The organism is Mobilisporobacter senegalensis (assembly GCF_003752155.1).
Lineage (GTDB): Bacteria > Bacillota > Clostridia > Lachnospirales > Lachnospiraceae > Mobilisporobacter > Mobilisporobacter senegalensis.
This window is the reverse complement of the sequence record NZ_RJVG01000006.1, coordinates 57672-115342: the sequence shown is the minus strand read 5'-3', so window position 1 is coordinate 115342 and position 57671 is coordinate 57672. Positions and strand designations below refer to the sequence as shown.

Below are 57671 nucleotides of genomic sequence, written 5' to 3'. Positions count from 1 at the left end.
TTAGTAGATACCGTAAAAGGGGAATTAATCTCTGATGAGGAATTAAAAGAGACATATGCGAAAAGACAGCCATATGGGGAATGGTTAGACAGTAATTTAGTAGAACTTAAGAATCTTTCTATTCCAAATAAAAAGGTTATAGAATATTCTGATGAAGAACGTGCAAGACTTCAGAAAGCATTTGGTTATACTTATGAAGATTATAAGACTTCCCTTCTTCCTATGGCTAAAACAGGAGCAGAACCAACTGCGGCTATGGGTGCGGATATTCCTCTTCCAGTATTATCAAAGAGAGAACAGCCTTTATTTAATTATTTCAGACAGTTATTTGCACAGGTAACCAATCCTCCAATTGATGCAATTCGTGAAGAAATTGTTACATCAACCACTGTTTATATTGGAGAAGATGGAAACCTCCTAGAAGAAAAAGCTGAGAATTGTAAAGTATTAAAGGTACGAAATCCAATCCTTACAAGTACAGATTTATTAAAGATTAAGAATATGAAAGTAGATGGATTCAGGGTAGAAGTAATTCCGATCATTTATTATAAGAATACCTCCCTTGAAAAAGCAATTGATCATCTTTTTGTAGAAGCAGACAGAGCTTATAAGGATGGAGCCAATATATTGATTCTATCTGACCGTGGCGTGGATGAGAATCATGTGGCAATACCTTCTTTGCTGGCAGTATCTGCTCTTCAGCAATACTTGGTGAAAACCAAGAAGAGAACTTCCCTGGCAATGATATTAGAAAGTGCAGAACCAAGAGAGGTACATCATTTTGCTGCTTTACTTGGATATGGAGCATGTGCGGTAAATCCATACCTTGCCCAGGAATCTATTAAAGAATTAATTAGTAGTAATTTACTTGATAAAGATTATTATGCTGCAGTCAATGACTATAATGATGCGGTATTGCATGGAATTGTAAAGATTGCCTCTAAGATGGGTATCTCAACAATACAGTCTTATCAGGGCTCTAAGATATTTGAAGCGATAGGTATCAGCAGAGATGTAATTGATAAATACTTTACCAATACAGTAAGCCGTATTGGGGGTATCAATATGAAAGACATTGAAGAACAGGTTGATTCTCTTCATACAAAAGCATTTGATCCTCTTGGATTAAATGTGGATTTAACTTTAGAGAGCAGTGGAAGTCATAAATTAAGAAGTAATAAAGAAGAGCATTTATATAATCCTCAAACAATCCACTTGCTGCAGGAAGCCACCAGAACAGGCAATTATGATACATTTAAAGAATATACTTCCTTAGTAAATAAAGAAGAAGATGCGGTTAATCTAAGAGGATTACTGGAATTTAATTATCCTGAGAAGGAAGTTCCTCTGGAGGAAGTGGAAGGAATTGACTCCATTGTAAGAAGATTTAAAACAGGTGCAATGTCCTATGGTTCTATTTCACAGGAAGCACATGAAACTTTAGCCATTGCGATGAATAATTTAGGTGGTAAATCAAACAGTGGTGAAGGTGGAGAAAGTCCTGAAAGATTGAAAACAGGAGCAGATGGAATTAATCGATGTTCTGCAATTAAACAGGTTGCTTCCGGCAGGTTTGGTGTAACAAGTGAATATTTAGTAAGTGCGAAAGAAATACAGATTAAGATGGCACAGGGAGCAAAACCTGGGGAAGGCGGACAATTACCGGCAGAAAAAGTATATCCATGGGTAGCAAAAACAAGACACTCAACTCCAGGTGTAGGCCTTATTTCACCACCACCTCATCATGATATTTATTCTATCGAGGATCTGGCACAGTTAATCTATGATTTAAAGAATTCAAATAAAGATGCAAGAATCTCTGTTAAATTAGTATCGGAAGCAGGTGTTGGTACCGTTGCAGCAGGTGTTGCCAAGGCAGGAGCAGGAGTTATTTTAATCTCTGGATTTGATGGCGGTACAGGAGCTGCCCCACGTAATTCCATCTACAATGCAGGTCTTCCTTGGGAACTGGGTCTTGCAGAGACTCATCAGACCTTAATCATGAATGGATTACGTTCAAAAGTAGTGATTGAAACAGATGGTAAATTAATGAGTGGCCGGGATGTATTGGTAGCAGCACTTCTTGGCGCAGAAGAATATGGTTTTGCAACTGCTCCATTAATTACTATGGGCTGCGTTATGATGAGGGTATGTAATCTGGATACCTGTCCAGTTGGCGTAGCGACCCAGAACCCGGAACTTAGAAAGAAATTCCGCGGAAAACCAGAGTATGTTGAAAACTTTATGAAGTTCATTGCTATGGAATTGCGTGAACTTATGGCAAAACTAGGTATACGTACTGTGGATGAATTAATCGGAAGAACGGATTTATTAAAATTAAAAGATTTATCAAATTCAGAAAAAGGAAGTAATATAGATATGTCTGCAATCCTGGCAAATCCTTATGCAAAGGAAAAGAAGGGTAATTGCTTTGATCCAAAGCAGATATATGATTTTGAATTAGACAGTACTATTGATGAAAAGGCTCTTTTAAAACAATTAAAATCTGCAATAGAGAAAAAAGAACCTAAAAAGATTGCCGTAGATGTTACGAACATAGACCGTTCACTGGGAACGATACTTGGCTCTGAACTTACCAAAGCATTTGGAAGTACTTTAGAAGAAGATACTTATGTAGTAAAGTGTAATGGCAGTGGCGGCCAAAGTTTTGGTGCATTTATTCCAAAAGGATTGACTTTAGAATTAGAAGGGGACAGTAACGACTACTTTGGTAAAGGTTTATCCGGTGGTAAATTAATCGTATATCCTCCAAAAGGTTCTAAATTTGAAGCCGATCAAAATATTATCATTGGTAATGTTGCTTTCTATGGTGCTACAAGTGGTAAAGCTTATATTAACGGTGTGGCAGGAGAACGTTTCTGCGTACGTAATTCAGGTGTTATCGCTGTTGTAGAAGGTGTTGGTGACCATGGCTGTGAATACATGACAGGTGGCAGGGTCGTAGTACTGGGAACAACCGGTAAGAACTTTGCGGCAGGTATGAGCGGTGGTATTGCTTATGTACTTGATGAAAAAAGTGATTTATACCGTAAATTAAATAAAGAATTGATTTCATTTGAATCGGTTACAGAGAAATATGATGTACTGGAATTAAAAAACATGATCATTGATCATGTAAATGCTACCGGTTCTAAAAAAGGAGAAGAAATCTTAAATAATTTTATGGATTACCTGCCTAAATTTAAGAAGATTATTCCACATGACTATAGACGTATGCTTATGACCATTGTTCAGATGGAGGAAAAAGGATTAAGCAGTGAACAGGCACAAATTGAAGCATTCTTTGCCAATACAAGAGGATAGGAGGGAATATCATGGGAAAACCAACAGGATTTATGGAATATGAAAGAAGCAGTAACAAAGGAATAAGTCCAAAGATACGAATTAAAAATTTTAATGAATTCCATACTCCTCTTTCAGATGAGGAAAGGAAATGTCAGGCAGCCAGATGTATGGATTGCGGAGTCCCTTTCTGCCAATCAGGAATTCTAATTGGCGGAATGACATCGGGATGTCCATTAAATAATGTGATACCGGAATGGAATGATTTATTATACACAGGAAACGATGAGCAGGCTTTAATGAGATTATTTAAGACAAATAATTTTCCAGAATTCACAGGAAGAGTATGTCCGGCACCTTGTGAAGCCGCCTGTACCAATGGAATAAACGGAGACCCGGTGGCTATTAAGGAAAATGAAGATGCGATCATTGAGAATGGTTATGAAAAAGGATATGTAAAAGCAAATCCACCAAAGGTCAGAACCGGTAAGAAAATTGCAATTATAGGTTCGGGTCCGTCAGGATTGGCAGCTGCTGACCAATTAAATAAGAGAGGACATTCAATAACAGTGTTTGAACGTTCTGATAGAGTGGGCGGACTATTAAGATATGGTATTCCTAATATGAAGCTTGAAAAGCATGTAATTGATCGCAGAATTGACATTATGAAAGAAGAAGGTGTTGAATTTATCACTGGTGCAAATGTTGGTGATAATGTAAAAGCTTCTGAGATCTTAAAGAATTATGACCGTGTAATTCTGGCATGTGGTGCATCAAATCCCAGAGATATTAATGTGTCAGGAAGAAAATCAAAAGGGATATATTTTGCAGTAGACTATCTGACAAGTATTACAAAAAGTTTATTGGATTCTGATTTTGAAGATAAAGCTTATATTAATGCCAAAGATAAGAATGTATTGGTAATCGGTGGAGGTGACACCGGCAATGACTGTGTAGGAAGTGCAATCCGACACGGTGCTAAATCTGTAGTGCAATTAGAGATGATGCCAAAACCACCGGAACAGCGCAGTGATGACAATCCATGGCCACAATGGCCTAAAGTTTTAAAAACAGATTATGGTCAGGAAGAAGCAATTGCAGTATTCGGTAAAGATCCAAGAGTGTACCAAACTACAGTGAAGGAATTCATTGCAGATAAGAATGGTAATGTATGTAAAGCTAAAATTGTAAAGCTTGAGAGTAAATTAAATCCAGATACCAAGAGATATTCCATGGTTGAAGTAAAAGGCAGTGAAGTAGAGATAGAGGCAGATCTTGTACTTATTGCAGCTGGATTCTTAGGAACCCAGGAGTATGTGGCAAAAGCATTTGGTATAGAATTGAATGAAAGAACAAATGTAACCACAAAAAAAGATCAATACCAGACTAATGTGGAAAAAGTATTTGTGGCAGGTGATATGCACAGAGGCCAATCACTTGTTGTATGGGCAATCAGAGAAGGCCGCGAAGCGGCAAAAGCAGTGGATATCCATTTGATGGGATATAGCAACTTGGCATAAGCCAAGATAACGCGTACGCGTTATCTTGAGCCACTACGTTAGTAGTGGCAATAGAATAAATAAAAAGAAACCAAGAGTGTATTTCTCTTGGTTTCTTTTTATTTATTCTATGCTTATGCTACGAGTAAGTAGCGCAGCGGATTACGAGTGGCTTAAAAGGATAATTAAAACTCTGTTAATTAGACATAATCAAAAAATCAAGAGAGCTTTTCTCTTGGTTTTTTGATATTTATTATGTGCTTATGCTACGAACAAGTAGCGAAGCGAATTGTGAGTGGTTTAAGCACATGAACAAGTATACCAACAAGTAAATGAGTTAATTTCAGAAAAATTTTCATGTTGAACTACGTTTAATTAAACAAGTAGGTAAAATTACCTTTTTAGGAAGAAGATTATCTCCATTCATTCTAGCAAGTAGAAGATCCACAGCAACCATACCAATTTCTTTAGTGGGAATTTCAATCGTTGTCAATGGCGGATTAGAATATTTAGAGACTTCAATATTGGAAAGTCCGATTACAGCAACATTATCAGGAACTGATATGTCATTATCATACAAACTGCTTAAAGCGGCCATTGCCATAAGATCACTTGCAGCAAAAAACGCTGTGGGATAATTATTTGTTTTGATTAAATGATTCATTTTCTCGATACAAATATCTTCATCCCAAGAACAATCAATTACCCATTCAGGCTTAACATTAAGACCAGCTGAATGTATTGTGGAATAATAACCTTTATAACGTTGGCTTTCCTTAATATTTTTTGTTGGACCGCCACCTCCAATATAGCCTATGTTTTTATGACCTTTTTCTATAAGATGCTGAACTGCCATAGTTGAAACATTATAATGATCATATGCAACATTATCAATGTCACCACGCTTTGTATCAATACCAACAATATAAGGAACCTGATTTTTAATAAATTCATAACTTTCATCGCTAAGAGGAACCATGAGAATAAGTCCAGAGACTGATTCGCTAAAGGTAGTAAATAATTTTTTCTTGTCTTCTAGTTCAGGGCCAGTTTTAATAAAAGAAATTTCATATCCCTTTTCTATTAACCTAGATTCTATTCCATTTAATATAGACATAAAATATGGATCATTGTATTTCTTTTCAGTAACACTTAAAACACATCCAATCTTAATATCGCTTTTAATTGATTCGATTTCTACTTTTTTAGATTTAATTTTCCCGGTTGAGCTAGTTTTGTAATTTAGTTTAGTTACAGCTTGCCATACTTTCTCTCGGGTTTCATCCGTCATCTTATAAGTAGAATCGTTATTAAGTACTCTTGACACAGTAGCTGTTGATACTTGTGCTAATTTCGCCACATCTCGAATTGTACTCATTTATTATCCCCCTTTAATAGTAAACATTCATATTTAGTTTCGTAATATATTACGTTAATGAATGTAATGTAATCTAAATAATAGATTATATTATATAGAGATGATTGTCAATATTCAAAACATTAAAATAGATTAGTGTGGATTTAATTGTTTAATTAGCTAAAATACTAGAAATACCTAATTAACGAAATATTAAAAATAAAACGAAAAAATATGTTTACATATTAGTAAACAGGTGATATAATTTTAACATAACATTTACTAAACAAACGTAACAAAACGTAACAAAACAAGCGTAATACTATAGTAAAGTAGGTAAAAATGAAAGAAGCACATTGCAAACATTGTGGTAAAAGAATATATAATGATGAAATTGCCCTAAACATCAAAATATTTGGAAAACAGGTTGGGTATATCAGGTGTTATGACTGTCTTTCCGAATTCTTAGGCTGTAAAAGTGATAAATTAAGAAAGACTTCGCTGTTTTATAAAAATACAGGATGTTCTATTTTTCAAGTTAAGTATACATATGAAGGAGAGCCAAATGAGTAACCAAGTTATTGTATATCCAGAAATAAGCAAAGCATTAATTACCAATCCTGGTATTGGATTCATTGCATCCCCACAGCTTATGGGAGAAGTAGAAATAGTAAAAGATAACAAAGGTAATGAAGCGAGAAAATATAAATTTACCAAGAATAGTAAAACGTGGAATCATCCCGATAGTAAAGTATATTATTGTGGAGTCACCTGGAAGGAAATGGAACCTAAAAAAGGAGAGTACAGGTGGGATATTTTAGAAAAAAAATTAGATTATGCCAAATCTCTTGGATGTACGGCCGTAGTACGGTGTTTGCCTTATACATTAAGTGATGAAGAAGATATCCCTACATGGTATCGAATGGAATATAAGGAAGAACCTGAGTTCCCATTTTGGAGAGTAGATCCAGTAACCACTCCTTATGTTGAATATTGGTCTGAATTTATTGAAAATTTTGGGGATCATTTTGATGGTCATCCATTAATCAGCTCAGTTGATATGGCCATCGTTGGCGCATGGGGGGAAGGCGGAGGAACAGAATTTTTAGAGGAACAAGCAATAAGACGTATTACTGATGCGTACATTAATCATTTTAAGATAACTCCTATGCAGGCATTACTGCATGATCCCAAGTCGTTAAAAATTATAAATGAACGGAATGAAACTATAGGTTTTCGAGTAGACTGTCTTGGCGATATGGGAGGATTCCATGGAGACGAATGGTCTCATATGTTGGATTTCTACCCACAAAACATTCAAAACTTTAATATGGGTGATTCTTGGAAAAAGGCACCAGTTGTATTTGAAGCTTGTTGGCATATGAACGACTGGTATAACCAAGGCTGGGATATTGATTATATTATTGATGAGTCATTAAAATGGCATATTTCATCTTATAACAGCAAAGGAACTACAGTTCCCTACGAGTGGAAAGATAGTGTAGAACGCTGGCTTTTAAAAATGGGATATCGTTTTGAAATTAGAAAATTTACATATGAACAAAAAGTTAAGAGAGGGCAATCCCTTCCTATTAGTATTTTAACGGCAAATGTAGGAGTAGCCCCAATTTATCATAATTATCCATTAACTATAAGACTTCGGAATAACACTGAAATTTTTTCATTTGCGATTAAAGAAGATATAAGGGAATGGCTTCCTGATATGGATATATTGTGTAAGGAAAGTATATTGATACCATCTGATATACCATGTGGTGAATATATAATTGAAATAGGAATAGAAACAGGAATTAAAGAAATAGGAAATATAAAGTTTGCTATTTCTGGAGAAGAAGATGGTTACTATCCAATGGGTAAAATATCGATTGAATAAGAGGAGGATTTATGAAAATGAAACTGTTATTTAAGGAATGTATTGACTATTGTGGATTTGATTATTTACCAGAAGGTATAGAAGAATTTTATGATAGTTATATTGGGGATAACAAAAAAGAACTTATAGACCGCAAATTTCTGAATCATATTTTTGAAAAATATGATTTGTCTCATGACAAACAGGATCTAATCGTTAAAGCATATGAGGCTATTGAGCAGGATGAAAAACTATTTCATTTTACAAAATTTTTAGTATGGGATATGTGCAGCGCCAGAAATCGATGTGATGTTGATAATTATAAAAATATGACGCCTGCTTGTATGTCAAAGTATGGAGAAATGTATTCATTATTACTACTCCTTGCATGTGTGGAACCAGCTATGAATTTGTTAAAGGAAAGAGGAGTTCCAGTTGAATATTACGAAGGTATACCTTATCGATCAATGGACAATCAGTTTAAGAAACTAATTGAAAATGGAGATACAACGGTTAGTGATTTCCCTTGGGATATGAATTTTTATACCTGTTCTATTTATTTAATGGATCGCTTTTTATTTATTCCATGTAAATTTGAAGATTCCTTTACTATGTACAGAAATAATAAAACAAAAAAGGTTATCGCTTTAAGACATGGAGAGGAAGAATTCAGAGGAGATGGCCAAATAAATGGAATTAACGACGTTTATGATGAAAAAGGAAAATTTACTACAGAGTGGAAGGAATCGGAAAATACAATAACTGGGAATCCTATCAGCCCTATGGGATATGTAAAGAAAGAGAAGATTACCCTTGATAAGGATGAATGGAAGTTAGCATTAAAACAAGGAGATATTTTGTTAGCATTACATGTACCTGCAGGTCCTGGATATAATCCAGAACGGTTAAAGAACTCAATGGAGTTAGCAATTGAATTCTATGATAAATATTTTCCAGAATTAAAAGTGAAAGGTTTTTGGAGCGAAAGCTGGCTTTATGATTCCAGATTATCATTAGTTTTAGATAATGATACAAGTAATATAATTAAAGTTCAGAGACAATTCTATCTCTATCCAATTAAAGCAGGGGATTCCATGCTACGCTATGAAGTATTTGGTGATTGGAACGCGGATCCACACAAGATCGAATTAAAAACATCTTTACAGAAGGCTGCCTTAGGTTATATGAATACGGGAGGTAGATTTAATAATCTAAGTATGGTTGTCCTTCGTGAGGATGTGGATAAGATTGGAAATAACACTTATATAAACAAAGAAGATATTGAGGATTTTAAGAGAATCGTGGATATACATCTAAAATAGAAAGGATTTATATGGGCAAATATTCATTAGAAAATTATGAAATCTATAAAACAAAGAAGATAAGGCCTGATTTATTAAAAACAGCTACTGATAATTATGGGAGGGGACAAATAACATATATTAACTGCTCTTGGGCTGATCTAGAACCAAAAAGGGGTTGCTACAAATTAGAGTCTATTTTGGATGAGGTGTCAAAAACGGCTAATCCAGTACTTATCTTAAAACCTGATTACCCAGATTGGATTAATATTTATCCAGAAGAATGTTTTGCAAGATTTATTCGAAGAGTAGGTAGTTTCTTTTTGGGAAAGGATATTCGTCTTATAGGAGTTGTTATATCTACCATAGGTAACAACGTTATAGAATGGAATGCATATATTGAAGGATTCAAAGATATTACCCTATTTGCAGATGTACATAACTATGAATTAATCCGTTTTTTAAAAAATGAGAATCAGAATTTTGGTCTATGGATTTCTTGCAATGAAGATAATTGGATTTCTTGTTGTGAAGATTTGGCTTCTCAAAACTTACAATGTAATTGGGAGAGAAAACCAACACTGCTTCATGTAATAGAGGATTCCTGTGGATTTCAGGTGATAAGGCAGTCAAAACAATGGCATGCAGGATTCTCTAATAAAAAACTTGATTTGGGGTTTTTGCTAGCTTTAAGAAGGTTAACTTATCCAGATAAAGTATCAAGTAATGGTGTTTTACCTATGCGTTTCTGGTTTGCAAATAATGGAGATTCACCTTGTTATAATGAATTATGTATAAAACTACAATTAGTGCGGGGAGATGAATCCTATATTATACCTTTGCTAAATTCACCAACAAACTGGCATGTAGGAGATATTATTCATAATGAAATCATACAGCTTCCAAATCTTTTAGAAGGTAATTATTCTATATCTGTTGGCCTTTTTTATAAAAATAATGATCCTGTATATATGGCAATCAATCAAAATAATATGGATGGGTTTTATAAAATGGGAGAATTAACTATTGACTACACAAACCGTGATAATTTGAAAAATGTTTGGGAGTATTATTATCCGGAAGGATATTATCCATTAGAGGATCCTCAGTCACCGGAATCAGAATAGTAACTTAATATTTTGGCAAAGGATACATATGAATAGAAAAATAAAGAAGATATATTTTAGCAACAAAGAATTAACAGAAGATGATTATCATAAAAGCCAATTGAAACTTATTCTGGAAGGATCAACTGCTGGGATAATCTTTGCACTTACGGTAGGAACCTTTCTTACTGGCTTTCTAAGATATTTAGGAGCATCACCACAGTATTGTGCGATTATAGGGGCGGTTCCCCAATTGGGATGTATTTTACAACTTATATCTCCATATGTATTTGAACGATTGCGACAAAGAAAATTTTTAATATGTATTTGTGCTTTTATATTTCGCTTTTCTGTTGGTACTATAATATTTGTTCCCTTCTTGGTGCAGGGGAAGAAAATGATTCTTATCATCATTATGATTATATATACCTTAGCTTTTATGGTTGCAGGGTTTGTAACCCCTGGATTAAATAATTGGACCCTTACGGTAGCTCCAAAACATGGTAGAGGACGATTTCTAGCCATTAAGGATATTACCGCTATGTTATGTGTTTCTGCTATTTCGATAGTGGTTAGTAAGATATTAGATTATTACAAATTGCAAGGTAATATCATGATAGGATTTGGAATTATGTTTAGTATTTCACTCCTAATATCTATCTTTGACTTTATATTAATTTCCCAGGTTGGTGAACCACTCACACATCATGAAATCATTAAGGAACCGCTTGTTAATTTAATAAAAAGACCATTACAAGATAGTAAATTTCGAAAAATCATATTATTTTTAAGTATCTGGAATTTTGCCATACAATTCTCTGTATCGTTCATTCCAATTTTCATGTTATCTACATTAGGATTAGGTTATTCTTTTATATCAATAGTAACTGTCTTAAGTAATGTGGTTAGCATGTTTGCAACATATCTATGGGGAAAACTAGCAGATGCAACAACTTGGTTTCTTTTATTAAGAATAAATGGATTAATTATAGCAGCCTGTTATCTGGGATGGACTTTTGTAACAAACGATAACGCAAAGGCATTGGTTCCAGTAGTTCAGATATTGCTTATCAGCAGTAATGGAGCATTTAACATGGCTTCAAATAATCTACAGTTTGATTTAGCACCTGTTATGGGTAAAACTGCATATTTGGGTGTAACTGCTGCCGTAGCAAGTGTAATTAGCTTTTTAGGAGCAATATTAGGATCTGTATTCTCTAAAGTAGCCCAATCTATAGAGATTAATATTTTATTTCATACAATATCAAATTTACAGATATCATTTTTTATAACAAGTGTATTATTGATTACAGCTATTTTAATCTTTAAACATATTCGTGAAATTCTGTAACCATTCAATATAAAATTATACATACAGGAGGTAACTAATTTGAGACTAGCATTAGTGGGTGCGGGGCAAAGAGGAATGATATATGCAACATATGCGTACCATTCAAAAAATGCTGAAATTGTTGCAGTAGTAGAGCCTGATAAAACTAGAAGAAAGGTCGCTGCAGATTCATTTAAGATTTCAGCAGATATGCAATTTGAAACCGTGGAGGAGTTTTATCGGTTAGGAAAGGTTGCAGATGCAATTATAATTGCATCAATGGATCGGGATCATTATAGCCAGACAATGGCTGCCCTGGATTTGGGATATCATATTCTATTGGAAAAGCCTATTTCTCCTAATCCTAAGGAGAGTTTAGAAATTAAAGAAAAAGCAAACAGTCTTAATCTCAATGTGGTTGTATGCCATGTGCTTAGATATACTAATTTTTTTGCAACCATAAAAAGTATCATTGATAGTAAAGAGTTAGGTAATGTCATTTCAATTCAGCATAATGAGAATATCGGAAACTTTCATATGGCACATTCTTTTGTACGTGGAAACTGGAGACGAGCAAGTTTATCCAGTCCATTAATCATGCAGAAATCATGTCATGATATGGATATCTTGACTTGGCTGGTGGGTAGTGAAGCAAAACGTATTTCTTCATTTGGCAGTTTAAAATTCTTTAAAGAAGAAAATGCACCTGAGAATAGTTCGGACAATTGCCTTACCTGTAAAGCATCTAAAAATTGTAGGTTTGATGCAAAAAAAGCATATTTACCAGTTGCCGGTAATTGGCCAGCTACTCTTTTATCTCAGGATCAAAGTAAAGAAGGAATTCTTAAGGCATTAGAAACAGGTCTATATGGAAGATGTGTATATCGGTGTGATAATGATGTCTGCGATAATCAGGTAGCATTAATTGAATTTAAAAATGGAGTTACAGTAAGTTTTAATCTTAGTGGGTTTACAAACAAAATGTGTCGAACCATAAAAATTATGTGTGAAAATGGTGAGATACGAGGTGATGACAGCACCAATATTATAGAGATAACACGTTTTGTTTCTAATGCAGTAAATCAATATGAGCAAAAAGTAATTCATCCTGGAATAGTGGAAGGAGCTCATGGTGGTGGTGACATAGGACTAATGAATGACTTCTTAGATGTGTTAAATGGAAAAAGTGACTCGATTAAATCATCGATTGATCAATCAGTAGAAAGTCATATCATGGCCTTTGCAGCAGAAGAATCAAGAATCAGCGGGCGAATTATTGATATAGACGATATGAAAGTAAAACTGATGCAGGAAGAAAGTTCAAATTATAAAAGTGTGGTGAGATAAATGAAATCTAATAATGATATGATACTTCCAAAGAAAAAGAAGAATGTTATCCTAAGAGAATTAAAAGAAAATAGAATGTTATATTTAATGTGCGTTCCAGGTCTTTTAGTTATGCTACTTTTTTGCTATATACCATTTTCTGGTATTTGGATGGCATTTACGGACTTTAATGTGGTAGACGGAATATTTGGTAGCCCTTTTGTAGGTCTTGATAATTTTAAATATTTTTTTGCTAAAAACAGTATGGGGTGGAAAGTCACTTATAACACCTTATACATTAATTTCTTTGGGATTATTCTAGGACTGATAGTACCAATCAGCATTGCAATTTTTTTAAATGAGATAAAAAGTAAAATTTTCAAAAAATTAACGCAAAGTATGATGTTTTTCCCATATTTTCTGTCATGGGTTGTTGTAGGTGCCATCATTTACGGCTTATTTTCAACAGATGTCGGTGTAGTAAATCATATTCTATCTTATTTTGGCGTAAAACCAATTAGCTGGTATTCTCAGCCACAGTATTGGAAAGCAATTATCATTTTTGCAAATGTATGGAAATGGAGTGGATATAATTCCATCATCTATATGGCAGCAATGTCAAATTTTGATCACTCCCTTTTTGAAGCTGCTAAGGTGGACGGGGCAAATAAATTTCAACGTATTATAAATCTCACAATTCCTATGCTGAAACCAACAGCAGTTATATTAACCTTAATGAGCATTGGACGGATTTTCTATGGTGATTTTGGAATGATTTACGGTATCATAGGCAATAATCCTGTGTTGATTGACGAAGTTACTGTTATTGATACTTATGTATATCAATCGATGCGTACCTTAGGCTTTTCTTATTCTACTGCTATAGGTTTATTCCAATCTATTATGGGATTGATATTAGTTACGATTGCTAATAAGGTTTCCAAGAAAATAAATGATGGGGAGGGGTTATTTTAATGAATAATAAAAGAAAAAAATCATTTAGTGATAGAAGTATCAGTATAATTGCTTACTGTTTCATAGGTTTTTTTGGAGTAATCTGTCTATATCCGTTAATTCTTACCTTGAGTGCATCGCTTTCTTCAGAAAAGGATATTGTAAGGTTTGGTTATTCGCTTATTCCTAAAGATTTTACTCTTGATACATATCATTATATGTTTTTGAATAGTGGAAAGCAAATTTTAAAATCATATGGTATTACTATTTTTATCACTGTGGTAGGTACTGTCGGTGCAATGATAATTACTAGTATGATGGCCTTTGCAATATCTATAAGGACTTTAAAATATCGGAATATTATAGCTTTTATTTCTAATTTTACAATTGTCTTTTCAGCGGGTTTAATTCCTTGGTACGTAGTATGTGTAAATTATTATAATTTAAAAAATAATATTCTAGCATTAATTCTTCCATCTATTTTTAGTGTGTGGAATATGTTCCTAATGCGTACATATTTTTCGAGTATTTCTCCTTCTTTGTATGAGGCAGCGAAAATTGATGGTGCGAATTATTTTACGATTTATTGGAAGATAGCAATCCCTTTAAGTAAAACTGCTGTATTGACAGTTGGCTTAATGTATGCATTACAATACTGGAATGATTGGTGGAATGCTCTGATTTTTATAAATGATAAAGATTTATTTCCATTACAGTATTATTTATACACAATATTATCTAATGTTAATGCAATAAGTTCAGGGCGTATTCCGGCGGGTGCATCTGCTGGTATAACGTTACCAATGGAAACAGTTAAAATGGCAGTGACAGTAATAACCATTGGGCCAATTATTTTCTTATATCCTCTGGTACAAAAGCACTTTGTTCAAGGGATAATGACTGGCGCCGTAAAAGAATAGGATAAATGATAATTGATGTTAAGCCTAAGAAGCTAAACATAGATAAAAAAAAGGAGGAAATGTTATGAAAAAGCTAAAAAGATTAGCTCTTATGACTATAATGCTAATTGCCGTTAGTATTATAGGAGGGTGTAGCAGTAAAACAGATGACAAACTTGAGACACTTACCATTCTATATCCTGGAGATGAAGGTGAAAGGATGTCAGAATTTATGGAGAATGAATTTGCAGAAAAAATGGCAGAAGATCTTAATGTAAAAGTAGAAGTGATTTATGTGCCATGGGATCAGTATTGGGAACAGAAAGATATTATGCTGGCAGCAAACGAGCCTATAGATTTATATTGGGATGGGCTTCCAAGTCTCTCTACAATGGTTAATAAAAAACAGGCTAGAGTTTTGAACGATTTGATTGACCAATATGGTCAAGATATGCTTAAAGTACTTCCAAAAGAACAATTGGAAGGGGCGACAATTAACGGTGATATTTACGGCATTCCTTCCTCGTATGCTCCGTCTTCAGCAATGTACCAGTTGGTGTGTGTACGTCAGGATATTATGGATGCAGTAGGAATGACAAAATTAAATACTGCGGAAGATCTAAAAGAATTTGCAAAAAGAACAAGTGAAAAGTTTCCAGATTTAAAGGGACCTTCGGATATCATTTTTAAACCATTGACAAGATATTTTGAAGATGAGCCATTAACATTTATAGCTGCAGAGGATCTTATAGTATTTGGGGAAGACACAAATAAAGTATACAGCTATTATGAGGCGGAAGCATTTAAAAAAGTGGCTAAGTTTAACCGTGAAATGTATCAGTCAGGATATTATTCGGATGATTTAACAATTAAATATAATGAACGTGATTCTCGTATGCAAACAGGTCAATACACTTGGGTAGAGGGTTCATTAGGTAAAGAAAACGAGATTATCGATACTGTAAAAGCTAATGCTCCAGATGCAAAGTTAAAGAGCTATCTATTGGCAGAAGAAAAACCTCGTTATATTATAGCAACTGGTGGTGAGGTTTTATGTATTCCACAAACTGCACCAAATCCAGAAGGAGCTATGAAATTCATTAATTGGTTATATTCTTCAGAGGAAAATTACTTATTTGCATTATATGGGGTAGAAGGTAAGGATTATGAAATTGTTGATGGAAGAATTAAAAAAATTGCAGATAATGATTTCTTCTATGAATGGATGTTCAGAAACCAGAATTATCAATTATTTTCCCCAGACATTGATCAATCATATATTGATTTATATAAAAGCTGGGATGATAATGCAATTCGCTCAAAAACTTTAGGTTTTAATTTTAATAATGAGAATGTAAAAGAAATTGAAACTGCTATAAAAGAAGTTGGTCTCAAAGATTTTGCAGCTATTCGTTCAGGTTTCGTAGATTTCGACACGGAATATCCAAAAGCCGTAAAGAAATTAAAAGAAGCTGGTATTGATGAATATATTGCAGAGGTACAACGCCAATTTGATGAATTCCTTGCTTCACAAGAGAATTAATTTCTATGATTTAGAGCATCATATCAAAGGTGATATGTGAAGACTCACAGATTGCTCTTAATGTGTGTTTAAAAGGCCACCTTTTATGTGTAATTTTAGTAGATTTGAAGCAATGGATTACACAACTGGTGGCCTTTTTCTTTTATTAAATTACGGAAAGTAGGCATCTTACATATGAAACTATATCAAGTAAATGATTATCAGGAAATGAGTAGAAAAGCAGCCAATATTATATCTGCAAAAATAATTTTGAAACCACAATGTGTAATAGGTCTAGCAACAGGATCTACACCTATTGGAATATATAAGCAGTTAATTGAGTGGTATAAAAAGGGAGATTTAGATTTTAGCGAAGTAAAGTCTATAAACCTTGATGAGTATAAGGGATTAGACGAAAACCACAAGCAAAGCTATCATTATTTTATGAATAAGAATTTTTTTTATCATGTTAACTTTAAAAAGGAAAATACGAACCTGCCAAATGGTATGGCTGATAATATAGATGCAGAATGTGACAGATATAATCAAGTAATTACGAACTTAGGAGAAATAGATCTACAGTTATTAGGCCTTGGACATAATGGACATATTGGATTTAATGAACCAGGAGAAGAGTATAAAAATGGTACTCATTGTGTTGCATTATCAGAAAGTACAATTGAAGCAAATTCACGTTTATTTGAAGAAGGGGAAGTAATACCCAAATATGCTTTTACTATGGGTATTCGTTCAATCCTCAAGGCTAAAAAAATTCTTCTTGTTGTAAGTGGCAAAGATAAGGCTGATATATTAAATCAGGTACTAAATGGACCAGTTACTCCAAAAGTCCCAGCTTCTATTTTACAGTTTCATAATGATGTTACTGTTGTAGCTGATAAAGGGGCATGTTCAAAAATAAACGAAGACACTTTAATAAGTCTTAGGCAGGAGATGATATAGGATTCTATGAGTGAATATTGTTTAGGGATAGATTTAGGTGGTACAACAACAAAATTAGGATTATTTAGAAAAAGTGGCAAACTTATAGAAAAATGGGTGATTCCTACTGATTCAACGGATAATGGAATGCATATATTACTGGATATCACTGAATCCATTAACAATAAGTTAGATATTTTGGGTATTAATCAAAAAGAATTAGCAGGTGTGGGAATTGGTATTCCAGGACCTGTTAAAGGCGGAATCGTAACAACTTGTGTTAATTTGGGATGGGTTAATAGGGATGTAAAAGCAGAACTTAACAATCTGCTGAAACTTCCTATTGAAGTAGGAAATGACGCTAATGTTGCCGCATTAGGCGAAATGTGGCAAGGAAGTGGAAAAGGAAGTCACAATTTAGTAATGATTACATTAGGTACTGGGGTAGGAAGTGGTATTGTAATAGATGAAAAAATAGTTTCTGGATTTTTTGGTGCGGCAGGAGAAATTGGACACATGCCTATTTTACATGAGGAAACAACATATTGTGCTTGTGGGAAACAGGGGTGTCTGGAACAGGTGTCCTCAGCTACAGGTATTGTGAATGAAATGAAAAAAAAATTAGAGTGCACCAGCAATCTATCAGTATTAAAAAATATAGATAGTTTGACAGCGAAGGATATATTTGATGCTGCAAGATCAGGTGATATAATGGCAAGTCAAGTTATTGAGAATGCTGGATATTGGCTTGGAACTGCATTAGCATCTATTACTAGTGTTCTTGATCCAGATGTATATGTTATTGGTGGTGGATTATCCAATGCAGGTGATTTTTTTGTAGATAAAGTATCAAAGTATTATAGACAAAAGGTATTACATGTATGCAAAAAAACAATGATAAAAAAAGCAGAATTAGGAAATGACGCAGGAATTTATGGTGCAGCACGGATGGTTTTATAGAATAGGAGGATTGTGAATATGAAAGAACCAGTATTAGTAATCATGGCAGCAGGTATGGGAAGTAGATATGGAGGATTAAAACAGATTGATCCAGTAGATGATATGGGTAATCTTATTATAGATTTTTCTATTTATGATGCAATAAAAGCAGGATTCAAAAAGATTGTATTTATTATAAAAAAAGAAATTGAGAGTGATTTCAAAGAAATGATTGGAAGACGTATCTCTGATTATATAAAGGTAGAATATGTATATCAGGAGTTAAGTCGTTTGCCAGAAGGTTATGAAATCCCAGAGGGTAGAAAAAAGCCTTGGGGAACAGGACATGCAGTTCTATGTTGTATGGATAAGATTGATGGGCCTTTTGCTGTAATTAATGCAGATGATTATTACGGGAGAGAAGCTTTTCAAATGATATATGATGCTCTTTTAAATACAGAAGATGATTCAAAATATAGATATTCTATGGTAGGTTATACACTGGAAAATACATTGACAGACCATGGTCATGTGGCAAGAGGTGTATGTGATATTTCTATAGATGGTAAATTAAAAGAAATTCATGAAAGAACACATATTGAAAAACAGGGACAGGAGGCGGTTTTCACGGAAGATGATGGGAATACATGGGTTGCTATTCCTAAATCAAGTACAGTTTCTATGAATATGTGGGGATTTACAAACAGTATTTTGACAGAATTAAATAATAGATTTAAATCATTTTTAGATAGTCAAGCATTGGAAAATCCATTAAAGAGTGAGTATTTTTTACCTACGATTATCAGCGATTTGTTGAAAGAGAATAAAGCAACTGTAGAAGTATTACATTCAAATGATAAATGGTTTGGAGTTACCTACAAGGAAGATAAGGAAACAGTTGTAAATGCGATAAAAGATTTTAAGACCAACGGTATTTACCCAAAACAGTTGTGGAATTGAATGATGATAGGAGAAAGTATATGACAAGAGAAGAACGTTGTGCAAAAATCGAGGAAGCTATTAAAGCTTTAGATTTTAAAGGAAATTATATAAAACATGAAAGATATGGGAATGGTCATATTAATGATACTTTTCTGATCCAATTTAATCAAGATGATAGGAATGTAAAATATATACTTCAGAGAATGAATCATGAGATATTTAAGGATCCAGATCAGTTGATGAAGAATATATGTGGAATTACAGAATTTTTAAAGAAAAAAATAACAAAAAGTCATGGTGATGTAAATCGCGAAACAATGAATGTAATTGATACGAAAAAAGGCGAGCCTTTTTACAAGGACAGCATTGGTTCTTATTGGAGAGCATATCAATTTATAGAAGATGCTATCAGCTATGATCAGGTTGATAAGCCAGAAGACTTTTACCAAAGTGCAGTTGCATTTGGGCGATTTCAGCATCTGTTATCTGACTATAAAGCTGAGTCACTATATGAAACAATACCCAATTTCCATAATACTCCAACTAGGTATCAGACATTTAAAGAAGCAGTCAAAAAGGATATATGTGGAAGAGCTAAAAATGTTACACCTGAAATAGAATTTATTTGTAATAGAGAAGATGATATGAAAATATGTATGGACTTGTTAAATAAAGAGCAGCTTCCTCTTCGTGTTACCCATAATGATACAAAACTGAATAATATTATGATTGATAATAAAACAGGAAAAGGTATCTGTGTGATTGATTTAGATACAGTTATGCCAGGACTTTCTATTTTCGATTTTGGAGATTCTATCCGATTTGGTGCGAATACTGCAGCAGAGGATGAAACAGATCTATCAAAAGTATCCCTAAATCTTCAATTATTTGAATTATATGCTAAAGGTTATCTAGAAGGTTGTAATGGTAGCTTAACTAAGAAAGAAACAGAAATGCTTCCAATGGGTGCAAAGACTATGGCCCTAGAATGTGGGATGCGCTTCTTGACAGATTATCTCCTGGGAGATACTTATTTTAGAATACATAGGGAAAATCATAATCTTGACCGCTGCAGAACTCAATTAAAACTTGTCGAAGATATGGAGTATAAATGGGATGAAATGAATTCTGTTATTAAAAAATATATGTAATAGTCTCTAACTTAAGCAGAAGAATAGGAGGAAATATGTCAATTTTAGTTACCGGCGGTGCTGGTTATATCGGAAGTCATACCTGTGTTGAGTTATTAAATTCAGGGTATGAAGTTGTTGTTGTAGATAATTTATGTAATTCCAACGAAGAATCACTAAAAAGAGTAAGAAAAATTACTGGTAAAGAGGTTAAATTTTATAAAATTGATTTGTTAGATAAATCTGCTTTGACGGAAATATTCCATAAAGAAAATATAGATTCTGTAATTCATTTTGCTGGTCTAAAGGCAGTGGGAGAATCTGTTTCTAAACCATTGGAATATTATTATAATAATATAACAGGAACATTGATTTTATGTGATGTAATGCGACAATTTGGTGTAAAAGATATAGTATTCAGTTCTTCCGCAACGGTATATGGTAACCCTGCTACGGTTCCAATTAAAGAAAATTTTCCTCTATCTGTTACAAATCCGTACGGAAGAACAAAGCTAATGCTAGAAGAAATCTTTCGTGACATTTATAATGGTGACCATAACTGGAATATTATCATGCTCCGATATTTTAACCCAATTGGAGCCCATGAAAGTGGATTGATTGGAGAAGATCCTAATGGAATTCCTAATAATTTAGTTCCTTTTATTACGCAAGTTGCTTCTGGAAAATTGAATGAACTTGGAATATATGGAAATGATTATGACACTCCTGATGGAAGTGGGGTCAGAGACTATATACATGTTGTTGATTTAGCCCTAGGTCATGTAAAAGCTATTGAAAGATTACATAATAAACATGGCATTTTTGTATATAATCTTGGAACTGGTATAGGCTATAGCGTGTTAGATATGGTAAACGCGTTTTCTAAAGTATGTGAAAAAGAAATTCCGTATGTTATTAAACCTCGCCGCCCGGGAGATATTGCAACATGTTACGCAGATGCTTCATTAGCTAAAAAAGAATTAGGATGGAGTGCACAAAGAAGTTTAAAAGAGATGTGTGTGGATGCCTGGAGATGGCAGAAAAATAATCCAAATGGTTATCAAAATCAATAATATATGTATTACAGAGGATAAAGGGGGGGGGATTAGTTGAAGAAAGGCAAAAGTAAATTATCATGGTTTATGAAAATTAAAATTCGTGATAACAAGGAAAAACCAGATAAAGTAAAAGTAAAAGCAAAGGCAATCGTAAAAGCAAAAGGAAGAGGTTTCTTTAATCATATAAAAAATAAGCTTATTCTATCTTTTATGATTCTAGTTTGTCTTATTGTTATTCTAGGAATTGTTTCCTATAATCTTGCAGCAGCGAATAGTATAAAAAACTATGAACAATCTACTAGTCAGACTATAAATATGGTAGGAGATTATATAAATTTAGGAATGGATTCTATTAAGGATTTATCAATTCAATATTTAGCAGATGATGACCTAGGAAAATATTTTAAAGGAGCGTATTCAGAAGATTCGCTAAGGTATAACGATGCCTATAAGAGTATTTCCAAAGAGATTACTTCAAGAAAATTATCGGATAAATTTATTCAAAGTATTCATATTATATCACCAAAGGCCGAAGTTATAACCACAGGTAATACAAGTCTTTCAGGAGATGAATTATTTCAGGGGTTATTAGAAACCAAAGAAGGTGCTATTCTTAATGAGGATCATAATAAAGAATTGTGGATTAGCGAGGGTAGCTATCTGGATGAAGTGTTGGAGTTAAAAAAGTCAGACTATGTATTAAGATATATGCGTTCGTTCGTGAATTTTAAAGGGTTTATAATTGTTGATTTAAAATCAAAAGCTATTTTGGATATTTATAGTAAATTAAATTATAGCGATAATTGCTATTTTGGATTTATATCAGAGGATGGAAGTGAGTTAATGTATCCTGATGATAAAAACATTCAAATGAGAGCAGCAATGAACAAGGATATTAATCTGGACAATAATGGATATTACTATACATATTACAAAGGCCAGAATTATTTGTTTTGTTATTCCAAAGTAGGGACTACAGGTGCAATGGTGACAGCTCTTATCCCCAAAAGTGAAATGGTCAAACAGATATCAGAGATTAGAATTATAACAATTGCAGTTGTTTTATTAGCATCTGTTATAGCCTTATTAATTACATTTTTCATGTCAAGGGGAATTGGAGATACCATATCTCTTTTGATTAAAAAATTAAATCTTGCAGCTGATGGTGACTTAACAGTAAATCTTGAAACAAAAAGAAAAGATGAATTTGCAGATTTAATAAATAGTGTTTCCCAGATGTTAAATAATAATAGAAAATTAATTAAGAATGTCAGTGAAATAAGTACTAAAGTTGAAAAATCTGCTGGTATAGTTGAGGACATTTCTATGCAGTTTATAAGTGAAACCAAAAATATCTCAAGTTCCATTACTGAAATAGAGATAGGTATGCAGCAACAGGCTGATGATTCAACGGAATGTCTAACTCAAATGGATGAACTTTCCATGAAAATAGATACAGTGTATGGCAATACCACGGAAGTAGGACAGATTGCTGCCAAAACCCAATTAAATTTAGATCGTAATATAACTATTATGAATGAACTCAAAAGTAAAACAAAGGATACAAATGAAATTACGGAACAAATCATAAATGATATTCAAGAATTAGAACATACTTCTATTGCTATACGTACTGTTATTGACGTATTGGATAGTATTGCTGATCAAACGAATCTATTATCGTTAAATGCTTCAATTGAGGCCGCAAGAGCAGGAGAGGCAGGAAGAGGATTTTCAGTGGTGGCGGAAGAAATAAGAAAGCTAGCAGAACAGTCATCCAAAGCTTCTAATGAAATTAGAAATATGATTGATGATACACAAGCTCGTGTAAAAACAGTAGTTACAAGTTCCAATATTGCTAAAGAGACAATTAGTCAGCAGGAAATAGCAGTTTTAAATACTTTGGATGTATTTGACTCCATGAATCAGGATGTAAACCTTTTCATTGATAAAATAAAAGATATTATGAAATATATACAAATCATTCAAAGTAATAAAAAAACAGTATTATCAGCCGTTCAAAATATTTCTGCTATTATAGAAGAAACAGTCGCATCATCGGAAGAAGTTAATAATGTTGTTGAAGTACAGCTGGATTCTGCGAATAATTTAAATGATGCTTTTAATGAATTAGATAGTTATGCTACTGAGTTAAACCAATCAATTGGAGCTTTTAAATTTTAATAAGAAAGAGTTGATATGTATTTATCAGGTAAAAACCATAAAAAGAATAGAGGAATTAAATCATTGCGCCAGATTTCAGATTAATCACCATTTGTGGGAAAAAGAATATAAGCCAATAGCCTTTGGGCAAATGGCAGTATTATCGGATTATGGAATAGTAGTTTCTATGACAGCTATGGAGCTAAATCCATTATGCAGATTTTATAAAGATGATGATCCTGTATATAAAGACAGTGCTATGGAAGCATTTTTAAATTTTGATCTGGATCATCCAGAAAAGGGATATCTTAATTTTGAAATGAATGCAAATGGAGCGATGCTTAGTGAGTTTGGTATAAATCGTAATCGGAAGAAAATTAAAGATTTAATTTCTTATTCTGCAGTTTGTGAAGCTAATATTTATGATAGTCGCTGGCAAGTCCTTTTAAAAATCCCAATGTCATTAATATGCGAATTATATAAAAGTGAACCATTAAAAAGTGGAGATGTATTTTCCTGCAATTTTTATAAAATAAGTGAAGATCCTCTCATTGAACATTATGCCAGTTATGCCCCAATTAAAAGTAAAATACCTAATTTCCATCTTCCAGTTTTTTTTGATAAAGCAGTAATCTTATAAGAAATAGTAGGAAAGTAATATAAATAATTCAATTATATGCTCTTACCAATAGGTAAAAAAGAAACATGCCTAACAGCAGTGGTTAAGAGAATTTTATAGAATACTAATTGTAATAAATGGAATGGCTTAGGTCGTTTTATATGAAAAGATCCCGGAACACTGAAACCATAAAAAAGGAGAATGAAAAAGTGAAAAAATCACTAACAGTATGTTTGCTTGTAGCTTTGATGTTGTTTACATCTGTTTTTTCGGGTGGCTTCTCAGGGCAAAAAGAAAGCAAACAGAGGAAATCTACTGGTGTTGAGTTACCGAACAAAAACACACCCATATCAGAAGGAGCCGTCTATTATGTTGCGACAGATGGGGATAACAATAATCCTGGAACTTTTAAAGCTCCATGGAAAACAATTCAAAAAGCTGCAGATATGGCAGGACCAGGTGATATAGTTTATGTTAGAGGAGGTATTTATAATGAAAAAATTATTATGGACAATTCGGGTTCTGACGGTGCCTATATCACATTTGAGAATTTTGAGGAAGAAATCCCTGTTATTGACGGTGAAGGCTTAACGGTGGGAGAAAATAACGAAGAGAATGGCGTCATTATTGTTAAAGACAAAAGCTATATTAGGATAAAGGGTTTTCATATAACCAATTATATTTCAACTAATGAATATGTTCCTACAGGGATAAAAGTGATAGGCGCCGGCAAAAATATTGAGATTCTTAAGTGCAAAGTTTACGGAATAGAAGCAATCTGTACAAATGATGTAATAGAAGATAGAAATGCCCATGGTATTGCAGTATATGGTACAAATGGAGAGAAATCTCTGGACTCAGTAGTTATTGATGGATGCGAAGTATATGGCAATATACTTGGGTTGAGCGAATCTGTTGTTCTAAATGGAAATGTGACTAATTTCAGAGTAACGAATAATAAAGTACATGATAACGATAACATTGGAATAGACTTTATTGGATTTGAAGAAACTGCACCTTCCAATGATCAGGCAAGAGATGGAATTTGCAGCGACAACGAAGTGTGGAACATTTCTTCGGTAAATAACCGTGCGTATGATGATGAGTGTGCAGATGGTATTTATGTTGATGGAGGAAAGAATATCCTCATTGAAAGAAATAAGGTTTGGAACTGTGATATTGGTATTGAGGCTGCAAGCGAGCATGCAGGTAGAATAACCGATAATATAACAATAAGAAGCAACCTGGTTTATGGATGTAAAGCAGTGGCCGGAATTGCTTTTGGAGGATACGATGAAAAGCGTGGAAGAGCAAAAAATATTAGGATTTATAACAATACTTTATACGATAATGAACTTAATATTCTAATACAGTTTGGCTGCCAATATGATACAAACGCTATTAAAAATAACATTTTGTATAAAGGAAATGATTTTGATGGAGACAAAGAAAATATAGTGATATCAAATAATATTACGGATAATCCCTTATTTGTAAATGAAGCGGGAAAAGACTTTCATCTTACGTCAGATTCCACTGCAATTGGGGCTGGTATATATGATGAATTCATTGGCAAGCTTGATTTGGACAGTAGTGATAGATTCAAAGGGAGCAATGTTGATTGCGGAGCTTACGAGAGTCGCAATAACTAAAGTAAGAAGTATAATAAAAACATTGGTTACAAAAGAAGAGAAACGTATATCTTTATCCAAGAAAGAAGGAGCACTGTTAGAATTCTTGTTATTACATAAAGAAACTATATTAACAAGGGAACAAATCCTTAACCGAGCATGGGGACTTAATACCTTATATCGAGAGTTGCAGAAACTTGGGGATTTCGTGGCTTATTAAGGGTGTGAATTTTGTTGTATCATATGAAAGTCAATAATAATTTATCGGTATTCCATAAATTATTATTGACTTTCGCTTTGCATTGTAATATTTTTGCTTGTGCTACGAGTAAGAAGCGAAGTGGATTACGATTTTGCACCAAATGTAAAATATATTTGACAAAATGTAAACTCAGTATTATACTCACCTTATAAAATTAAATTATTGGAGTGAAATCAAGAATAGGGGTGTTTATTTGAGTAAAAACCTTAAATTAAAAATTGCCAGGGTGGAGAAAGATTTATCACAAGATGATTTAGCTCGTAAAATTGGGGTATCCAGGCAGACTATTAATATGATTGAAAAAGGAGATTATAATCCAACTCTCAATCTTTGTTTAAAAATATGCTATTGCCTTGATAAGACCCTGGATGAACTTTTTTGGAAGGGAGAGAATGATAGTGAAGAATAAGAAAAATACACTGTGGTATAGTTTACAGCATCCGGAACCTGTGGTTTACGATGAACGTATGGAAGCAATTGAAAATAGAAGCTATATCTGGGGATTCCATATTTATACTATAATTATAACATCTGTAAGTATATTTATCATGTTCTCGAATTCAGATGAAAACATAAAAATATTGTTCATGTTCTTATTGTCGGTAAGATTATTTATTGAATTAGGAAAAACTTTATATAGATGTTATTATGGAATTTTAGAGGTTGATAATAAAAAAAGAAGTGGAATGTTTCATGTGCTTAATGGTTGCATTGCATCAGGTGTTTTTACAATGTTTTATATAGTTCCTTTTAGTAATTATATATCAAAATTATGGTATATAGTTGTTTTTGTAGTGGGCTTTGCAGTTTTTTATGGGCTGTGCCATATCACATATGCACAATATCTAAAATCAAATGAGGATGATTTTAATGAACGTAAAAAAGAACATAGTCAGACCATTGGAATACTATGTGCAATTGTATTAGGTATATTTCTTATAGGATTAGGACCAGTAGTAAATCTGGCAATTGATAAGGATAGAATAATAAATACATTTACAAAAGAAGAAGCAGATGCTCTAGGGAAAATTCAAAAGGCATCTGATGCATATTATAACTTAGATGTATATAAATTAGAGTGCTTTTATTCTATCTCAAAGGAAGATAATAAACCAGTATACAGTAATCTTATACCAGGTCATAGTTATTACTGGCAGGGATCAAAAGAATCATTTGCTCTGATATTAGATGATAATAATTCTAATAATCCAGTATTTCAGGCAAATTACTTAAGAGATAAAGAAAGTAATCAGGAGTGGAATATATATCATGATGGGAAATGGTTTTCGGAGATGGATTATATCCAAAATCCAGATATACCAGGTGATGTTGATGAAAGGTATGCTATTATGCCAGTTACAGGAATATTAGATATTGATCCAAAATCAGTAGAAGATATATCTATAGAAAGTAATGAGAATGGATATAGATACACTGTAACCTTTAATGAGAAATACATGAAGGTAGAGGAGTACCTTGGTAGAACAGATAAAGTTAAGAGTAAAAGGCATGCAGTTGAAATCTATACGGTCAATGACTTTGGTGTTATGACTGGATATGAACTAAAGTTAACGACTTATGATGAAGATACAAATGAACCAACTTTAGTAAGAATGAGATTTAATCTATTAAGTGTTGATAAAGATAAGATTAATGGAGAGATCAAGGAATTAGTTAGTGGAAAATTTGATTCATATACTAAATCTACAAAATAAATATGCAAAAAAGGGTAATTTGAATTGCATATCAAGAGTAATAAAAAAGAAAGAGTTGGTTCATTTTGAACCAACTTTCTTAATATAGCTTACTTTGAAATGAATGCAAATGGGGCAATGCTTAAAATAAGTGAAGATTTAATGACTGAACATTGCGCAAGTTACACTCTGATGAAAAGTAAAGGGCCTAATTTCCATCGAATTTTGCCAAACATTCCAATTGACAATCACAGGGTTCTTTTTCCACAGCAGCCATATTATATTCTTCTGCTTCCACACATCCCATTGCTTTATAAAATGCTTGAGTCTCTTGTGATGAATGAGCAGATATATATAATTTAGAAGCACCAAACTCCAGACAATATTTCTGTGCCATTTGAAACAGTTGCTTGCCAACTCCCTTCCCTCTATATTCTTCAGAGATATGTAATGAGGTCAGCTCAACATATTGTTTTTTACTGCCAAACATTTCTTTTTCAACGGATACAAAGCCAATCAATTCACCATTATAAAATGAGCCACATACTTTTCCGTCGGTTTTTATAGTATTTTTAAGACATTCTGCCAGATACTCTTTTTCTTCTTTATTCCATTCTTCTATAAAGGCAATCTCTTTTAATATCCAATTATTATCTTCTTTACGCCAGCATTTTTTCACTTCCTGATGCCTGTGAAAAGGTACAAATAAATCATAGGTAAGGGAAGCTTCTTTTAGTTCCATATATTTTATATCCATAGTTCCTCCCTCTTTTTAGACCTCCATTTCTTTTGCTAATAAAGCAAGCTTATTCACGGTTTTCCAGTTACGTGTGGTTGCTGTCTCATCTAATTTTTGGAGATTATTTGCTAACTTTGAATTTCGTATACTATTTTGGAATAATAAAAATACATTTCGCCCAAGAATACGATATGTTTCATCCTGGCTTTTGCATGTATCAAATAATTGTATTTTTTCTGGTGAAGGCTCACTGGCTAAAAAAGAAACATATAAACTTTCTGCTTTGGAAGATGACTCTGCTTTTAATATCTCTTCTGCAGAAAATGGACACTGGCTGATAATACTATCTAATTCGAAACATGTCCTGATGGTAACAGGAACTGAAAGACGGAAAATTTCTTTAACCATTTGTTGGATTTTAATTTTTAAAATATCTTCTGTTTCACCTGATTCAAATATAATATTGCCGCTTTGAATGTATGTCTTCACCTGTAGTAGTCCCATTGAAGTGAGTGCCTGTTTCAATTCTGCCATTTTAATAATATTTTTTCCACCTACATTGATTCCACGTAATAACCCAATATAAACTGTCATAATAAACCTCTCTTTACAATATTTTGGTCTGAATAAGTGATTATAAAATTAAATTTTGTCGGGATACTTTTGAAGTATTATCCAATATAATAACCATATCTTCTGATAATGACATGATTTCTGAATATAGTATATCACGAAAGTCGATATAGCTCTTCTCATTTTGCTCTTTTAAAGTAACAGATGGCAATGCTTGTCCCAGCATAATAAATTTATTTATATCATTATGATTTAGAGTATTATAATTTTGTCTTAAATGTATCATTCCTTTACTTACCCAGAAAAGTTTAAAACCATTCTGTACTGGAATCTTTAATATGATATCTTTGGAAAGTAGTGTTTGATAACCGCTGATTCCATGATTGATATATTGTAATCCTCGAATTAAATCACGGTAGAAGGAAGCTGTTTCATATCGATAAATAGAAGCGGCTTCTTTCATCTTTTTCTCTGCTTGTGATATTAATTTGGAGAGCTTTTTTTCACTTGATAATATTTCTTTAAGGATCGATAAATTATTATGAAATATTTCTTCATTCATAAGGACAGGCAGTATATGATAATCAAAAGTATAAGTTCTTTTAATTTTACTGATAGGATAAATATTTTTTAATGAATCAATGGCATCACTCAGTGTATGGTAACTGCGAAAAGGTCCTAAAGTATTCTCGCCTCTTTCACGAACAATAGAAAGGGGGCTGTAATTTACATTATTCTCTATTTTAAGATAAACATACCGGTTATCATTTTTCAGCTGAGAATTGAATACCGGCTGATGCAATTTTATCAGTTCACATTCTAATAATCGGGCTTCTAGGTGTGTATCTGTTACAACGTAATCAATATCATGAATAAACGAAACCATTTTCGTTACTTTTTCCCATTTTGGGGTATTTGCAAAATAAGATTTTACTCTCTTTTTTAAACATTTACTTTTGCCAATATATATGATATTACCTTTAGAATTAAGCATTTTATAGATACCAGGTAATTCGGGAATACTATTCAATAAATTTGTTAAATGACTTGAAACAGTTTTCATTTTATTCACCTTTTTATTATTATTGATTCTATATTATAATGAAACTAATAAAGTTACAATATAATATAGTGAACAAAAGAAATTTCCTGGAGGTAATATCATGTTGATAGGTACAAGTAAAGTTAGAATTCATGCACCCTGGGTTCATTCTTTAAAAGAAAAGAGAATGGTTGTGAAAAGTATATGTGCCAAGGTACGAAATAAATTCAATGTTTCAATCGCAGAGATAGAAGATCAGGATAAACATCAGATTATTGTAATTGGATTTGCTGCTGTGGCAGGCGATATATCACAGTGTGACAGCATCATAGATCATGTTTTGAATTTTATTGAGGGCAATACAGAAGGAGAGATTATTGGGATTGAACGTGATATAGTATAGGAGATTGACATATATATGTTGGATTGTTATAATGAAGTATATTATATGGAAACAAGGAGGACATGGCGTCATGTTGTACAGTCGTTTAAGATAGTTACTTAAAAAAAGCAGTTATTAATCCACTATAGTGGGCTTTTTTGTGTGCTATGTTTTACGAATTGACATGAGGTTATGTAGAGAGGAATAACGGTAAAGTTATATCCTTATTCTTGATATGTCTTTTTTGTAGTAAGAGCAGGTATAAGCCCATTATGGGCTTATACCTGCTTTTTGAGTTGGGAACAGTAAGATTCTTATTTTTACAAATTAGTTTAAATAGTTAGGAGAAAATATGACAATAAAAACTACAAAATGGAAACAAAAGTTTTATACAATTCTGACAGGGCAGGCAATATCTTTAATCACAAGTGCCATTCTGCAAATGGCAATTCTTTTCTATCTAATAGAAACAACCGGATCAGCGGCAGTATTATCAGCAGCCTCTTTAGTGGGATTTTTACCATATGCCCTGTTTGGGCCTGCAATTGGTGTTTTAGTAGACAGGTGGAATAGAAAATTTGTTATGATAGGAGCGGATTCCATAATTGCTTTATCTGGAATACTATTGACCATAGTTGCCATATATATGGAATTGCCAATTTGGCTGATTATGGTGGTATTATTTATTAGAAGTATTGGTACAGCATTTCATTCACCCGCATTAAGTGCAGCAACTCCACTTTTAGTACCAGAAGATCAATTGACGAAATGTGCTGGCTACAGCCAGTCAATTCAATCTATCAGCTATATTGTAAGTCCTGCAATTGCAGCTTTTCTATATTCCATTTGGGATATGAATGCAATTATAGCAATTGATGTTCTTGGTGCTATATTTGCATGTATTACGGTTGCAATGGTAACCATACCGGAATTAAATAGAGAAAAGATGAATCAAAATGGTAATTTCATAGGTGAAATGAAAGAGGGATTTCATGTCCTTAAAGAAAACAAAGGGCTATTTGCATTATTACTTGTTGGAACATTATACATGCTGGTATATATGCCTATTAATGCTTTATATTCTCTTATGAGCATGGATTATTTTAATGGAAAACCAATTCATGCATCAGTAGTTGAAATCGCTTATGCTTCTGGTATGCTTATCGGGGGCGTATTATTAGGTAAGCTGGGAGAATATAATAAACGCATTTTATTAATGTTTGGATCTATTTTATTAATGGGGATAAGTCTGACTATATCTGGACTGCTTCCTGCCAATGGGTATATTATATTTGTAGTATGCTGTCTGGCTATGGGATTTTCCGTTCCATTCTATAGTGGAGTTCAGACAGTGCTGTTTCAAATTAAAATCAAGCCGGAATATCTGGGCAGGGTATTTTCCCTTACAGGTAGTATTATGTCCGTTGCAATGCCGGTAGGATTAATACTTTCGGGAGCTTTTGCTGATAAAATAGGGGTAAATTATTGGTTTTTCATGTCTGGAATCCTGATCATAGGAATTGCATGCTTATGTTTGATTATTCCTGCAATCAGGCAATTGGATAAGGAATAGATTGTATATTAATTTCACATGAATTACATATTCTGTGTAATTATGGTTAGAATATGTTTTGGAGGTGACATTATGATACAATTAAGTCAAAAAGAAAGAATGCTATTAGAAGATGATAAGCAGCAGGAAGAAATTTGTGTATTAAAATACAAAAATTATGGAAAACAGGCAAAAGATCAAGAATTACAACAATTATGTAATAAACTTTCTGATGAAGAACAACATCACTTTAATATCCTTGATGATATTTTAAAAGGACAGGAACCGAATCTTAGCCACGGACAGCAAAAAAGTCAAAGCAAAAATGAGACATGGAAAAATTCTTCCAAGCCTTCATTAGACAATGAGGATGATAAAATTCTTTGCAGTGATTTGTTATCTACCGAAAAATATGTTTCTGGTGTATATGATACCTCAATATTTGAAGCAGCAAATCCAGTAGTCAGACAGGCCTTACAACATATCCAAAAGGAAGAACAAAGTCATGGTGAACAAATATTCAATTATATGAATAGCCATGGTATGTATCAAGTGAAATAAATTAATAATAATGTTATCCACAATGAAGGGAAAGGGAGTTTATGTTGAAATAAACTCCCTTTTTAGTAAAAATATTATCTTTCATAGAATATTGTCTTTCATATCATAAATATTATTTATAAAAATACAGAGAATTCCTATTGTAATTATATAAAAAATATATTAACATACTAAAGTATTAATTTAATAAAGTTTAGATGAAGATAGTGGGAGAGCGATGTTTATACATTCACCGAAGAAGTAAATCTTTCAGGTACCTAATTGATTTCAATTAGAGATGACCGCTATTGGATGGACCCTTGGAGAGACTCAATATGAGCACCGAAGGAGCAAGCCGGAAGGTCAAACTCTCAGGTAAAAGGACAGGAGGAAAAATGGATCAGTTAACAAAAATTCTTAATCAAATCAACTCTATTGTATGGGGTGCTCCACTTTTAATTTTATTAGTGGGTACTGGAGTTTATCTAACCGTACGTCTTGGACTACTTCAAGTATTCAAATTACCACTTGCATTAAAATATCTTTTTGTAAAAGAAGAGGGAGAAGAAAAAGCGGAAGGTGATGTCAGCAGCTTTGCAGCACTTTGTACTGCATTGGCGGCAACGATTGGAACGGGTAATATCGTTGGTGTTGCTACTGCAATTAAAGTAGGGGGTCCTGGAGCTTTATTCTGGATGTGGGTAGCAGCATTTTTTGGTATGGCTACCAAATACGCAGAGGGTTTACTTGCGGTAAAATACCGTGTGGTCGATGATAATGGCCAAATGTCTGGTGGACCGATGTATTACATAGAAAGAGGATTAGGGCAAAAATGGTTAGCTAAGCTATTTGCATTTTTTGGTATTGCTGTAGCTTGTCTTGGAATTGGAACATTTGCTCAGATTAATTCTATTACTCAGGCGACCAAGGTGGCTTTTAACGTACCAGTAGTAGTTTCAGCAACAATTATAACCATACTTGTTGCATTGGTGACTTTAAATGGTATTAAAAGTATATCAAGGGTTGCAGAAATTATAGTGCCTTTTATGGCAATTTTCTATATCATTGGATCAATTGTTATATTGGCATTAAATGCCAATGTATTACCAGGAGCAATTGGGTTAGTAATTAAAAGTGCATTTACTCCTGTTGCAGCAGCCGGTGGCTTTTTAGGGTCTACAGTGAAGATGGCAATACAAAATGGTGTAGCAAGAGGTGTATTTTCCAATGAATCTGGTCTTGGAAGTGCTCCAATTGCAGCGGCAGCGGCTAAGACAAAATCCTGTGTTCGTCAGGGACTGATTTCTATGACTGGCACGTTTATTGATACAATTATTGTTTGCAGTATGACAGGGCTTGTTATGCTTATCACCAATTCATGGACATTGGAACTGGAAGGGGCAGCCATTACAAATTATGCATATGCAACAGGATTGCCGGGAGCTTCCTTAGGAAAATATATTGTAACGATTGGTTTAATATTTTTTGCCTTTACAACGATTATTGGATGGAATTATTATGGAGAACGCTGTACGGAATATTTATTTGGTATAAAAGGTGTAAAGGTCTATAGATATGTTTTTATTGTTTTAGTAGCGGTTGGAGCTTATTTGAAACTGGACTTGGTATGGATTATCGCGGATATTGTAAATGCACTTATGGCAATTCCGAATCTGATCGGTATCTTAGGATTAAGAAAGGAAATTGTATCAGAAACAAAGAATTATTTTAAAAAGCTATCCGCTGTTTAAAAAATATTGTAATTAAGGATATTACGTTAAAGATATTACCGGTCAAATGAAAAACTAAATTCCAGTTCCAACTGATTTGACCTCGTATTTTCGATTTTGAGCAACTTTTTATGAAATACCCTATATAAAAGTACCCTGAAAAGTGCTATAATTCGTTTTGTAAAGTCTGTTTGTTTGCATAACAAACAGACAGCTGGAGCAGTTTGAGAAAAAATAAATTCCACCTGTCTAAAGGATAAGTCTGTTAGATTTTAGTTTCCGGTGGTTATCTGTCTGCTCGTAAAATATTTAATAATTCAAAGTTTCAAGTTGAGGTTACAGAAGACCAGCTTCAATTAGAAGACCTTCTAAGTAATCAGCGTATTTTTGCCAGGTATCAGTTTCTTTATGAGATTCTTTTAAATAGCATTGTGGTGCTGAGATATCATCGAGTGCATACTGATACTTTTGCCAGAGTTCTTCATATGAGAGATTCTTATTCATGTGCATCCTCCTTTGAATTGTTAGACGTTTCAATCAATGCCGGTTTTAGCATGACTTCGTCTGGGGAGACTTTTTTCAGTCCTGCTAAAAGCGGTATTTTTTTGTCTAAAAGAAGTTCAGCTAAATTAAATGGAGTAGCTCCGTTCAAACTGTCTCTGGCTGTTGAATTGATATGGCTGGTCATAAGGCTTATATCATCCTGTGTGTACTTATACATGCTTCTGCCTTTAGGAATAACGTAACGAATGTACTCATGGTTCTTTTCCAACCGCCCTTTTTGATTTGAGACGTAAGGATCACAGTAAAAAACATAGGTTCTGTGAGTACCAGATTCCGTTTTTTCAATATCCCAGGGATTTTTGAATTCAGATCCGTTGTCTGTAAGTATTACAGGAAAATATTTTTTAAAAATTCTAATACCAAAAGTATCTGAAAGAGTATTAATAGCATTAACTACACTTTTTTGAGTGCAGTTTGGAAGTAGAATAACAAGCATGAAGTTGCAACTTCTAAATAGAAGTGTTAGAAGACATTTTCCTGCAGCACGACCACCTTTTACAGTGTCCATTTCGACAACATCGATATCGGGATGTGCTTCAATAAATCGCTCAAAATCAGTATATGTACGTTTATTGCGGTAAATCTGCTGAATGTTTTTCTTACGTGGTTCAGAACGCTTTTTGCGTCTTTTATAACGAACACGTCTTGGAAGATCAATGTTACGAGCTTTAAACACGTTTTGATCGAAGTAGTTGTAGAGGGTTCTTCTGCAAACTGGTATTTCATCAGAATGTACTGCAAAAATGTGACTTAAAGGTTGACCTTTGAGCACCAATGGTGAGATTAACTCATTAAGTGAATCAAGTTCTTCTGGTGTAAGATTAATGCCTTCACGACATTTAACAAGGTTCTTTTCATATTGTTTTTGAGCAAATGATGCCTGATAAATATAATGATTTATTCTGCAGTCTGCTTCATATGTACAGGCATTGCATATATATGGGAAATGAGAGGGTTTATCACAATTGAAAGGTATATAAGTTCTACAATAATGTTGTGTATGTTCACGCCAACAACGTTTGCATAGATTATGGCAGTAGCTGGAACGAGGGCAACTACTGACTTCAAAATCATCCCCTCGTACTTGGCAATTATCCCAGTATTTACAGCTATTACAGTTTCCAGATACACTTTTGCCACGCACTTGTTTACGATAACGACGGACCTCTTTGGAGATAGTAGTCGGGTCTTTATGTAGCACATTTCCAATACTTTTAAATGAAGAATCTTGGACAAGCTCTTGTTCAATATATGTTCTGTTAGATAAAGTTAAGTGTTTTTGATTATGTTCATTCATAGAGCAATCCTTTCTAACAGACAAGATAACCATATAAAATAATAGCAAAAACTATGTGCAAGAGTAAATTCCATTTTTATTATTTTGTGATTTTAAAAAACGGAATTAAAAATTTCACATTACGTAAAGATATTACCTTACACAAATGAAAGTCAATAATTATTTATCGATAATCGATATATAATTGTTGACTTTCATTTTGTATTATGATATTTTATACTAAAGTAATGAATATATAAATAGGAGGATGTTTTTACATGAAATTAAATCCATTGGTACGTTTTACAAAATTGTTATTGGATTTTATGTTCATATCAGGGATTGTGATATGTGTGGGTGTACCATTTATTTTTAAAAAGGCAGGAATGTATATATCGATTTTTGAGGATTATTACCTTCCTTACTGCATTGTATTTATGATAGCCGGGGTATTTGCTTTAATTATCCTGGAGAATTTAAGAAAAATGTTTAAATCAGTGATTAATGAAGACCCATTTATTAAAGAGAATGTAATTTCTCTCAAAAGAATGGGAATATGCTCATTTATGATCGCAATAATTTTAGTTGTCAGAGTATTCTTTGTAGTAACAGCAGCGGCATTAGTATTAGTGTTGGTATTCATAATAGCAGGGTTATTTTCGCTGGTACTTTCTCTGGTGTTTGAGAAAGCGGTTACTTATAAACAAGACAATGATCTGACGATTTAGGAGGAACCATCGTGATTGTAATTAATTTAGATGTTGTAATGGCACAGAGAAAGATAGGATTAACTGAACTGGCTAAAGAAGTTGATATCTCAATGGCAAACCTTTCTATACTTAAGAATAATAAAGCAAAAGCAATCAGATTTAGTACGTTGGAAGCAATATGTAAAGCATTAGACTGTCAGCCAGGAGATATTTTAGCCTATGTGGAGGATGAAAATAATTGATTGGTCAATAAATCGTTGATGATAAATTTGCAACTACATATATTTTATTAGGAGGTACAAAATATTATGGAACAATTAAATAACCCTTTTCCTGATATTAAGGAAGGGCAACTGGCAGTTAAGGATTCAACAGATAAGAATTCTCCACTGTTTATTAAAATACGCCAAAATTTCGGGATTTATGGTGGAATCAGCCTTATTTTCGGCGTGGCTTTTACATTATTATTTTATAAAGCCGGGGTGGGTTTTAATATATTTGCATTCTCATGTATTATGGTCTTATTACTCCTGTTAATTATGAAGAAATTATCTGTTCCACTAAAAAAAGGTACGATTGCCTATTACCTTGGAACAATTTCTTTAGGTCTGTCATCTATGTTAACATCCAGCTGGATCCTGCTTTTTTTAAATATTATAGGGATCCTGTTATTGTTGGACCTATCCCTTATACATCAATTTAATGAAGATTCAAACTGGAACTTTTCCAGAAAAATAGGAAGTATGTTTGTCTTACCTCTGGTTACCATAACTACAATTGGCATGCCATTTCAGGATACTTTCAAATATTTTAAAAGTACGAAATTATTTAAAAATGATCGTTTTATGAATATCACTACTGGTATTATCATAGCAGTCCCTTTATTATGGGTGATTATTGGTTTGCTATCAAGTGCAGATTTAATCTTTGGCAAACTGACAAACGAGGTATACGATCTTGTATTTTCTTCCAATATATTTACGATAGTCATTATGGTCATTTTTGGATTTTTAGTTTGTTACTGTATTATATGTGGAGCTACAATGAAAGCGGGTTCTAATGACTTTATTCATGAGAGAAAAAAAGCAAGTGCTTCAATTGCAGTTACTGTATTATTACTGCTTGGAATTGTATATATTATGTTTTGCAGTGTGCAAGTACTGTATTTATTTAATAATGGAGTATTTGTTTTGCCATCAGAGTTTACTTATGCAGAATATGCCAGAAGAGGATTTTTTGAGCTTCTTGCTGTGACCGTTATTAATATTGTCCTTATGTTAATCTGTACTTCATTCTTTGAAGAAAGTAAATTTGTACGTATTTTGTTAACGGCTATGACAGCCTGTACTTATATTATGATAGCATCTGCAGTTTATCGAATGATTTTGTATATCAGTGCATATAACTTAACTTTTTTAAGGCTGTTTGTATTACTATTTTTACTCATTGACTCACTGGTGCTGATAGGTGTTATTGTTTCTGTCTATCGAAAAAGATTTCCACTATTTGGATATAGTGTATGCGCAGTTACAATTTGTTATCTGATTTTTTCTTTTGCCAGACCAGATTATTTTATTGCAAAATATCATATACAGGAAAAAGAAAATATGGAGTATACAGATATTGTTTATCTGACAGAAAGTTTATCTTTTGATGCAGCACCAGTATTGATACCTTATTTTAAAGAAAAATTTCCTGAAATTCAATTTATACCAAATGCTGATAATACAGAATATTATACAGATAATCATGGAAAAGAAGAAGTGATAAAAAATTATTATAATAGGATTTCATCCAAGGAAAAGGAAAGTGGATTGCGTGAATATAATGTGTCTTACAGTTTAGCTATCAAGAGTTTAAAAAGTATAGAAGAATAAATGTATAGATGTTATTTTACTTGTGTTGAATTGGTAAAATAACATCCTTACCCAATGAGCCCTTAGAAATCATTTTTATAAAAAATCTATAACCAGTGATTAGAGATCGATCCAGTATCTTTGAAATATCTCTCCATTTTCCATATCCTCACTTTCTAAAACACCATGATTGTTCATGATTGTTTTGGCAGAACCCATATTATTTTTATCACATGTGATTAAAACTTTATTAAGTCCCATTAATTTACATTCTTCCAGTGCCAGGGATAACATTTTTGTTGCGTATCCCTGTCTTCTGGCACCAGGTCTAATCCCATAACCTATGTGTCCGCCGCGAAATGCTAAATTTTCATTTAGACGGTGTCGTATATCTAATGCGCCTAATATTTGCTTATCATCTTTGATTAACCAATAAGAGGACGAACTTACAAATCCTTTTGGCAGTTCAATTCCTTTTTCATATTGATCTAATTCTCTTAACATGGTATCAAAATCAGAATAATCCAGATTTAAACTCCAAGGAATCAAATCTTCCTTTGATACCATCCATTCTTTTATCATTTCTATATATTGTTCTTTGTATTTCCCATTCGCTTTTATTAACTTTATATTATCCTCCATACTTCCCTCCTTAATATTAAGCAATGATTGAATCTTAATTTAACATATTTTAGAAAAAAACAAAAGAAATTTTTGATAAGAAATAATTCACAGATATTGATATAAGTTACTTCCATTCATTGATATGCATGTATGAATATTTTGCTAATCTGGAAATAAACTTAAATAAGATAAGCAAATAGTATACTCAGAGTATCTTTAACCGGGAGATATGCCGGTTAAAGATAGGGGCAGTATATATTAAATGTTGGGAGAAGGAAGAATGAAAGGAATATCCATATTAATTGGTGGGGACCTGGTACCTACCAGATTAAATTATAAACTATTTATTAGGGGAGATTTAAATAATTTAGTAGGAAGAAAGTTAAAAAAAGTAATTCGCAAAAGTGATTTTCGTATCTTTAATTTAAATGTTCCATTTACAGACAGGGATACCCCCATACTAAAACATGGAAATCATTATAGAGCAATTAGAAGTACAATACATGGAATAAAAGCAATGAACCCCTCACTTGTTACATTGGCAAATGATCATATCATGGATCATGGCAAACAAGGATTATTTTCAACATTCCGCATTCTTCAATGTAATAATATTCATTATGCAGGGGCAGGAAAAAATAAAAAAGAAGCTTCAAAACCATATATAATTGAGTTGGAAGGAATCCGGGCGGGTATTTATTCCTGTACAGGAGAAAAATCTATATTAGAGACAGATGTGCTGGCAGGGGTAAATTCCTTTGATCCATTAGAAAGTCTGGATCATATAAAAGGGTTAAAGAGATTGTGTGATTATGTGATTGTTATATATTATGCAGGAAAAGAGCAATATCCATACCCAACTCCCAATTTACAAAAAATTTGCAGGAAGATGGTTGATAAGGGAGCAGATTTTATTATATGCCAGCAAAGCCATTGTGCAGGCTGTATGGAACAGTATAAAGAAGGCACCATTTGCTACGGACAGGGAGATTTCATATATAGTGGTTCCAATCATAGGGGAGCAAAAAGTGGTCTGCTGGTGGAATTAAAATTAGAGAAAGAACACGCTAAAATAAATTATATACCCATTATTAAATACAGAAATATTGTAAGACTGGCGAATAAAAAGGATTGGTCCATGATATTAGAGCCATTCTGGGAACGTTCTATGCTAATAAAGCAGCCTGGATTTATTGAAAAAGAATATCAGGAATTAGCCAATGAAAAACTAAAGACCTATATGAAAGTATTACATGGAGGCAACTATTTATATCAATTTATAAATAAAATATTACGAGATAAATTATCCATGAATTATAGTAAAAAACAACTATTAGAAATCGAACATTATATAGAAAGCGGTACCCACTTGGAACTGCTTTTAAATGGTATTAAAAGTCGATTTGGAAGGAGGTATTAGAGTGAGATATACTATGGATTTTTCCTTATTCAGCATCTTGATATCTGTTTATAATATGGAGAAGTATATAGGAAAATGCATTTATTCTGTATTGGAACAAACCTATCCTAATTTTGAAGTAATAATAATTGACGCAGGATCTACAGATGACAGCGGAAAAATTTGTGATCGTTATGCCCAGTTAGATGATAGAATTAAAGTTTATCACCAGGCCAGACAAGGAATTGGTAAAGTGAGAAGAAATGCAGTTGAAAGAGCATGTGGTGATTATTATTTATTCTTAAATGGAAATGATTATTGGGAGTGTGATTTACTAGAGACTTTAAGCAGGACCATTTGGAATTATAACTGTGATTTAATGATTTTTAATGATAAGAATGCTGGTGCAGAAGGAAAAGTTTCAGGCAATCCTATATTTGAGGATGGCTCTTTATTTGATAGATATAATAAATCACGTATTTTTGAAGCGATTTTAAATGGTAATCAATTAAACAAATTACATACATTTGCAGTAAAGAATACTATTATCCATAGTTCTGATAAACAAATATCTCAAATGAAAATGGATGGGGATCATGCTTATATACTTCCATTTATATTTAAGGCCAATAGGATTATCTATTTAGATAAGCCAATGTATAATTACAGGGTGCTTCCTCAAAGAATGACTAAAAAAGTATATTTCAATAGAATCAGCGACACCGTTAAAGTTCATAAATTACTTCTGAGATATCTGGAATTATTAAATATGTGTGATAAAAAGCATCTGGAACAATTTTATAATAGCTTTATGAAACTGGTACTGGGGTATATATCTGAACTTAGTATTTCAAGGATAAACTATATCCAAAAAAGAAAAATGCTCAATAAGATCCAAAATATATCTCTTTATCAAAACGGGACTGTATATATGGATAAATCAGCATTTACTGCAAATGAAAAAATATTGCTATATTTAATGAAACAAAAATATTATGATCTGGTCATTCTAAATGAACAAAAAAATAAAATCGTTTATTTCTTATTGTATAAGATATATAAGAAAATTGAAGATATTTAAAACAAAACAGTGCCTCTCACAAAATGATGTTTATTGTGAGAGGTATTTTTAATGACATTCTAATGGTAACACATGAAGTCTTATGATATTATAAGTACGAATAAAAAATTATCTGGAGAAAAAATATGAATTTTAATTAAGATAGCTTCCAATTGGATGACGACTGGGATCAAAATATAGGAGGATGTATAATGGATAATACAAAATTAAATGAGATTAAGAATAATATAGCAATGTTACCTGTGTTACAGCAAAGGTATAAAAGTATAATGGATAGAATAGATGAAGCACAGGACAAGGTGGAATCTTTATTAAAAAAATATGAAGAAGAGTGTCTTGATGTGGAACATCTCCAAAAAGAATCTTTCTCAGTAACAGTGCTCAAATTTATTGGAAAATACGAAGACAAGATAGATAAAGAATCGAAAGAAATGCTTGTGGCTAAAATAGAATATGATAAGGCAGTGGAACATGTAAATGAGCTAAACAGGGAAAAAAATGATTTGGAGTCAAGAATTTCATTATTAGAAAATGAGAGGCAGACCTATGAATCGGAAATAAAGAATCGTGAGCAGTATATTTTAAATCAGATGAATAGTGATATTTCATACCAATATAAAGATTGCCTTACTAAGATTGAACATCTCAACCGGCAAATGATCGAGATGGATGAAGCATTACGGGCGGCACGCAATGTAGGAGATACTGCTAAAAGGGCAATAACCCATCTTGATAGTGCAGAAAGCTGGGCTACTTATGATATATGGTTTCGGGGGGGCATATTAAGTCATATGGCAAAATACGATCATATTGATAATGCAGAAGAGGAGTTTAATCGGCTGTCTATTCAATTAAAGGATCTGCAGAAAGAACTTTTAGATATTGAAATAGTGGATACACCAGAGATTACATGGATTGATTCAACTACAAGAGCAATTGATTTCTGGTTTGATAATATATTCACAGATATGAATGTTCGAAGCCAGATCCAAAAAGATTCAGAACAGATACGTGATTTATATAAGAAATTAGAGAATATTATTTCAGTGATCGAAAGAAAAAGAGGGGAAGCAGAAATTGCCCTCAAAGAAATTGAAAATAGGAAAAATGAGTTGATTATAACATTTAATTTCTGAAGGAAGGCTGGAAGCCCTTTTTGAACAAAGCAGCATCAGCAATCATAATATAAGATAAGGCATAGTATGGTGAAAGGCTGTAAGATATGAATGAAGAGGAAAAAAGGAAAATAACAAGCAATGATTTTATTGACCTTCTTATTGAATATAGTGGAGACCAGCGGCTTTTGGCGGAGTACGGGAATGAAACAATTAATGTAATAGATGATAGATTTGCGGTAGTCTATCTCCCGGCAGAAAGAACTTCGGAAAGGTTATTGACAGAAGTGGGCTATTCTGTAATACCCAAGCTGTATGGTCTATTAGACACAGCTCATCTGGAAGCAGTAGGAATCAATCGCCTTCAGGCCACACCTACCTTAAATCTTCGAGGCCAGGGAGTATTATTAGGATTTATAGATACAGGAATTGAATACACAAATCCAATATTTAAACATGCTGATAATACAACAAGAATTGTATCCATTTGGGATCAGACAATTGAGAATTTACAAGCTGGAGAAGATTTATTTTACTATGGAACAGAGTATACGAAAGATATGATAAACGAAGCACTGCAAAATGATAATCCATTATCAGTGGTTCCAAGCACTGATACAAATGGACATGGGACTATGCTTGCAGGTTTGGCAGGAGGAAGTCAGATCCCAGAAAGTGATTTTACAGGAATTGCTTCCCAGGCAGAATTCGTGGTCGTAAAGTTAAAACCTGCAAAACAGAATCTAAAAGATTATTTATTGGTACCAAATGATACCTTATGCTATCAGGGGAATGATTTTATGTTTGGCATAAGGTATTTGGTCAATGTAGCAAGACGTCTGGGAAAACCAATAGCTATTTGCGTAGGTCTTGGCACGAATCAGGGAGCTCATGATGGTAATATTTCAACCAGTATTTTTCTATCTGATTTAGCAAATCGTGCAGGAATTGCAATTCTTGTCGCTGCCGGTAATGAAGGGAATACGGGACACCATTATTTTGGAGTTGTGGACCGGGTGACAGGATATGATACAGTAGAATTAAGGGTGGGAGAAAATGAAAAAAATTTCACAATGGAAATCTGGGGGCAGGTGCCGGGTACTTACTCTATAGATGTTACATCCCCTTCTGGAGAGCATATTCCAAGAATCCCTGCAAGATTAGGAGAACACAGAGACATTCGGTTTTTATTTGAAGGGACCAGATTACTGATAGATTACCTTATTATTGAATCACAAACAGGAGATCAACTGATATTTTTAAGATTTAATCAGCCGGCCCCGGGAATATGGAGATTTCGTGTCTATGGTGGAGGAGATATTAGTTCGGGTTTTCATATCTGGTTACCAATGAGAGGCTTTATAACAGAGGAAACAACTTTTATGAATCCCAACCCAGATACAGTGATCACAACACCGGGAAATGGAAATAATGTAATCACGGTAACTGCTTATAACCATAAAGATCAAAGTATTTATCAAAATGCAAGCAGAGGATATTCAAGAGCGAATCAGGTAAAACCTGATGTAGCAGCACCAGGAGTAGAAGTTTACGTGCCACTGCCAGGAAATCAGTTTGGATATCAATCAGGAACCAGTATAGCAGCCGCTTTAGCAACCGGTGTATCAGGGTTATTGCTTGAATGGGGAATTGTAAATGACAGGCAGGGAAATATGGATGGAGTGAATATAAGGAAATTTTTATATCGGGGAGTAAATCAAAAATCTAATCTAGTCTATCCAAACAATGAATGGGGATATGGCAGTATAGATATCTACAAGACTTTTGAAAGTTTTAGAGGGGAACAATAATCAAGCTCAACTAAAGTTCGGATGGGGTTCAAACCTCATCCGAGCTTTAACTGAACTTTTTGTATATCATAATTTTTATATATTCTAGGAAAAGTATAGGAAATGGACTATTATATCATTGACATGCAGATAATAATATTACATAATTTAGTCATTGAAAATATTTGTAAGGAAGAAGAGATGAAAATGAGAAAAATAATTTATATATTTATGATTCTATTAATGTCTGTATTATTAATGAGTTGTAAAGATAAAGGAAAGAATATTCCAGAAGATCCAAAAACGGAAGAAAATAAGGATTTGAATGAAAATAAGAATGAAACGGTTGAAGAACAGCCAGATGAGAGCAAAGAAGATATAGAAGAAGTACCGGACAATGAAGGGGGCAATGTAATTGGTACAAATGATTCTGCTATTATAACAGGACTTGCAGGTGATATTATGAAGAATATGACACTTGAAGAAAAGGTGGGACAATTATTCATTGTGAATTTAGAGTTACTGGATAGTAGTAAGGGGAATTACTATGAATTTAGAAGTTTGACCAAAAAAATGGTGGCTGGTATCCAGAAGTATAATGTAGGTGGTGTTTGTTTTTTTTCCAGAAATATTGAGACGAGAGAACAGACAACAAAACTTATTAATAAACTTCAGGAGAGAAGTAAATTTCCTATGTTCATCACTGTGGATGAAGAAGGTGGACAGGTCGCAAGAATTGCCAATAATGATAATATGAAGACAACTAAATTTCCTACGATAGAAGAAATAGGTAAGATGGATGATAAGGAATATGCATTTAACATGGGAGAGACGATTGGCCGTGAAATTAGAGAACTTGGTTTTAATGTTGATTTTGCTCCTGTTGCAGATGTAAGAACCAATGAACTTAATACTGAGATTGGAAATCGTTCCTTTGGAAACAACCCTAAATTAGTTGCCAGAATGGTGAAGGAGGTAGTATCAGGACTTCAAAGCCAGGGAATCAGTGCTACATTAAAACATTTTCCAGGTCATGGTGATGCTGTGAATGATTCCCATGAAGGTGCCGTGAATGTTGAAAATGATATCGAAAGATTACGTAGTGTTGAGTTCGTTCCATTTAAAGCAGGAATCAAAGAAGGTGCGGACTTTGTGATGATATCCCATATATCTATAAGCAGAGTAACAGAAGATACCGTTCCGGCATCGTTATCTTCACTGGTGTTAAATGAAATGTTAAGATTGGAAATGGGATTTCAAGGGATAGCAATTACAGATGCCCTTAATATGAAAGCAATTACGGATCAATATAATTCAAAGCAAGCTGCAAAGCAGGCATTTATAGCCGGTGCTGATATTTTACTCATGCCTGAGAAATTACCAGAAGCGTATAATTCCATACTGCAAGCTGTTCAAAATGGAGAGATTTCTGAGGAACGACTTGATACATCCGTACGGAGAATCTTAGAAATCAAAGTAAAACGTGGGATTATCCCAATTGATACGGATTTAGTGGCAGGAAAGATGGATACTGATAATAGTGTTGATTCTGAAACGGAAGAAAATAATGAATAATAATAAGTCAGAAAATATAATGACATTAATTATATAAGTTATACTAATAATAAAAATCAGTTATTTATTAGCAGTAATTAATAGATTAAAAACCTGTTCTTATAGTAAAATCAAGGGGTTAGGCACTTTTGGACAAAGAAAAAGAGTAAGAGATTTTGTTTTTGTATAAGTAGCCAATTTTATTTTAAAACCTGAAAAAACTATTGCGTATATTTCACAGTCAGATATAATTAAGAGGTGGATAATAATGATAAATTTTCAAAGGATAGGTGGCAACCGATGAAGAAATTAGAGATGCTTTATGAAGGCAAGGCTAAGAAAGTTTATACAACAGACGTAGAAGATGTTTATATTGTTGACTATAAGGATGATGCGACCGCATTTAACGGACTAAAAAAGGGAACAATCAGTGGAAAAGGTGTTATCAATAATAAGATGACAAATCATATCTTCAAAATTCTTGAAGAAGCTGGAGTTCCAACACATCTGGTGGAAGAACTTAGTGATAGAGAGACAGCCGTAAAAAAAGTAGAAATTGTTCCATTAGAAGTAATCGTTAGAAACGTATCAGCAGGCAGTTTTGCCAAGAAGCTCGGCATGGAAGAAGGAAAGAAACTAATTGCCCCTACTTTGGAATTCAGCTATAAAAATGATGATCTTGGAGATCCGATGATCAATGATTACTATGCTATTGCTATTGGTATTGCTACAAGAGAAGAAATTGAGCGGATTACTGAATTGGTATTCAAAGTGAATGAAGTACTTATTGAATATTTTGCAGGGCATGGTATTGATTTAATTGACTTTAAGGTAGAGTTTGGAAGATATAAAGGTGGAATTATCCTGGCAGACGAAATTTCACCGGATACATGCAGATTATGGGATAGCAATACTCATGATAAATTAGACAAGGACAGATTTAGAAGGGATCTTGGCAATGTGGAAGATGCTTATATGGAAGTTGCCAAAAGACTTGGAATTAAATAGATGGATCAGTAGAATACGTGAGTTGTATTTTATTTTGTGATAAAAGTGGACGATTAACAACTTGAAAATAATTGTCCACTTTTGATACTTATATAGTAAGATAAGGTGACTAAACTATACGTAGGTGTAAGACTCATGTAGGAAAGGATATTTATGAATCAGAATATATTTGAGAATGAATTTACAGATGGAATCCATGAGGAATGTGGCGTTTTTGGTATCTATGATCTGGATGGGGGAGAAGTTGCGTCTTCCATATACTATGGTTTATTCGCACTCCAACATCGGGGACAGGAAAGCTGCGGTATTGCTGTGAGTGATACGAAAGGCCCAAAGGGAAAAGTACTGGCTTATAAAGATATGGGGCTGGTAAATGAAGTATTTACTCCTGAGACGCTGGATAAATTAAATGGGAATATTGGAATTGGCCATGTACGTTATTCTACAGCTGGCAGCAGTTCCAGAGAGAACGCCCAACCCCTGGTTTTAAATTATGTAAAAGGAACTCTTGGAATTGCCCATAATGGAAATTTAATTAATGCCATTGAACTCCGCAAAGAATTAGAATATACTGGAGCTATCTTTCAAACAACCATTGATTCTGAAGTAATCGCATATCACATTGCAAGAGAAAGGCTTAATTGCGGGGCAGTAGAGCAGGCAGTTGCAAGGGCTATGGATAAGATCAAAGGTGCATATTCTTTGATTGTAATGAGTCCAAGAAAATTAATCGGAGCGAGAGATCCTTATGGCTTTAAACCTCTTTGTGTTGGTAAAAGAGATAATGCATATGTCTTAGCTTCTGAAACCTGTGCACTGGATGCAGTTGGAGCAGAGTTTATAAGGGATGTATTACCAGGAGAGATCGTAACCATTAATAGTGATGGGATTGTATCGGATACATCAAGGTGTAATCAGAAGATTTCCAGATGTATCTTTGAGTATATTTATTTTGCAAGGCCGGATAGTACATTTGATGGAGTCAGTGTATATAATTCAAGAATTATGGCAGGACGTTTACTTGCCAAACTACATCCTGTGGAAGCAGATTTAGTAGTAGGCGTGCCTGAATCAGGAAACGATGCTGCATTAGGTTATTCCCTTGAAACTGATATTCCATATGGGAAAGCATTTGTTAAGAATAACTATGTAGGCCGTACTTTTATAAAGCCAAAACAAAATCAAAGAGAAACCAGTGTCCGGATTAAGTTAAATGTATTAAAAGAAGTAGTGAAAGATAAGAGAATTATCATGATAGATGATTCTATTGTACGTGGAACCACCAGTGCCAGAATTGTAGGTATGTTAAAAGCAGCAGGAGCGAAAGAAGTTCATGTAAGGATCAGTTCTCCACCATTTAAATATCCATGCTATTTTGGTACAGATATTCCATCAGGAGATCAGCTGATAGCAACAGGTCATACTATTGAAGAGATCCGCAATATGATAGGAGCCGATTCATTGGGATATCTGGAAGTGGAAACACTACCGGAATTAATTGATGAAGGCATGACATTTTGCGATGGATGTTTTACGGGTAATTATCCAATGGAACCACCAGAAGATGATATTCGGGGAGAATATGAAAGATAAAGTGGAACTTAATTCAGCTGGTAGTTATCGATAAAGTATAGAAAGGTACGGTATAAGTTATGAATTATGACAAATATCAGAGTCCATTATCGGAAAGATATGCAAGTAAAGAGATGCAATATATCTTTTCATCAGATATGAAATTTAAAACATGGAGAAAATTATGGATTGCTCTTGCAGAAGCAGAAAATGAATTAGGGTTGAACATTACAAGGGAACAGATTGAAGAATTAAAAGAACATCAGGATGATATCAATTACGATGTTGCTAAAGAAAGGGAAGCAACAGTCCGTCATGACGTTATGTCCCATGTATATGCATATGGGGTACAGTGTCCGAAAGCGAAAGGAATTATCCATCTTGGGGCGACTTCCTGTTATGTTGGAGATAATACAGACATTATTGTAATGACAGAAGCCCTAAAATTAATAAAGAAGAAATTAGTAAACGTAATTGCTGAATTATCAAAATTTGCAATGGAATATAAGGGACTACCAACTCTTGCATTTACTCATTTTCAGCCTGCACAGCCTACTACTGTTGGAAAACGTGCGGCTCTTTGGCTCATGGAACTAAAATTAGATCTTGATGATCTTGATTATATGATTGACAGCATGAAATTACTCGGTTCGAAAGGTACTACTGGAACTCAGGCCAGTTTCTTAGAATTATTTGATGGAGATCATGAGAAAATTAAGCAAATAGATAAGTTAATTGCCAAGAAGATGGGATTTAAAGATTGCTTCCCGGTGTCTGGTCAGACTTATTCCCGTAAGGTTGATACAAGGGTTCTTAATATACTTGCCGGAATTGCAGCAAGCGCACATAAATTCTCTAATGACATACGTTTATTACAACATTTAAAAGAGATTGAAGAACCTTTCGAAAAGAATCAGATTGGATCTTCTGCCATGGCTTACAAGAGAAATCCAATGAGAAGTGAACGTATTGCATCTTTGGCCAGATATGTAATGGTAGATGCACTAAATCCGGCAATCACATCATCTACACAATGGTTTGAAAGAACTCTTGATGATTCAGCAAATAAGAGAATTAGTATTGCAGAGGGATTCTTAGCAGTGGATGGAATTCTTGATCTTTATCTAAATATTGTAGATGGCCTTGTAGTATATCCTAAAGTCATAGAAAAACGACTTATGTCTGAACTTCCATTTATGGCAACTGAGAATATTATGATGGATGCGGTAAAGGCTGGAGGGGACAGACAGGAACTTCATGAAAAGATTCGTATTCTGTCCATGGAAGCAGGCAAGAATGTAAAGATAAGAGGACTGGATAATAATCTCTTAGAATTAATTGCTGCAGATCCAGCTTTTAACATGACACTGGAAGAATTAAAGAAGACGATGGATCCTTCGAAATATACCGGCCGCTCTGAACAGCAGGTGGAAGAATTCATGGAAGAGGTTATTAATCCAATATTAAAAGAGAATCAGGATATTCTGGGAATGAAAGCAGATATTAAAGTTTGATATAGATTCATTTATAGGTGTAATTCCAATCAAGAACAGGGTTGGGGTTACACCCTTTTTTATGGATGTTGCCATTAGTTTCATTGTAAAGAGGTTGATTTTATGGTAGAATATCGATTATGCTAGCAATAAAGATAATATTAAGATTGAGGTTGGTTATTGTAATATACCTTTAAGAAGACCAACAAAATCAATTACATATAGATATGCGCAAATTCAGGTGGTAAATAATGATGAAATATCAATTAGATATAAAGCAAAAACAGAAGTTAACTCAGAATATGATCCAATCAGCACAAATTTTGCAGATGAGTTCTCAGGAACTGGATATATATATTCGGGAGCTGGCAATGGAAAATCCTTTGGTTGATATAGAAAATTTAGATGACTCAACGAATACTGACCAGATCAATAAAAAGTTAGAGTGGTTGGGACAGATCGATGAGAATAACAGGGTGTATTCCAAGCAAGAACTTAATGACGAAAATAGTGATAATTTATGGAATTTTGTTGGAGATTCAGGAGAAGATAATCTGTCCAGATATCTTCTATCACAACTTCCAACATATAGATTAAATAATAATGAACAAAAAATTATAACATTTATCATTGATAGCCTTGATTCCAAAGGATATTTTACTGATTCCTTAGAGGACACAGCAAAGTATTTTGGAGTGAAAGAAGAGGAGATAAAACGATTATTGGGATTGATTCAGGGGTTAGAGCCGGCAGGCATTGGTGCGAGAAATTTAAGAGAATGTCTGCTGCTTCAGATAGAACGGAAACAACTGGGGTCCCCTCTTGCCAAAGAAATAGTATCAGAATACTTGGAATTATTAGCAAAAAATCAATTACCACTGATAGCAAAAAAAATGAAAGTTACTATAGATCAAATAATAATTGAAGTTGAGAGGATTAAATCATTGAATCCAAAGCCGGGAAACTCTTTTGCTTCGAGAGACAGCCTTAGCTATATAATACCGGATATTACGGTTGTTAAATTAAAAGGCTACTATGAAATTCTATTGAATGAATACAAATACCCTCGAATAAATATAAATTCCTATTATAAGAGTTTGCTTACCCAAGAGTATTCAGCTGAGACAACAGAGTATGTATCAACTAAAATGAAACAGGTCGAGTGGGTCAAAAAATGTATTTCCCAACGGAATACCACATTGATTGAAATGACAAAAATCATAGTAGATTTTCAGGAGGAATTTTTTTTCAGCGGCCGGGGAATAAGGCCAATGCGGCTAATAGATGTTGCTGATATTATGGGTATTCATGAATCAACTGTAAGTCGGGCCGTGAGAGATAAATATCTTCAGTGTCCTTGGGGTGTTTTTCCCATGAATTACTTTTTTTCCAAAGCATTCGAGGCAGATGCTATGTGTGGAGGGATCTCAGCAGACGATATTCAGATGAAGATAGAGAGCCTAATCAATGCTGAAGATAAATTTAAGCCATTAAGTGATGAGAAATTAGCCCGGATGCTAAAAAGTGAAGGCATAACAATTTCCAGAAGAACAATAGCAAAATATAGAAATAACTTAGGAATCAAAGATGCAAGTGGACGTAAAATGTTTTTATAGGATGATTAGAGGCAACAGTCGGGTTGAGAGGATGGATTTCTAATGAAGGATCAAATTATAAATATGATTGAAGAAGAGGATAAAAAGAACCCATTTACGGATGAAGAAATTGCCATAGCTCTGGATATTTTTAGGGAGAATGTAACGACAATCCGAAAAGAGAATGATATTCCTGATTCAAGAGAGAGAAAGAAGCAGGTGATTCATGATGATATTAAGAGCATTCTCAGGGAAAAGGGAAATGTATCCGATAGAGGACTTACCAAATTATTAAATGATAAAGGTTACATCATTGGGAAATATGCAGTTGGAAAGTTAAAAGAAGAGGTTCTTAAGTCTTTGGATATTTCTGTTGATACAAAAGATAATAGAGAAGAATCTAATGAATTACAAGAAACAGAAGAAATTATGATTGAAAATTCCATGGAAATAAAACAGGATGAAATTTTTAGTGCTTTTATCGGTTACAATGGAAGCATGAAAAATCAAATCAGCAGAGCCTGTGCTGCGATTCTGTATCCGCCTAATGGTCTTCATTCCTTAATTTATGGGCCATCTGGAGTGGGAAAAAGTTTTTTGGCTGAACTAATGTATCAATTTGCTATTACTACAGATAATTTTGAGAAAGATGCTCCATTTTTTGAATTTAACTGTGCAGATTATGCGGACAATCCTCAACTTTTGCTTGCTCAGCTTTTTGGTTACAGCAAAGGTGCCTTTACTGGTGCCACAGAGAATAAAAAGGGAATTGTAGAGCAATGTGATGGTGGTATTCTCTTCCTGGATGAAGTACACCGTTTACCTCCAGAGGGACAGGAGATACTCTTTTACCTCATGGATAAAGGAAAATTCCGCCGATTGGGTGAAGCTGATACACAAAGAAAAAGTAAAGTGATGATTATCGCTGCCACTACCGAAAACCCACAAAGTTCACTTCTATTAACATTTAGACGAAGAATTCCTATGGTGATTGAAATTCCACCGATGAAAGCCCGTCCGGTCGCTGAGAAAATACAATTTATTCATCAATTTTTCTATATGGAATCAAGGCGTTTAGGGAAGGAAATCAGTGTAAAAGAAGATGTTTTAAAATGCCTTGCAGGGAATGAATATTCTGGTAATGTTGGTCAATTGAAATCAGATATTCAGGTCTGCTGCGCAAAAGCATTTCTGGAAAGAAAGATGAGACAGGCAGGAGAAATCATAGTAAGTTTTGACTGCATGTCGGAAGCAATAAAAAAAGATTATAAAAAAGAAAACGTATCGAAAGAAATTAATACTAAGATACATGGAGATATGTATTTTTCTCCTCAGGAAAATGAAGGCTATCTTAAAGTAGATTTAAATGAAGACTGGGACATATATGAAAAGTTAGAGATAAAATATGAACAATTAAAAAAAGAAGGGGCAGTAGAATCTGATATTGAAGCACTTCTTTATGAAGAGATAGAATCAAATTTACAGTTGCATATAAAAGAGATTGTTGACTCAGATTTCAGCATGGATGAAATTGCTAATATTGTTGGAGAAGATATATTAAATATCACGAAAGATATTTATGAGCTTGCTAAGAAAAAGATACCATTATTAGAATCTACCCTAATTTTTCCATTAGCTATTCATCTGAATATGGCAATAGAAAGAATGAAGATGAAAGGAAAAACCATTCGTCCTGGAATGAAAAATATAAGGGAAATGTATCTGGAAGAATATCAGATTGCAAAAGAAATCTTATTCACGATTAAGAAGAAATATTATTTTGAACTTAATGATGAAGAGATTGGATTTTTAGCCATGTATTTTAAAAAATTCCAAAAACAAAATTATATATCTAAAGGTAAGATCGGAGTTTTAGTAGTTTCCCATGGTCATGTTGCTTGTGGAATGGCAGAAGTTGCTAATAAGATCATGGGAGTGGATCATGCAGTTGGTCTGGAAACTGATTTTAAAGACAGCCCCGCTGACATGGCGGACAAAGTAATCCAATCTGTTCGTCAGATTGATCAAGGAAGTGGGTGTATCATTCTTGCTGATATGGGATCACTTATGAATATTAAAGATCAGGTGGAAGAAGAAACTGGAATTAAGGTCGGAATCGTAGGAAGATGTGACACCTTAATGGTCATAGAATGCATCCGTAAGGTCTTATGGACAGAAGAAGATATTCAAACTATCATCAAAGATCTGGATGTAAAAAATACTGTTTCCATATCAACAAGAAGAATTGAACATAGAAAAGAAAAAGCGATTGTATGTCTTTGCATTACCGGAGAGGGAGCTGCTAAGAGCGTAAAGACTCACTTAATAAATCGGTTAAGCAGCAGCCTGGATTCAGTTCAAATTATAGCTAAAGGCTACATAGAAAATATTAAAGTTGAAAATATTATCTCTGCTTTAGAGGAAAGTTATGAAATTCTGGCTATTGTAGGCACTATTGATCCACAAATTGAGAAGTATCCATTTATTTCAATTTCTCATATATATCGCCCACAAGGGATCGCCGGTCTTAGAAAGATATTAAACAAACAGACAATATTCGACAAGGTGAATCTTGGAGATGTCCTCTATGAAAAAAACATTTTTATAAATCCAGCCTTTTATTATAAGGATGAAATCCTTGATTATACAATTCAAAAGATGATTGAAGATGGGAATGTAAAACCAGAATTTTTACTAAGTGTTTATAAAAGAGAAGGTATTATGACTACCTATCTAAAAGGTGGAATAGCAATCCCCCATGGAAACACAGAATTGGTTACAAAACCAGTCATTTCTCTTACTAAATTAGCCAAACCAGTGGTTTGGGATGGGATCAATACGGTAGATGTTATTTTTGTATTAGCCTTAAATGAAAATTCAAAAAAATATTTTGAACAATTATATAAAATAATTTCTGATGAAGACTTGATTTTAGCCATCAGAAACAGCAATTCAATTAATGAAATTCTAAAAATTCTTCATATTCATACAGAATCAGTCAGATAGTTGGCACGCTTCTTGCTCTATATATTAAGTGAGAAAGGAGTTGGAAAAGTGGACATTAAAAACTTCCCCAAAGTCACTGTCATCTTAAGAGGTTACACCTATTCACAAGTCAGAACTGTAGTAAAAAACCTCGTAGGAACAAAACTGCAGGCTGTTGAAATCACCATGAATTCTCCCGATGCTGTATCTACTATAGAAAAGATCAGCAGGGAGTTTGGTGGTTTCATTAAAGTCGGAGCAGGTACGGTCATGACCTACGAACAGGCAAAAACAGTAATTGAAGCAGGTGCAGCATTCATTTTATCCCCAACAATGTTAAATAAAGATATATTAAATCTATGTAACGAGCATGAGATTATATCTGTTCCTGGCGCATTTTCACCAACAGAAATCAAGCAAAGCTTTGATGATGGAGCCTCTATTGTGAAAATTTTCCCGGCAGGAAGACTTGGCAGTCAGTATATTACTGATATTCAGGCACCTCTGGGTAAATTACCATTGATGGTTGTAGGTGGAATTAATACAGAAAACGTTCAGGAGTATTTTAATGGGGGAGCTTCCTTTGCCGGAATAGCATCAGGAATCTTTGACAAAGAAGATATACTCAATGAAAATGAAGACGGAATCATAAAATCCATAATAGATATGGAAGCAAAACTAGTTTAAGGATGAGAAAGATATGAGCGATATTAAATTTTCAAAATCACAAATCGTAAAATTAGAAGGTCTGACAACTGATGTGGGAGTGCTTTCTTCAATGACAGATTTGCTCTGCCAGAATGGTTTAGTAAAAGATACATATAAGCAGGCAATTTTAGATCGTGAAAAAGTATTTCCTACCGGATTGTATACCGGAAATATTAATGTAGCAATACCTCATGCAGATGTTGAACATGTGAATGAAGCAAGTATATGTGTAGGAATTTTAGATAAACCGGTAAAATTTCATGCAATGGATGAACCGGATAATAGCATTGATATTAGCCTTGTAATTATGCTTGCTCTAAAAGAAGCCCATGGACACATTGACATGCTGACTAAAGTTATTGGTCTGATACAAGATCAAGAGGCTGTAAAAGAAATTATTGAATCCAATAGCCAGGATATAATCTATAACATAATTGAAAAATATCTATTACAAGAATAAGGAGATTATTAATATGAAAAGAATTTTAGTAGCATGTGGAAATGGTATTGCAACATCAACAGTAGTTGCAATGAAAATAAAAGAAAAATGCGAAGACAATGGAATTGATGTTTCTGTGACACAATGCAAATTATTGGAAGTAGAATCAAAAGCGGATCAATTTGATCTGTTAGTTACGACCGGTAAATTTACGGGCGGAGATGTTACAATACCAGTTGTTGGGGCCATTTCTCTACTAACAGGTGTAGGCGAAGAGAGTACGTTAGATGAAATTTTATCACATTTGAAGTAATTTAATCAGAGGAGGAAAGAAGTATGCAAATCTTTTTTAATGTGTTTCAAACAATTCTTGATGCTGGGGCAATTGTATTGCTTCCTATCATTATTACGGTAATCGGTTTAATTTTCAAGGTAAAAATAGCAAAAGCGTTTCGTTCAGGTTTAACAATTGGTATTGGGTTTGCAGGTATTAATTTAGTTATTGGATTATTAAAATCTAATTTAGGACCGGCAGCACAGGCAATGGTAGAAAATTTTGGTATAAAACTTGATATACTTGATGTAGGCTGGGGCGCAATTGCAGCAGTAACCTGGTCCTCTCCAATTATTGGTATTCTGATCTTTTGTATCTTAGCAACTAATATTATTATGTTAGTTTTAAAAGCAACAGATACGTTAGATGTTGATATCTGGAATTATCATCATATGGCAATCGTCGGTATTATGGTCTACTTCGTAACTAAGAGTATTCCTCTAGGTATCGCAGCAACTGTAATTATGGCAATTATTACATTTAAATTATCTGACTGGACAGCACCACTTGTAGAAGAATACTTTGGAATTCCAGGTGTTTCACTCCCAACAATGTCTGCTTTATCCTCTATTATAATAGCAGCACCACTTAACTGGTTATTAGATAAAATACCAGGAATCAATAAAATTGATTTTAAGATTAAAGATGCAAAAAAATATTTAGGCTTCTTTGGTGAGCCAATGATGATGGGTCTTATTCTTGGAGGTATCATCGGTGCATTAGCAAAATATCCGGTGTCACAAATTTTATCTCTTGGTGTTAACATGGCAGCAGTTATGATTCTGATTCCTAAAATGACTTCTTTATTCATGGAAGGTTTAATGCCTATCTCAGAAGCAGCAAAGAAATTTACCCAGGAAAAATTCAAAGGAAGAAAATTCCTTATCGGCCTTGATGCAGCAGTTGTAGTTGGTAACCCTGATGTTATCACAACAGCATTAATCGTAATTCCTCTAACTATTTTCATGGCAGCATTATTACCAGGAAACAGGGTATTACCATTTGCAGATCTTGCAGTTGTAACTTTTCGTGTTGCTTTAGTAGTAGCAATTACAAGAGGTAACTTATTTAAGAATGTTATTATGGGTCTTGTGTGTACAGGAGCAATTCTTTTAGCAGGTACAGCAACAGCTCCGGTCTTAACAGCCCTTGCTACAAGTGTA

At 33.6% G+C, this 57671-nt stretch carries 50 protein-coding genes and 1 riboswitch (2 of these 51 cut by a window edge); of the genes, 43 read left to right on the top strand and 7 right to left on the bottom strand.

Annotated elements, in window-relative coordinates; translation table 11 throughout:
- Positions 1 to 3324, top strand: the 3' portion of a protein-coding gene (gene gltB / locus EDD66_RS11085) for a glutamate synthase large subunit (RefSeq protein ID WP_123609654.1). Its footprint begins 1236 nt before the window's first position; only the last 3324 of its 4560 coding nucleotides appear in the window; the start codon falls outside the window, past its left edge; it ends in the stop codon at positions 3322 to 3324.
- A gap of 11 nt (positions 3325 to 3335) precedes the next feature.
- Entirely contained in the window at positions 3336 to 4823 is a 1488-nt protein-coding gene (locus EDD66_RS11080) for a glutamate synthase subunit beta (protein ID WP_123609653.1), read from the top strand.
- Between the two features lie 334 nt (positions 4824 to 5157).
- Here the strand turns inward: EDD66_RS11080 and EDD66_RS11075 are convergent, their stop codons facing one another.
- The gene (locus tag EDD66_RS11075; protein ID WP_123609652.1) at positions 5158 to 6180 is read right to left on the bottom strand and encodes a LacI family DNA-binding transcriptional regulator; all 1023 of its coding nucleotides are present in this window, start codon (positions 6178 to 6180) and stop codon (positions 5158 to 5160) included.
- Positions 6181 to 6501: 321 nt separating this feature from the next.
- On the opposite strand from EDD66_RS11075, the gene EDD66_RS11070 reads away from it, so the two are divergent.
- The 20 genes from EDD66_RS11070 (at position 6502) to EDD66_RS10975 (ending at position 27868) form a co-directional block, all read left to right on the top strand.
- Complete coding sequence (locus EDD66_RS11070) at positions 6502 to 6732, top strand: hypothetical protein (RefSeq protein WP_123609651.1); 231 nt, start codon at positions 6502 to 6504, stop codon at positions 6730 to 6732.
- Positions 6725 to 8053, top strand: coding sequence for a DUF4832 domain-containing protein (locus EDD66_RS11065; RefSeq protein ID WP_123609650.1), 1329 nt, complete (start codon positions 6725 to 6727; stop codon positions 8051 to 8053). Before EDD66_RS11070 ends, EDD66_RS11065 begins: the two co-directional genes overlap by 8 nt.
- 11 nt (positions 8054 to 8064) lie before the next feature.
- Entirely contained in the window at positions 8065 to 9354 is a 1290-nt protein-coding gene (locus EDD66_RS11060; RefSeq protein WP_123609649.1) for an acyltransferase domain-containing protein, read from the top strand.
- 11 nt (positions 9355 to 9365) lie between these two features.
- The gene (locus tag EDD66_RS11055; protein WP_123609648.1) at positions 9366 to 10460 is read left to right on the top strand and encodes a DUF4832 domain-containing protein; all 1095 of its coding nucleotides are present in this window, start codon (positions 9366 to 9368) and stop codon (positions 10458 to 10460) included.
- A 28-nt stretch (positions 10461 to 10488) separates the two neighbouring features.
- A complete protein-coding gene (locus EDD66_RS11050; RefSeq protein ID WP_123609647.1) occupies positions 10489 to 11790 on the top strand; it encodes an MFS transporter in 1302 nt (433 codons plus the stop codon).
- A gap of 39 nt (positions 11791 to 11829) precedes the next feature.
- Entirely contained in the window at positions 11830 to 13116 is a 1287-nt protein-coding gene (locus EDD66_RS11045; RefSeq protein WP_123609646.1) for a Gfo/Idh/MocA family protein, read from the top strand.
- Complete coding sequence (locus EDD66_RS11040; protein WP_207667778.1) at positions 13117 to 14070, top strand: ABC transporter permease; 954 nt, start codon at positions 13117 to 13119, stop codon at positions 14068 to 14070.
- Entirely contained in the window at positions 14070 to 14969 is a 900-nt protein-coding gene (locus EDD66_RS11035) for a carbohydrate ABC transporter permease (RefSeq protein ID WP_123609645.1), read from the top strand. The genes EDD66_RS11040 and EDD66_RS11035 overlap by 1 nt, the downstream gene beginning before the upstream one ends.
- Positions 14970 to 15033: 64 nt before the next feature.
- Complete coding sequence (locus EDD66_RS11030) at positions 15034 to 16491, top strand: extracellular solute-binding protein (RefSeq protein WP_123609644.1); 1458 nt, start codon at positions 15034 to 15036, stop codon at positions 16489 to 16491.
- A gap of 174 nt (positions 16492 to 16665) precedes the next feature.
- Positions 16666 to 17430, top strand: coding sequence for a glucosamine-6-phosphate deaminase (nagB, locus tag EDD66_RS11025; protein WP_123609643.1), 765 nt, complete (start codon positions 16666 to 16668; stop codon positions 17428 to 17430).
- Positions 17431 to 17436: 6 nt separating this feature from the next.
- A complete protein-coding gene (locus EDD66_RS11020; protein WP_123609642.1) occupies positions 17437 to 18369 on the top strand; it encodes an ROK family glucokinase in 933 nt (310 codons plus the stop codon).
- Between the two features lie 18 nt (positions 18370 to 18387).
- Positions 18388 to 19308, top strand: a complete 921-nt coding sequence (locus EDD66_RS11015) for a nucleotidyltransferase family protein (RefSeq protein ID WP_123609641.1) — start codon at positions 18388 to 18390, stop codon at positions 19306 to 19308.
- A 20-nt stretch (positions 19309 to 19328) separates the two neighbouring features.
- The gene (locus EDD66_RS11010; protein WP_123609640.1) at positions 19329 to 20441 is read left to right on the top strand and encodes a phosphotransferase enzyme family protein; all 1113 of its coding nucleotides are present in this window, start codon (positions 19329 to 19331) and stop codon (positions 20439 to 20441) included.
- A gap of 35 nt (positions 20442 to 20476) precedes the next feature.
- Positions 20477 to 21493, top strand: coding sequence for a UDP-glucose 4-epimerase GalE (galE, locus tag EDD66_RS11005; protein ID WP_123609639.1), 1017 nt, complete (start codon positions 20477 to 20479; stop codon positions 21491 to 21493).
- A gap of 36 nt (positions 21494 to 21529) precedes the next feature.
- Complete coding sequence (locus EDD66_RS18480; RefSeq protein WP_123609638.1) at positions 21530 to 23662, top strand: methyl-accepting chemotaxis protein; 2133 nt, start codon at positions 21530 to 21532, stop codon at positions 23660 to 23662.
- The gene (locus tag EDD66_RS10995; protein ID WP_123609637.1) at positions 23643 to 24281 is read left to right on the top strand and encodes a carbohydrate-binding family 9-like protein; all 639 of its coding nucleotides are present in this window, start codon (positions 23643 to 23645) and stop codon (positions 24279 to 24281) included. Before EDD66_RS18480 ends, EDD66_RS10995 begins: the two co-directional genes overlap by 20 nt.
- A 188-nt stretch (positions 24282 to 24469) precedes the next feature.
- Positions 24470 to 25912 (top strand): DUF1565 domain-containing protein, encoded by a 1443-nt coding sequence (locus EDD66_RS10990; protein WP_170164334.1) that lies wholly within the window; start codon positions 24470 to 24472, stop codon positions 25910 to 25912.
- Entirely contained in the window at positions 25818 to 26111 is a 294-nt protein-coding gene (locus EDD66_RS18935; protein WP_334295113.1) for a winged helix-turn-helix domain-containing protein, read from the top strand. Before EDD66_RS10990 ends, EDD66_RS18935 begins: the two co-directional genes overlap by 95 nt.
- 235 nt (positions 26112 to 26346) lie before the next feature.
- Entirely contained in the window at positions 26347 to 26562 is a 216-nt protein-coding gene (locus tag EDD66_RS10980; RefSeq protein WP_123609634.1) for a helix-turn-helix transcriptional regulator, read from the top strand.
- Positions 26552 to 27868, top strand: coding sequence for a hypothetical protein (locus EDD66_RS10975; RefSeq protein WP_148053945.1), 1317 nt, complete (start codon positions 26552 to 26554; stop codon positions 27866 to 27868). The genes EDD66_RS10980 and EDD66_RS10975 overlap by 11 nt, the downstream gene beginning before the upstream one ends.
- Positions 27869 to 28055: 187 nt before the next feature.
- Here the strand turns inward: EDD66_RS10975 and EDD66_RS10970 are convergent, their stop codons facing one another.
- Genes EDD66_RS10970 through EDD66_RS10960 form a run of 3 tightly spaced genes read right to left on the bottom strand, consistent with a single transcriptional unit; the run spans position 28056 to position 30222 of the window.
- On the bottom strand, positions 28056 to 28604 hold the full coding sequence (locus EDD66_RS10970) for a GNAT family N-acetyltransferase (protein WP_123609632.1): 549 nt from the start codon (positions 28602 to 28604) through the stop codon (positions 28056 to 28058).
- 15 nt (positions 28605 to 28619) lie between these two features.
- Positions 28620 to 29180 (bottom strand): DUF1697 domain-containing protein, encoded by a 561-nt coding sequence (locus EDD66_RS10965; RefSeq protein ID WP_123609631.1) that lies wholly within the window; start codon positions 29178 to 29180, stop codon positions 28620 to 28622.
- 40 nt (positions 29181 to 29220) lie between these two features.
- Complete coding sequence (locus EDD66_RS10960; protein WP_123609630.1) at positions 29221 to 30222, bottom strand: GIY-YIG nuclease family protein; 1002 nt, start codon at positions 30220 to 30222, stop codon at positions 29221 to 29223.
- A 100-nt stretch (positions 30223 to 30322) separates the two neighbouring features.
- Here EDD66_RS10960 and EDD66_RS10955 point away from each other — a divergent pair, with 100 nt between their 5' ends.
- The 4 genes from EDD66_RS10955 to EDD66_RS10940 all read left to right on the top strand — a co-directional run bounded on the left by EDD66_RS10955 (position 30323) and on the right by EDD66_RS10940 (position 34426).
- Positions 30323 to 30604: a DUF503 domain-containing protein gene (locus tag EDD66_RS10955; protein ID WP_123609629.1), complete on the top strand. Its 282-nt coding sequence runs from the start codon at positions 30323 to 30325 to the stop codon at positions 30602 to 30604.
- A 331-nt stretch (positions 30605 to 30935) separates the two neighbouring features.
- Entirely contained in the window at positions 30936 to 32156 is a 1221-nt protein-coding gene (gene mef(A) / locus EDD66_RS10950; RefSeq protein WP_123609628.1) for a macrolide efflux MFS transporter Mef(A), read from the top strand.
- Positions 32157 to 32228: 72 nt separating this feature from the next.
- Entirely contained in the window at positions 32229 to 32696 is a 468-nt protein-coding gene (locus EDD66_RS10945; protein ID WP_123609627.1) for a spore coat protein, read from the top strand.
- Positions 32697 to 32985: 289 nt separating this feature from the next.
- Positions 32986 to 33072: riboswitch (glycine riboswitch) on the top strand.
- Positions 33071 to 34426, top strand: a complete 1356-nt coding sequence (locus EDD66_RS10940; RefSeq protein ID WP_123609778.1) for an alanine/glycine:cation symporter family protein — start codon at positions 33071 to 33073, stop codon at positions 34424 to 34426. (Overlaps the previous riboswitch by 2 nt.)
- A 315-nt stretch (positions 34427 to 34741) precedes the next feature.
- Here EDD66_RS10940 and EDD66_RS18470 read toward each other — a convergent pair whose 3' ends face one another.
- Positions 34742 to 34909 (bottom strand): hypothetical protein, encoded by a 168-nt coding sequence (locus tag EDD66_RS18470; protein ID WP_170164332.1) that lies wholly within the window; start codon positions 34907 to 34909, stop codon positions 34742 to 34744.
- Positions 34902 to 36266: an IS30 family transposase gene (locus EDD66_RS10935; RefSeq protein WP_170164331.1), complete on the bottom strand. Its 1365-nt coding sequence runs from the start codon at positions 36264 to 36266 to the stop codon at positions 34902 to 34904. Before EDD66_RS10935 ends, EDD66_RS18470 begins: the two co-directional genes overlap by 8 nt.
- 257 nt (positions 36267 to 36523) lie before the next feature.
- Between EDD66_RS10935 and EDD66_RS10930 the strand changes: the two genes are divergently transcribed.
- The 3 genes from EDD66_RS10930 to EDD66_RS10920 all read left to right on the top strand — a co-directional run bounded on the left by EDD66_RS10930 (position 36524) and on the right by EDD66_RS10920 (position 38832).
- Complete coding sequence (locus EDD66_RS10930) at positions 36524 to 36973, top strand: DUF2975 domain-containing protein (RefSeq protein ID WP_123609625.1); 450 nt, start codon at positions 36524 to 36526, stop codon at positions 36971 to 36973.
- An 8-nt stretch (positions 36974 to 36981) separates the two neighbouring features.
- The gene (locus EDD66_RS10925; RefSeq protein ID WP_123609624.1) at positions 36982 to 37197 is read left to right on the top strand and encodes a helix-turn-helix domain-containing protein; all 216 of its coding nucleotides are present in this window, start codon (positions 36982 to 36984) and stop codon (positions 37195 to 37197) included.
- A 66-nt stretch (positions 37198 to 37263) separates the two neighbouring features.
- The gene (locus EDD66_RS10920) at positions 37264 to 38832 is read left to right on the top strand and encodes a DUF4153 domain-containing protein (protein ID WP_123609623.1); all 1569 of its coding nucleotides are present in this window, start codon (positions 37264 to 37266) and stop codon (positions 38830 to 38832) included.
- Positions 38833 to 38931: 99 nt separating this feature from the next.
- Here the strand turns inward: EDD66_RS10920 and EDD66_RS10915 are convergent, their stop codons facing one another.
- On the bottom strand, positions 38932 to 39453 hold the full coding sequence (locus EDD66_RS10915) for a GNAT family N-acetyltransferase (RefSeq protein WP_123609622.1): 522 nt from the start codon (positions 39451 to 39453) through the stop codon (positions 38932 to 38934).
- Between the two features lie 262 nt (positions 39454 to 39715).
- Here EDD66_RS10915 and EDD66_RS10910 point away from each other — a divergent pair, with 262 nt between their 5' ends.
- The 14 genes from EDD66_RS10910 to EDD66_RS10845 form a co-directional block, all read left to right on the top strand.
- On the top strand, positions 39716 to 40855 hold the full coding sequence (locus tag EDD66_RS10910; RefSeq protein ID WP_170164330.1) for a CapA family protein: 1140 nt from the start codon (positions 39716 to 39718) through the stop codon (positions 40853 to 40855).
- Position 40856: 1 nt separating this feature from the next.
- Positions 40857 to 41915, top strand: a complete 1059-nt coding sequence (locus tag EDD66_RS10905) for a glycosyltransferase family 2 protein (RefSeq protein ID WP_170164329.1) — start codon at positions 40857 to 40859, stop codon at positions 41913 to 41915.
- Positions 41916 to 42106: 191 nt separating this feature from the next.
- Positions 42107 to 43051 (top strand): coiled-coil domain-containing protein, encoded by a 945-nt coding sequence (locus tag EDD66_RS10900; RefSeq protein WP_123609619.1) that lies wholly within the window; start codon positions 42107 to 42109, stop codon positions 43049 to 43051.
- Between the two features lie 86 nt (positions 43052 to 43137).
- A complete protein-coding gene (locus EDD66_RS10895) occupies positions 43138 to 44841 on the top strand; it encodes a S8 family peptidase (RefSeq protein ID WP_123609618.1) in 1704 nt (567 codons plus the stop codon).
- A 186-nt stretch (positions 44842 to 45027) separates the two neighbouring features.
- Positions 45028 to 46395: a glycoside hydrolase family 3 protein gene (locus tag EDD66_RS10890; protein ID WP_170164328.1), complete on the top strand. Its 1368-nt coding sequence runs from the start codon at positions 45028 to 45030 to the stop codon at positions 46393 to 46395.
- 279 nt (positions 46396 to 46674) lie between these two features.
- Positions 46675 to 47382, top strand: a complete 708-nt coding sequence (gene purC, locus EDD66_RS10885) for a phosphoribosylaminoimidazolesuccinocarboxamide synthase (RefSeq protein ID WP_123609616.1) — start codon at positions 46675 to 46677, stop codon at positions 47380 to 47382.
- 153 nt (positions 47383 to 47535) lie between these two features.
- Entirely contained in the window at positions 47536 to 48975 is a 1440-nt protein-coding gene (purF, locus tag EDD66_RS10880) for an amidophosphoribosyltransferase (RefSeq protein ID WP_123609615.1), read from the top strand.
- A 59-nt stretch (positions 48976 to 49034) separates the two neighbouring features.
- Positions 49035 to 50468, top strand: coding sequence for an adenylosuccinate lyase (gene purB, locus EDD66_RS10875; protein ID WP_123609614.1), 1434 nt, complete (start codon positions 49035 to 49037; stop codon positions 50466 to 50468).
- Between the two features lie 230 nt (positions 50469 to 50698).
- Positions 50699 to 52063, top strand: a complete 1365-nt coding sequence (gene rpoN, locus EDD66_RS10870) for an RNA polymerase factor sigma-54 (RefSeq protein ID WP_123609613.1) — start codon at positions 50699 to 50701, stop codon at positions 52061 to 52063.
- A gap of 42 nt (positions 52064 to 52105) precedes the next feature.
- On the top strand, positions 52106 to 55048 hold the full coding sequence (locus EDD66_RS10865) for a sigma 54-interacting transcriptional regulator (protein WP_123609612.1): 2943 nt from the start codon (positions 52106 to 52108) through the stop codon (positions 55046 to 55048).
- A 48-nt stretch (positions 55049 to 55096) separates the two neighbouring features.
- Complete coding sequence (locus EDD66_RS10860; protein ID WP_123609611.1) at positions 55097 to 55714, top strand: bifunctional 4-hydroxy-2-oxoglutarate aldolase/2-dehydro-3-deoxy-phosphogluconate aldolase; 618 nt, start codon at positions 55097 to 55099, stop codon at positions 55712 to 55714.
- Positions 55715 to 55727: 13 nt separating this feature from the next.
- Positions 55728 to 56195, top strand: a complete 468-nt coding sequence (locus tag EDD66_RS10855) for a PTS sugar transporter subunit IIA (protein ID WP_123609610.1) — start codon at positions 55728 to 55730, stop codon at positions 56193 to 56195.
- Between the two features lie 13 nt (positions 56196 to 56208).
- Positions 56209 to 56487: a PTS sugar transporter subunit IIB gene (locus EDD66_RS10850; protein ID WP_123609609.1), complete on the top strand. Its 279-nt coding sequence runs from the start codon at positions 56209 to 56211 to the stop codon at positions 56485 to 56487.
- Positions 56488 to 56510: 23 nt separating this feature from the next.
- Positions 56511 to 57671 carry the 5' portion of a PTS galactitol transporter subunit IIC gene (locus EDD66_RS10845; protein ID WP_123609608.1) on the top strand. It continues 204 nt past the right edge of the window, so 1161 of the gene's 1365 nt are visible here — the first part of the coding sequence; the start codon lies at positions 56511 to 56513; its stop codon lies beyond the right edge, outside the window.

Excerpts from the sequence above, each read along its gene's own strand:
- EDD66_RS10920 (WP_123609623.1), top strand. The coding sequence starts at position 37,264 with ATGGAACAATTAAATAACCCTTTTCCTGATATTAAGGAAGGGCAACTG.
- nagB (WP_123609643.1), top strand. The coding sequence starts at position 16,666 with ATGAAACTATATCAAGTAAATGATTATCAGGAAATGAGTAGAAAAGCA.
- purC (WP_123609616.1), top strand. The coding sequence starts at position 46,675 with ATGAAGAAATTAGAGATGCTTTATGAAGGCAAGGCTAAGAAAGTTTAT.
- EDD66_RS11010 (WP_123609640.1), top strand. The coding sequence starts at position 19,329 with ATGACAAGAGAAGAACGTTGTGCAAAAATCGAGGAAGCTATTAAAGCT.
- EDD66_RS11040 (WP_207667778.1), top strand. The coding sequence starts at position 13,117 with ATGAAATCTAATAATGATATGATACTTCCAAAGAAAAAGAAGAATGTT.
- EDD66_RS10935 (WP_170164331.1), bottom strand. The coding sequence starts at position 36,266 with ATGAATGAACATAATCAAAAACACTTAACTTTATCTAACAGAACATAT.
- purF (WP_123609615.1), top strand. The coding sequence starts at position 47,536 with ATGAATCAGAATATATTTGAGAATGAATTTACAGATGGAATCCATGAG.
- EDD66_RS10930 (WP_123609625.1), top strand. The coding sequence starts at position 36,524 with ATGAAATTAAATCCATTGGTACGTTTTACAAAATTGTTATTGGATTTT.
- EDD66_RS11060 (WP_123609649.1), top strand. The coding sequence starts at position 8,065 with ATGAAAATGAAACTGTTATTTAAGGAATGTATTGACTATTGTGGATTT.
- EDD66_RS18470 (WP_170164332.1), bottom strand. The coding sequence starts at position 34,909 with ATGAATAAGAATCTCTCATATGAAGAACTCTGGCAAAAGTATCAGTAT.
- EDD66_RS11055 (WP_123609648.1), top strand. The coding sequence starts at position 9,366 with ATGGGCAAATATTCATTAGAAAATTATGAAATCTATAAAACAAAGAAG.
- EDD66_RS11065 (WP_123609650.1), top strand. The coding sequence starts at position 6,725 with ATGAGTAACCAAGTTATTGTATATCCAGAAATAAGCAAAGCATTAATT.
- EDD66_RS11030 (WP_123609644.1), top strand. The coding sequence starts at position 15,034 with ATGAAAAAGCTAAAAAGATTAGCTCTTATGACTATAATGCTAATTGCC.
- purB (WP_123609614.1), top strand. The coding sequence starts at position 49,035 with ATGAATTATGACAAATATCAGAGTCCATTATCGGAAAGATATGCAAGT.
- EDD66_RS11080 (WP_123609653.1), top strand. The coding sequence starts at position 3,336 with ATGGGAAAACCAACAGGATTTATGGAATATGAAAGAAGCAGTAACAAA.
- EDD66_RS10940 (WP_123609778.1), top strand. The coding sequence starts at position 33,071 with ATGGATCAGTTAACAAAAATTCTTAATCAAATCAACTCTATTGTATGG.
- EDD66_RS11035 (WP_123609645.1), top strand. The coding sequence starts at position 14,070 with ATGAATAATAAAAGAAAAAAATCATTTAGTGATAGAAGTATCAGTATA.
- EDD66_RS10890 (WP_170164328.1), top strand. The coding sequence starts at position 45,028 with ATGAGAAAAATAATTTATATATTTATGATTCTATTAATGTCTGTATTA.
- EDD66_RS10855 (WP_123609610.1), top strand. The coding sequence starts at position 55,728 with ATGAGCGATATTAAATTTTCAAAATCACAAATCGTAAAATTAGAAGGT.
- EDD66_RS18935 (WP_334295113.1), top strand. The coding sequence starts at position 25,818 with ATGATGAATTCATTGGCAAGCTTGATTTGGACAGTAGTGATAGATTCA.
- EDD66_RS11020 (WP_123609642.1), top strand. The coding sequence starts at position 17,437 with ATGAGTGAATATTGTTTAGGGATAGATTTAGGTGGTACAACAACAAAA.
- EDD66_RS10960 (WP_123609630.1), bottom strand. The coding sequence starts at position 30,222 with ATGAAAACTGTTTCAAGTCATTTAACAAATTTATTGAATAGTATTCCC.
- rpoN (WP_123609613.1), top strand. The coding sequence starts at position 50,699 with ATGATGAAATATCAATTAGATATAAAGCAAAAACAGAAGTTAACTCAG.
- EDD66_RS11050 (WP_123609647.1), top strand. The coding sequence starts at position 10,489 with ATGAATAGAAAAATAAAGAAGATATATTTTAGCAACAAAGAATTAACA.
- EDD66_RS10850 (WP_123609609.1), top strand. The coding sequence starts at position 56,209 with ATGAAAAGAATTTTAGTAGCATGTGGAAATGGTATTGCAACATCAACA.
- galE (WP_123609639.1), top strand. The coding sequence starts at position 20,477 with ATGTCAATTTTAGTTACCGGCGGTGCTGGTTATATCGGAAGTCATACC.
- EDD66_RS11075 (WP_123609652.1), bottom strand. The coding sequence starts at position 6,180 with ATGAGTACAATTCGAGATGTGGCGAAATTAGCACAAGTATCAACAGCT.
- EDD66_RS10915 (WP_123609622.1), bottom strand. The coding sequence starts at position 39,453 with ATGGAGGATAATATAAAGTTAATAAAAGCGAATGGGAAATACAAAGAA.
- EDD66_RS10910 (WP_170164330.1), top strand. The coding sequence starts at position 39,716 with ATGAAAGGAATATCCATATTAATTGGTGGGGACCTGGTACCTACCAGA.
- EDD66_RS10945 (WP_123609627.1), top strand. The coding sequence starts at position 32,229 with ATGATACAATTAAGTCAAAAAGAAAGAATGCTATTAGAAGATGATAAG.
- EDD66_RS10865 (WP_123609612.1), top strand. The coding sequence starts at position 52,106 with ATGAAGGATCAAATTATAAATATGATTGAAGAAGAGGATAAAAAGAAC.
- EDD66_RS10895 (WP_123609618.1), top strand. The coding sequence starts at position 43,138 with ATGAATGAAGAGGAAAAAAGGAAAATAACAAGCAATGATTTTATTGAC.
- EDD66_RS10965 (WP_123609631.1), bottom strand. The coding sequence starts at position 29,180 with ATGACAGTTTATATTGGGTTATTACGTGGAATCAATGTAGGTGGAAAA.
- EDD66_RS11015 (WP_123609641.1), top strand. The coding sequence starts at position 18,388 with ATGAAAGAACCAGTATTAGTAATCATGGCAGCAGGTATGGGAAGTAGA.
- EDD66_RS10970 (WP_123609632.1), bottom strand. The coding sequence starts at position 28,604 with ATGGATATAAAATATATGGAACTAAAAGAAGCTTCCCTTACCTATGAT.
- EDD66_RS11070 (WP_123609651.1), top strand. The coding sequence starts at position 6,502 with ATGAAAGAAGCACATTGCAAACATTGTGGTAAAAGAATATATAATGAT.
- EDD66_RS10900 (WP_123609619.1), top strand. The coding sequence starts at position 42,107 with ATGGATAATACAAAATTAAATGAGATTAAGAATAATATAGCAATGTTA.
- EDD66_RS10955 (WP_123609629.1), top strand. The coding sequence starts at position 30,323 with ATGTTGATAGGTACAAGTAAAGTTAGAATTCATGCACCCTGGGTTCAT.